The organism is Propionibacterium acidifaciens DSM 21887 (assembly GCF_000426605.1).
Classification (GTDB): Bacteria; Actinomycetota; Actinomycetes; order Propionibacteriales; family Propionibacteriaceae; genus Propionibacterium; species Propionibacterium acidifaciens.
This window is the reverse complement of sequence record NZ_AUFR01000020.1, coordinates 1-52,771: the sequence shown is the minus strand read 5'-3', so window position 1 is coordinate 52,771 and position 52,771 is coordinate 1. Positions and strand designations below refer to the sequence as shown.

Genomic DNA, 52,771 nt, shown 5'->3' with positions numbered 1-52,771 from the left:
AGTTCAGCGAGGAGCTCCTGTTCAAGATTGTGACGCAGACTGGCCAGAACGAGCCGGACGCTCTGGTGGGGGCCGAGCCGCCGTGAACCGGCCGACGGCAGATCACCGCCGGTTGCCGCGTGGATTCTCCGGCACAGGTCGTGCATCTGGGTTCGGGTCAGTCGTGTGATAGCATGGGGCCTGCGGCCTGTTCCTTGATAGTTTCTTGTCACGCATTAATTATCTCGGGGCAGGCCGCCCTTCGTCTTCTGCGACACGCCTCCACGAAACCATCGACAACAGCTTAGATCATCCCTATGAATAAGCTTCATTGACGACTCCGTTCCGACGGTTCCCGGGTGGTTGCGGAATCGACGCTATTTCGGGCATCCGCTGTTGTGAACGGATCGTTCTGCTGCCGGTTCTCCGGTTCGGGGAAAAAGATCGCACGAATGCCCCGTGGGCTCCCGCGGCGCCCGGCCCCCGCCGGCCCGCTCGTCCGGTTCGCGTCCGGGGCGCGCGTCGTCCCGTCCCCGTCATTGGTTCGCACCTCACTTTTTGGTTTGCACCCGGGTTATGTCCGAGGTGCGAGCACAAAAGTGAGGTGGGAACGGTGGGCCGGGGCGTGGGACGGGTGAGGGGTGCGGGATGGCCGGGCGTGGGACGGCCGGGGGCGAACGGTGGGTCGGAGCGCGGGACGGCCGGGGCCGTGGCGCGAGGGCGTCGACCGCGCGGGCTCAGAGGCGCACCGGGTACTGCGGCCGGGGCACCTCGGGGGTCACCGTGCCGGCGACGAAGATGTCGTACCAGAGCATGAAGCAGACGATCGTCCACACGCGGCGGGAGTGGTCGGCGACGCCGGCGCGGTGCTCGTCCAGCAGCCTCATGGCCGCCTTCGGGTCGATGAACTCGTCGGTGGGGGAGCTCTCGATGATGTCGCGCGCCCAGGCGTAGGAGTCCCCCCTGAGGTAGACGCGGGTCGGCACCGGGAAGCCGAGCTTGCGGCGGTGCAGCACGTGCTCGGGGACGATCCGCTCCAGTGCCTTGCGCATGGCGTACTTCGTCGTGCCGCCGGCGAGCTTCTCGCTCATCGGGATGCGGCGGGCGATCTCGAAGACCTCCTTGTCGAGGAACGGCACGCGCAGCTCCAGCGAGTTGGCCATCGTCATCCTGTCGGCCTTGACGAGGATGTCGCCGCGCAGCCAGCTGAACAGGTCGACGTGCTGCATCCGCTGCACCGGGTCCCAGGAGCGGGAGGCCTCGTAGAGCGGGTCGGTGACGTCGTGGAAGCTGATCGACGGGTCGTAGGTGCGCAGCAGACCCGGAAGCTGCTCCTCGCGGAAGATGCGGGCGTTGCCGTAGTAGCGGTCCTCGAGCCGCAGGGCGCCACGGCGCAGCATGTCCTTGCCCCGCATGCCGTTCGGCAGCGCCCGGCTGACCGCCCCCAGCCCGCGGCGCAGCGCCATCGGAAGATGCTCGAAGCCGGCCAGCGAGACGGGCTCATGATAGATCGTGTAGCCGCCGAAGAACTCGTCCGCGCCCTCGCCCGACAGGACGACCTTGACGTGCTTGCGGGCCTCGTTGGCGACGAAGTACAGCGGCACGAGGGCCGGGTCGGCGACCGGGTCGTCGAGGTACCAGATGATGAGGGGCAGCGTCCGGGTGAGCTCCTCCTCGGTGACCCAGCGGGTGATGTGCTCCACCCCGATGGCCCTCGCCGACTCGTCGGCGACGTCGTTCTCGGAGTAGCCCTCGGCCCGGAAGGCCGCGGTGAAGGTGAGCAGATCGGGGTTGTAGCGCTTGGCCAGGGCGGCGATCGCCGTCGAGTCGATGCCGCCGGACAGGAACGAGCCGACGGTCACGTCGGCGCGCATGTGCTTGGCGACCGAGTCGTCGAGGACGGCGGCGATCCGGTCGTAGAGGGCCTCCTGGGACTCGGGGCCGGTGACCGGCCGGGAGTCGAAGACCGGGTGGAAGTAGCGGGTCTGCTCCAGGCGGCCGTCCTCGACGGTGAACGAGCAGCCGGACTCGATCCTCGTGAGCCCGGCGTCCATCGACTCGGGTTCGGGGACGTACTGGAGGACGAGGTAGTGCTGGAGCGCGCGGGCGCTCACCCGTGCCGCGCCGGTGAGCTCGCGCAGGCTCTTGGCCTCGGAGCTGAACGCCACGCCGTCCGGCGTCGCGGTGGTGTAGAGCGGCTTGATGCCGAACCAGTCGCGGGCGCCGAAGGCCCGCTGCTCGCGGGCGTCCCAGATGACGAAGGCGAACATGCCGCGCAGCCTCTGCACCCAGTCGGCCCCGTGGTAGTGGTAGCCGGCGACGATGGCCTCGCCGTCGCCCTCGGTGTGGAAGACGGCGCCGTCGGAGGAGGCCAGCTCGGCGCGCAGCTCGAGGTAGTTGTAGATCTCGCCGTTGAAGACCATCCAGTAGCGGTCGGGGTCCTCGGGCGGGCCCCAGCGCAGCGGCTGGCCGGAGTTCTCGATGTCGATGATCGACAGGCGGTTGAAGCCCAGCGCCGCGCGGTCGTCGTGCCAGATCTCGGTGTCGTCGGGGCCGCGGTGCCGCTGGAGGGCCATCCCCGCCCGCACCTGGTCGACGCGCTCGGTGCGCAGGGCGTCGGTGGAGATGAACGTCATGAAACCGCACACGGGATGATGCCTTCCTGCAGATGGCGCGACGACGGGGAGGAGGCCGCTCCTCCCAGTATGGCCGATGCCGGCGTCCGGCGCCGTCCAGGGTGCGCACGCACGATCCGCGCCCGCGGGACGATCGCCCGCGGCGGAAGACCTGTCCGCAGCGCTTTCCGTGCCGGGGGCGGACTGGCGGTCGTCCCCCGGCCCACAGGTCATCATCGGGGCCGGGCGGCCGAAGCATGTTCTCCTCGTGGTCGCCGATCCCGCTCCCGCGGCGGGAAGGGTACCGATGATGAAGGATTTCTCGGTGTCACGTCGCTGATCCCGCGCCCGCGGCGGGAAGGCGCCGCCGAGGGCGGCTCCGACGCCCCGCGGAACGGTCTGACGCCCCGCGGGATGGATCGTCCGGTACGGGCGGGGCACAGACCCGCGGCACAGGCGGTGGGCGTTCCCGCCCGTGCCCCGCGGATGCGACGGGCTGTCGTCATTTTCGGGACTCACGTTCTCGTTCCGGCAGGGCCTACTATGCCCGCGTGCGCATCCAAGTCATCGGTGTGGATCACCGGACCGCCCCGCTGGCGGCGCTGGCCACCCTGTCCGACGGCGAGGGGCTGTCCCGCGTCCTCATGGCCCGGCAGGCCGATGTCGCCGGGGCCGTCCTGCTGTCCACGTGCAACCGCTTCGAGCTGATCTGCGACACGGACGACTCCCTCGGGCCCGAGCGACTGCGCGAGCGCGTCTGCGAGCTGCTCCGCGAGCTCGCGCCGGACGTCGACGAGCGCGCCCTGTCCGGTCTGCGCGCGGACGTCGGCGACGCCGCCGTCCAGCACGTCTTCGAGGTGGCCGCCGGGATGCGCGCCGCGGTCATCGGTGACAAGCAGGTCGCCGGCCAGCTGCGCCGGGCCTATGAGCTGGCCTCCGAGCGCGGCCAGTGCACCGGCCGCCTCCACCGCCTCTGCCACGACGCGCTGACCAGCTCGCGCGCCGTCGCCAGCCGCACCTCGCTCGGCGCCGCCGGCCGCTCCGTCGCCGGCGTCGGCCTCGACATGACGGGCCTGCCGGGCGGCCTGCGCGGCCGGCGGGTGCTCCTGGTGGGCACCGGCGCCTTCGCCCGCGTCGTCCTCGCCGAGCTCGGCACGCGCCGCGCCGGCCGGATCAGCTGCTGGTCGGCCTCGGGCCGGGCCGAGCGGTTCGCCGCCCACCACGACGTCGTCCCGCTCGACGACGACGGGCTCGCCGGGGCCGTCGCCGAGGCCGAGCTGGTCGTCACGTGCAGCGGCAACGGCGCCGTGCTCGGCGCCGGGCCACTGCTCGCCGGACGCCCCGAGCTGGCCGCGCCCGGCGCGTTCCCCGTCCTCGACCTGTCCCTCGGCGGTGATCTCACCGAGGAGGCCAGGGCCCTGCCCGGCGTCCGCGTCATCGGTCTGGAGGAGGTGCGCGACCGGGCCGACGAGACCCAGCGCGAGGTCATCGAGCAGGCCCAGCAGGTCGTCGACGAGGGCGTCGCGCGGCACCTGGCCAAGGAGCGCTCCCGCGGCGCCGATCCGGCCATCGCCGCCATGCGCGCCGAGGTGGGCGTCCTCGTCGACCGCGAGATCGCCCGGGTGCGGGCCCGCGAGTCCGAGGAGGTCTGCGCCGCCGTCGAGCGCTCGCTGCGCCATCTCGCCGGCGTCATGCTCCACACGCCCACCGTCCGCGGCAACCAGCTCGCCGAGGAGGGGCGCGGCGAGGAGTTCTTCGCGGCGCTCACCCTGCTGGGGATCGAGGTCGACCGGTGACCGGCACCGGCGGGCCGCTGCGCCTCGGCACGCGCGGCTCCGAGCTGGCCGTCTCGCAGACCCTCACGGTCGCCGGGCGGATCGAGGAGCTCACCGGTGCGGAGACCGAGCTCGTCCGCGTGCGCACCGAGGGGGACGATCTGTCGATCCCGCTGTCGGCCCCGCCGCGTCCGGGGGCCTTCGCCGCCCGCCTGCGCGACGTGCTGGCGGACGGCGGGGTCGACGTCGCCGTCCACTCCTTCAAGGATCTTCCCTTCGCGCCGGTCCCGGGCCTGCGGGTCGTCGCCGTGCCCGAGCGCGCCGCCGCCCAGGACGCCCTCGTGAGTCGCGACGGCTCCGGGCTCGCCGCCCTGCCGCCCGGCGCACGGGTCGGCACCTCGAGCCCGCGCCGGGCCAGCGCCCTGCTGCGCGCCCGCCCCGACCTGCGGATCGTCCCGATCCGAGGCAACGTCGGCACCCGCGTGCGCATGGTGCGCACCGGCGAGGTGGACGCCGCGGTGCTGGCGGCCGCCGGTCTGGAGCGCATCGGCCGCGGCGACGAGATCGCCGAGCTCGTCGATCCGCGGATCATCGTCCCCGCGCCGGCGCAGGGGGCCCTGGCCGTCGAGATGCGCGCCGACCACCCGATGGCCGAGGCGGTGGGCCTCGTCGACGACCCCGGCGCCCGCCTGCGCGTGGCCGCCGAGCGGCAGGTGCTCACCGGCGTCCGCGCCACCTGCACCACCGCCGTCGGCGCGTATTGCGAGCTCGAGGGCCCCGGGCTGCGCCTCGTCGCCGATCTCACGGACCACCTGGGCGTCGACCACGCCCACGTCGAGATCGACGCGGAACTCGGCGAGGACGCCCTCTCCGCCGCCCGTGCCGCCGGCGCCCGGGCGGCCGCCGAACTCCTGGAGGTCGCCCGATGAGTCAGCCGGACCGCAGGCCCGTCCTGCTCATCCGCCCCGACGGCAACGAGCGGGACGCCCGGGCGCTCGACGACCACGGCATCGCCAGCGCCACCGACCCCTATCTCGTGACGCGCCCCTGCGACGATCCGATGCCGGCCCACCGGTTCGTCGGCCTGCTCGCCGCGGCCGGCCCCCAGACCGCCCTCATCATCACCTCGCCCCGCACCTGGGGGCATCTCGAGTCCGTGGCCGGGAGGGGGCCCCTCGAGCGGGCGCTGTCGTCGGCCCTCGACCAGCGGATACGGGTCCTCGTCACGGGGCGCGGCACCCGGGGGGCCCTGCCCGGGCCGCTGGCGGAGCGGGCCGAGACCGCGCCGAACGCGGAGGCCCTCGTCGAACTGCTCAACGGCACCGTCCTGCCCCGGCTGCGCGCCCTGCCGGTGCCCGCCGTCGACCCGGTGGCCCTCCTGCCCGGCAGCGCGATCGCCCGCGCCGAGCTGCCCGAGGGCCTGCGCGCCGGGGGCTGGCGCGTCCTCCGGCTGCCCGTCTACACCACCGTCGCGCGCCCCGAGCCGCCGGCCAGCGTCGGGCCCCTGGCCCGCGGCGCCTACTCCGCCGTCCTGCTGCGCTCCTCGAGCGCGGCCCGGGCCCTGGCCGGGTTCGCCGGGCCGGACGGCGTGCCCGCCGGCACCCTCGTCCTCGGCGCCGGCCCCACGACGAGCGCCACCGCCCGCGCGCTGGGCCTCGACGTCGTCGAGTGCACGGCCACCGACCCGACGGCCCTGGCCGTCGAGGTGGCCGCCGCCCTCGGCGCGCCCGGCCCGAGCGGCGGGGCCGCTGATGAACTCGGCCCCGAGCATCCGAGCCGGCGGGCCGACATCGCCGGGAGCGCCTTCCTGCGCGCCGCCCGCGGCGAGCGCCCCGAGCGCACGCCCGTGTGGTTCATGCGCCAGGCCGGCCGCTCACTGCCCGAGTACCGCGCCGCCCGCGAGGGCACGACGATGCTCGAGAGCTGCCTGACCCCGGCTCTCGCCGCCGAGCTGACCCTTCAGCCCGTGCGCCGCTACGGGGTGGACGCCGCGATCCTCTACTCCGACATCATGGCCCCGCTCGGGCTGGCCGGGGTCGGCGTCGACATCGTCCCCGGCGTCGGGCCGGTGCTCGACCGGCCGGTGCGCACCGAGGCCGACGTGGACGCCCTGCCCGCCCTGACCGACGAGGCCCTCGAGCCCATCCGCGAGGCGGTGCGCCTCGCCGTCGCCGAGCTGGGCGCCACCCCGCTCATCGGTTTCGCCGGCGCCCCGTACACGGTGGCCTCCTATCTCGTCGAGGGCGGCCCCTCCCGCGGGCACGAGCGCACGAGGGCCCTCATGCACGAGCGGCCCGAGGTCTTCGCCCGGCTGCTCGACCGGGTCGCCGAGCTCGACATCGCCTTCCTGCGCGCCCAGGTGCTCGCCGGTGCGAGCGCCGTGCAGCTCTTCGACTCCTGGGTCGGGGAGCTCGCCGAGGACGACTACCTCGCCCACGTCCAGCCCGCCTCCGGCAGGGTGCTGCGCGCGATCGGCCGTCTCGGCGTCCCCCGCATCCACTTCGGCACGGGCACGGCGGCGCTGCTGCGCGCCATGCGCGACGCCGGCGCCGACGTCATGGGGGTGGCCCGCGATCTCACGCTCTCCCGGGCCGACGAGCTCCTCGGCGGGGCCACCCCGCTGCAGGGCAACCTCGACCCGGCCCTGCTGTCGGGGCCCCTCGCCGACCTCGACGCCGCCCTGGCGCGGATCCTCGAGGAGGGGCGCCGGGCGCCCGCCCACATCGTCAACCTGGCGCACGGCGTCCCCAAGGACGCCGACCCGCAGGTGCTCGCCCGCATCGTCGACGCCGTGCACGCCGGCCCCCACAGGAAGGAGGGGCACTGACCATGCCTCGACCCGCAGGAATAGGTTCCGTCAAGCCCGTCGACTGGGCCTACGACCGCGCGCCCATGATCATCTACTGGGAGCTCACGACGGCCTGCGCCCTGGCCTGCCGCCACTGCCGCGCCAGCGCCCAGCTCGAGCCGCCGCCCGGCGAGCTCACCCACGACGAGGCGCTGCGCATCCTCGACCAGGTGGCCGACTTCGGCAGCCCCATGCCGCACGTCATCATGACCGGCGGCGACCCGATGCGCCGCTTCGACCTGGACGGGCTCATCGCCGGCGCCCGCGACCGCGGCATCGGCGTCTCGCTGTCCCCGGCCGTCACCCCGCTGCTCACGAGGGAGCGCATCGCCGACATGGCGGCCCTCGGCGTCCAGGCCATGTCGCTGTCGCTGGACGGCTCGACGGCGGCCCACCACGACGGTGTCCGCCAGGTGCCGGGCACCTTCGACGCCACCCTGCGGGCCCTCGCCGACGCCAACGAGGTCGGCATGCCCATGCAGATCAACACGCTCGTCACCGACACCACCGTCGCCGACCTCGACGACACCTACGAGCTGCTCAAGGGCTACGAGCTGTTCCAGTGGAGCCTGTTCTTCCTCATCTCGGTGGGCCGCGGCGCCCAGCTGCGCGAGATGAGCCCCGGCGACGCCGAGCGCACCCTCATCAAGTGGAACAGGCGCCGCCCCGACGCGCCCTTCCGCATCAAGACGACCGAGGCCATGCAGTACCGGCGCATCGCCGCCCAGCAGATGCTGCGCGCCGGCCGGACCGAGCAGGAGATCCTCGACTCGCCGGCCTCGCGGGGCTTCGGCATCCGCGACGGCAACGGCATCATGTTCATCTCCCATCTCGGCGAGGTCATGCCGTCGGGCTTCCTGCCGATGAGCGTCGGCTCCGTGCGCGAGCACTCGATCGTCGAGCTGTACCGCGACACCGAGCTCATGCGGGCCCTGCGCCGCCCCGACGGCTTCAAGGGCGACTGCGGCCTCTGCGAGTTCAACAAGTGGTGCGGCGGCTCGCGCTCGCGGGCCTACGCCTGGACGGGCGATCCCCTCGAGTCCGACCCGCTGTGCCCCTACAAGCCGGCCGAGGCGAGGGCGGGTGTCCACGCGGGACGCCCGGCCGTGAGCGGGGTCGGGGCGTGAGCGGGGCGGACGACGACGGCTGCGCCGGGCCGCGCCTCGTCGTGATCGGCGGCGGTATCACCGGCCTGTCCGCCGCCTGGCAGGGCGCCGCGCGCGGTGCGCGGGTCACCGTGCTGGAGGCCTCCGGGCGCTTCGGCGGCAAGATCGTCACCGAGCGCCGCGACGGCTTCGTCATCGAGGGCGGCCCCGACTCGTACGTCGCTTACCGGCCGGCGCTGGCCCGGCTGCTCGACGAGCTCGGCATCGCCGACGAGGTCATCGCCCCCGGCGGCGGCCGCCGGGCGGCGCTGCTGGCGCGCGGGGCGCTGCGCCCGATGCCCGCCGGCATGGGCATGGTGCTGCCCACCAGGCTGTGGCCCTTCGTCACGACCCGGGTGCTCGGCTGGCCCGACAAGCTGCGCGCCGGCCTCGACCTGGTCATCCCGCGCCGGCTCCGGGACGGGAGGGACGTCTCCATCGGCGCCTTCCTGCGCTCCCGGCTGGGCGACGGCATCGTCGACCGCTACGCCGAGGTCATGGTCGGCGGCATCTACGGCGCCCGGGTCGACGAGCTGAGCCTCGACGCGGTGCTCCCGTCGCTGCGCCGCAACGAGCGGGAGCACCGCTCCCTCATGGTCGCCTCCCTTGCGCAGGGCCGGGCGGCGCGGCGCGGGCGCGCGACTGCCCGCGGCGCCGTCGGCTCGCCCTTCCGCACCCTGCGCGCCGGCCTGGGCCGCGTCGTCGAGGCGCTCGTCGAGGGACTCGGCGCCCGCGGCGTCGAGCTGCGCACCGGCGCCGCCGCGGTCCGGCTCACCGACGCCGGCGTCGAGCTGGCCGACGGCTCCCTCGTGCCCGCCGACGCGGTCGTCCTCGCCGGCGGGGCCGCCTGCTCGGCCCTCCTGCTCGCCGGGCCGGCGCCCGACGCGGCCGCCGTCCTCGACGCGATCCCGCTGGCCTCGACCACCGTCGTCTCGCTCGGCTTCCGCGTCGACGACTTCGACCGGCCCCCCGACTCGCAGGGCTGGCTCGAGGTGGACCCCGGCCCCGTCTCCGGGGTGACGACCAGCTCCGTGAAGTTCGCCGGCCGCGCCCCCGACGGGCAGGCGCTCGTGCGGGTGTTCATCCCCGACAAGCGCGGCCCGCTCACCGGCGCGCCCGACGACGAGCTGCTGCCGGCGGTGCTCGACCACGTGCGCCCGCTGCTCGGCGTGCACGGGGAGCCCACCGTGACGCGCATCGACCGCTGGCACGCGGTGATGCCGAAGTACACGGTCGGCCACCTCGACCGCGTCGCCGCCGTCGACGGCTGGCTCGCGGCGCACCGCCCGACGTGGGCCGTCGCCGGCTCGGCGCTCCACGGGGTGGGCCTGCCCGAGTGCGTCGCCGACGGCCGCGCCCGAGCCGACGCCGTGCTCGACGCGGCGGCCGGCCGCGCGCGGGGCGAGGGGCCCTCCGGCGCGCCCGAGGCCGGGACGGTCCCGGCCGATGGATCCGGGGCAGCCGTCCCGGCAGCGAAGGGAGCATGAGATGACCACCCACTACGACGCCCTGCTCGTCCTGGGCTTCGGCGGCCCGGCCTCGGCCGAGCAGGTCGGGCCCTTCCTCAGGCACATCACCGGCGGGCGCATCACGCCTCAGCGGATGGCCAGGGTGAGCGCGCACTACGCCCACTTCGGGGGCGTCAGCCCGCTCAACGGGCAGAACCAGAGGCTCGCCGACGAGCTGGGCGCGCGCCTGCGCGCCCGGGGCGTCGACGTGCCGGTCGCCGTGGCGCACGCCCATGTGGCGCCCTTCCCCGACGAGGTGCTCGCCGACCTGGCGGCCCGCGGGCACCGGCGCGTCCTCGCGCTCGTGCCGGCCGTCTACTCGTCGTACGTGGGCTGCCGCTCCTACCGCGAGGCCCTCGCCGCGGCGATCCCCTCCGGCCCGGACGGCGCCCCCCTCCTCGAGGTCGCGAAGATCAACCCGTTCCACGACATGCCGGCCTTCGCCGACGCGCAGGCGGGGCTGCTGGAGCCCGTCGTGCGGGCGCACCCGGACGCGACGGTGCTGTTCACCACGCACTCGCTGCCCACGGGGCTCGCCGAGAGCTCGGGCGTGGGCGGCGGCGCCTACCTCGCCCAGCACCGGGACGTCATCGACCGCATCCTCGCCCGGCTCGCCGACGGCGGGCTGCGGCCCGACTGGCGGCTCTGCTACACCTCGCAGGGCGGCGCCCCCGGCGACTCCTGGCTGACGCCGGACGTCAACGACGTCATCGACGCCCTCGCCGGCGAGGGCGTCGGCGGGGTCGTCGTCGTGTCGATCGGCTTCCTGTCGGACCACATGGAGGTCATCTGGGACCTCGACAACGAGGCCGCCCAGACCGCCCGGGGCCACGGCATGGACTTCCGGCGGGTGCCGACCGTCGGCACGGAGCCGGTCTTCCTCGACGGCCTGACCGAGCTCGTCGCCCGGGGACTTGCCGAAGAGGACCGCAGGGGCGACGATGACTGCGGCGGTGACGACTGCTGCCCCAACCCCGGCGGCGCAGCGCCCGCCGTGAAGGGGGTCACTCCGTGAGCGGGAGCCAGTACCGCATCGTCCAGCGTCCGCGCAGGCTGCGCCGCACCGCGGCCATCCGGGAGCTCGTGGCCGAGACGCGTCTGCACCCGGCCGACCTCATCGAGCCGATGTTCGTCGTCGAGGGCCTCGACGCCCCCCGCGAGATCGGCTCGATGCCCGGCGTGCGCCAGCACACGAGGGCCTCGCTCCAGCGGGCCGTCCACGAGGCGGCCGATGCGGGCGTGGGGGCCGTCATGCTCTTCGGCACCCCGGCCGAGCGCGACCCGATGGGCTCGCAGGCCTGGAACCCCGACGGGGTTCTGGCCAACGCGGTGCGCTGGGCGCTCGAGGCCGAGCCGCAGTTGCCGGTCATCGCCGACGTCTGCCTCGACGAGTTCACCGACCACGGTCACTGCGGGGTGCTCGACGCCGACGGCGAGGTCGACAACGACGCGACGCTGCCGCTCTACGCGAGGATGTCGGTGACGCTGGCCGAGGCGGGCGCCACGATGCTCGGCCCGTCGGGCATGATGGACGGCCAGATCGGCGTGATCCGCGAGGCCCTCGACGGGGCCGGGTTCACCGGGACGGCGCTCATGGCCTACTCGGCCAAGTACGCGTCGGGCTTCTTCGGGCCGTTCCGCGAGGCTGTCGACTGCCGGCTGACCGGCGACCGGCGCGCCTACCAGCAGGACCCGGCCAACGCGGTCGAGGGCCTGCGCGAGATCGAGCTCGACCTGGCCCAGGGCGCCGACATCGTCATGGTGAAGCCGGCCCTGCCCTACCTCGACGTGCTGGCGAAGGCGGTGCGCATCGCGAACGTGCCGGTGGCCGCCTACGTCGTCTCCGGCGAGTACGCGATGATCGAGCTGGCCGCCCGGGCCGGCGCGATCGACCGGGAGCGCTGCATCATGGAGGCCCTCACCGGCGTCAAGCGCGCCGGGGCGTCGATGATCGTCACCTACTGGGCCACCGAGGCGGCCCGTCGGCTGGCGCGGTAGAACCGAACCGTCGGAATCCGATCACGAACCGCCGCCGGCGCGCGGCGGAGGAACCCGAGGAGCCCTGATGACCCGCAGCGAGGAACTGTTCGCGCAAGCCTGCACGGTGATGCCCGGGGGCGTCTCGAGCCCGGTGCGGGCCTTCGGCCGGGTGGGCGGTGCGCCCGTGTTCGCCGCGAGCGGCCGCGGCAGCCGCATCACCGACGTGGACGGGCGGCAGTACCTCGACCTGGTCAACAGCTGGGGGCCGCTCATCGCCGGCTACTCGCACCCGGCGATCGTGGCGGCGGTGCAGGCCGAGGTGGCCCGGGCGACGAGCTTCGGGGCCCCCTGCGAGGTCGAGCTGCGGCTGGCGCAGAAGGTCGTCGAGCGGATGGCCGGGGCGATCGGGAGGATCCGGTTCACCTGCTCGGGCACCGAGGCCGTCATGACGGCGGCCCGCATCGCCCGCGGCGCGACGGGGCGCCCGCTGCTCGTGAAGTTCGTGGGCTGCTACCACGGGCACGCCGACTCCTTCCTCGTGGCGGCCGGCTCGGGCGTGGCGAGCCTGGGCCTGCCCGACTCGCCCGGCGTGCCGTCCGAGATCGCCGCCGACACGCTCACCGTGCCCTACGGCCGCCTCGACCTGGTCGAGCGGGTCTTCGCCGAGCGCGGCGACGAGATCGCGGCGGTCGTCACCGAGTCGGTGCCTGCGAACATGGGTGTCATCGTGCCGCCGGAGGGCTTCAACAAGGGCCTGTACGAGATCGCGCACCGCCACGGGGCGCTCATGATCCAGGACGAGGTGCTCGCCGGCTTCCGGGTGAGCCCGACGGGCGGCTGGGGCCTCCAGGGCCGGCTCGAGGGCTGGACGCCCGATCTGTTCACCTTCGGCAAGGTGATCGGCGGCGGCATGCCGCTGGCGGCGGTCGGCGGACGCGCCGAGCTGATGGACCGGCTGGCGCCGGTCGGCCCGATCTACCAGGCCGGGACGCTCTCGGGCAATCCGGCGGCCTGCGCGGCGGGCCTGGCCACCCTCGAGCTCATGGACGACGCCGCCTACCAGAAGCTGTACGACATCGCCGACCGGGTGTCGGGCATCGTCTCGGCCGCCCTGGCGCGCGAGGGCGTCGCCCACCGGCTCAACAAGGTGACGAGCCTGTTCAGCTTCTTCCTCACCGACGAGCCGGTGGTCGACTTCGCCTCGGCCTCCCGGCAGGACCACGAGGCCTTCGCCCGGTTCTTCCACGCGGCGCTCGACGAGGGCGTCTGGCTCCCCCCGAGCGGCTTCGAGGCGTGGTTCTGCTCGACCGCCATCACCGACGACGACCTGGAGCACCTGGAGCGGGCCATGGCGGTGGCGGCGCGGGCGGCGGCGCAGGCCTGAGGGGCCAGAAGGCGCCGGGATCGTGACCAGTCGACGGCTCAGATCGTCGATGCCGTGCGGGAGAGCCGCCGGTGATCGTCGTTGACGCGTCCGCCGTGCCGGGACAGCTTGTCGGAGGGGATCCTGCCCCGGTCTCTGGCGGGAGCTCGAGGGGGAGCTCGCGGTGCCCCATCTTCTCGACATCGAGGTGCTGTCCGCCCTGCGCGGCCTGGTCCGTGGCGGGGCCCTGGGCCTCGACCGCGCCGGGGAGGCTCGCCGTGCCTGTGCCGATCTCACGATCACGCGCTACGGGCGGCGCCCGCTGCTGACCGCATAGGGGCCCTGCGCGCCCAGTGCACCAGCTGTGGCGCGGCATATCTGGCTCTGGCTGAAGGCCTCGGCGTCCCGCTTGTCACCTGTGACGGCGAGTTGGACGCCGGTGGGCACCGTGCTGAGGCGGGGGTCTACTCGCGAGGGGCCTGAGAGCGGGTCTTCGCGGCCGGACGGGCGCCCTCGACCGCGGACAGCCAGCCGATGAGCTCTTCGACGCCCTGGCGCACAGGGAGCAGGTCCTCGCCGGGTCCCGCGTCGTACCAGTTGCGCAGGGCCGCCGCGGCCCGCCCCGGTCCGCAGCCCCCGTTGTTCGGTCGGGCGGAACAGCTGGGCCAACCGGACGGGTGAGCGGGATGGAGCGACGGAGGCATCCGGGAGGGGTTTCATCCGCGGCCCAGATGTGTCAAAACCGCACACATGGAGCATGCCGACGTGGGACGGCGCATCCTCGAGGCGAGGATGACGAAGGGTCTGAACCAGACGCAGCTGGCCCAGGCGCTGGGCATCGACCGCACGGCCCTGGTGCGCATCGAGAAGGGGGAGCGGCGCGTCACCGCGCTGGAGCTCCTCGACATCGCGGGGGAGCTCGGGCGCCGTGTCGAGTGGTTCCTGACTCCACGGGCGTCCGCCATCGTGCGGCACCGCGGCACCGACCCCGAGGATCTCGCGGCGGTGCGTCCCATCGACGTCGAACTCGAGACGCTGTCCGGCGACGTGGCGCTGCTGGAGGAGCTCGGCCGTCTTCAGCTGGACGACCGGCCGACGGTGCTCGCGCGTCCCGGGACGTCCGCCGAGGCGGAGGAGCTGGGGCTGAGGATCCGTGCTCTCGCGGGGGTCGAGGACGGTCCTGTCAGTGACCTGGTCGGGGTCGGGCAGCGGCTCGGCCTGTCGGCCTTCTCCCTCGATCTCGGGCGGGTCGATGCGGATGCAGCGTCGATGGTGCAGGGCGGGCACGGCATCGCCCTCATCAACGGCTCGTCCGCGGTCGGGGTCGGGCGGCGCAGGCTGGCGCTCGCGCACGAGCTGGCCCATTTCATGGTCGACGACCAGTACCAGACGGACTTCCGGGTCGACGCGCGGGCCGAGGCCGACAGGCACGAGAACCGCATGGACAGGGCCGCCCGTGCGGTGCTTCTTCCCGAAGAGGCTCTTCGCAGCGCCTGGGAGGAGGCGCGGGGGTTCGGGCTCCGGGGCGCCGCGGTGCGGACCGGGAGTCGGTTCCGCGTCGACATGACGACTCTGGCCGGGCGTCTCGGGGAGCTCGGGCTCGTGGACGGCGCGGAGTCCGATGCCGTCCGTGAGGTACGGACGCGCAGGGCGGACATCGTCGAGCTGAACCTCCACGTTCCCCACGATCTGGAGGGGACCAGCCTGCCTCCGGCCTTCACGAGGGCGGTGATCGGCGCCTACGACGCCGAGGACATCACCATCGAGCGTGCGCTCGGGCTCATGAGGGGCCTCTTCGACGCCGACGACTTCGCCCCCAGGCGCGAGCTCGACCCGGATGCCCTGTGGGGCGTCGTGTCGTGACATGGGTCGTCGACACCGGCCCGCTCAGCCATTTCGCGAAGGCCGGATGGCTCGGGGTGCTGAAGATGCTGGCGCCCGAGCATCGGATCATGATCCCCGACGTGGTCGATGCAGAACTCGGGAGAGGGGCGGCGCAGCAGCCCGGTCTGAGCAGCAGCCCGGTCTGACGCATGTGCATGCCCAGGACCGGATCGAGGTCAGGGCGGTCGAGTCGGATGCCGAGCTCATCGCCTTCGGTGAATGTCACGGATCGCTCGTGGGCGACAATGGCCGGGACGTGGGGGAGTGCGGGGTGCTCGCCCCTGCCGAGGCTCATCACCGGACTGCTGTCATCGATGACCAGGAGGCCTGCAAGGCTGCCAGGAGAACTGGATCGGTGAAGGTCCGTCGCACCCTGGGGTGCTGTGCGATGCGGTCCGTCAGGGTCTGCTGACGAGGGAGACGGTCTCGGCCGTGGCCGATGATCTTGTGCGGAGCAAGTACCGGGTCCCCTTCGAGCCGGGTGCCTTCATCCGGTGGGCGGAGGAGAAGGGGCTGCTCTGATTCCCGTAGCGGCGAGGCCTGCCCGCGACATCGACGGATGGGGGCATGACGAGGAGGAACGCTTCCGAGTGGGCCCCTGCGGACAGGCCTCGGTGAGTCGTCGTCCAGTTTGCTTCGGTTCTGGCCCTCTCCTGTTCGCGTGTTCGTGCCCCGCCATGGATTTCAGGTTGTTGCACTCGGCGTTTCCGTTCCCATGCATTGCAGTGCACGGTGCGCTTTCCGATCCGCGTGTCGGTCCGATCCGCCACGCGCGGAACGCCGGCAGGGCCGTCGGCACCGCGATGCACGCGACGTCGATGGCGTGCCGGGGCGCGGTCGTGCGGGCCGGCCGGCAGGCCCCGGCGTCCGGCTCCTCGTCGCGCGCCCCGGCCCTCCGGAGCGGCTGCAGGGCGATGACGACGGCGACGGTCGGCGGATGGGCGGTCACGACGCCTCCGGACGGGGCGCCCGCAGGGGCGCGAGGCACGAACGCAGGTACTGACCGGCGCGCAGACGCTCGTCGCCGAGCCTGCGGCGGTCGAAGAGGAGGGGGCCGAAGCGCAGGGGGAGGACGTCCGTCTGCTTCGCGGAGCGGATGAGCCTGCTGCGCGTCCCCAGCAGGCCGAGGACGGAGGCGAGGCAGCCGCCGTACTGCGGGGGCGGCGCGGCGATGAACTGCGTGGCGAAGACGTGCGAGAGAGCGACACCGTGGAAGGAGTCGGTGACGACGAGGGAGGCGTCCCTGATGAGGGCGAGGAAGTCCTCGACGGTGGGCAGGACGATCCGGCGGGCGAGGGGCATGCGGGCCGTCGGCCAGTGGCCGATCCGCACGACGGGCAGGCCGGTGCGGGCGGCCAGCCGTGAGACCGCCTGGGTCAGCAGCGGGTTGCGGTTGAGCTGGTGGACCAGCAGGTACTCGTGGTCCAGCACGGCGTCCGAGGCGAGACCCCGCCAGTAGGCCGGCGGGATCGCCAGGGTCGGGTCCACGTGCTGCTGGACGTCGAGGCCGAGGCCGGCGAGGTAGTCCCGGGCCGAGGGCTCCCTGACCGAGAGCGCGTCGAAGGCCGACAGGGCGCGGACGGCGCGCTCCTCCTCGAGGGCCGGCAGCGTCGGCGTCCCGGGGGAGGACGCGAAGGAGAAGCGGTGGACGCCGGGCGGCAGGAAGGAGAGGTAGAACGGTCGGTTGTCCAGGTTGCGGGCGATGTTCCAGACCTGGTCGGAGCCCACGCAGAAGGAGTCGTACTGGTCCGCGGTGCCGCGGAGGCTCTCGTAGGAGTCGTAGTGCCTCCGGGTGAGGTTGATCCGCCGCGCGAGGAAGTCCTGGAAGACCAGTGCCCGTCTGCGGGCCTCGCGTTCGTGCACGAGTCCGTACGCCCGTCGCATGAGCGGTCCCCGGCCGTGACGGCTCCCGGCGAGGCGGTGGAGGGCGCCGTCACCGGCGTTCTCGCGGCGGAAGTCGAGCACCGCGCAGCGCGCCCCCGCGCTCTCGAGGAGCACCTGGGTCGCCAGCGTCTGGAGGACCGATCCGTAGTCCCGGACGGCGTGCAGGGTCAGCAGGGCGACGCTCGGTGACCCGGGACCGGCGGGTCGGCCGACGCTCGGTGACCCGGGACCGGCGGGTCGGCCGACGGCGCTGGGGAAGGAGGGGGAGCCGAAGGGCCCTGCCTGCTGCTCCGGGGTGCGGATGTGATCGGACATGGTCTTCTTCTCGCCGGGCCGCTCCACCGCTTCGCGATGGCACGGCGACCGACCCCGCAGGGGTGCGGGAGGGGTTCTTCCAATGCCGTGATCATACGCCCCTGAAACCCGCTTTGACTAGGGTCGTCCGTGCCTGGGTGGGGCCTTTCAGGGCGCTGTGACGGGGCTGTGCCGGGGCCCGTCGCAGGGCGTCTTGCTGAGTCCCCGCCGTGCGTCGTCCCCGCCGTGCGTCGGCGGACCCGGCGCCGGGCCCGCCCGGTTCGCCGCGGCCCCGACCCGGTCACGGGCCCGCCACCCGACCGCTCAGCCGGCCCGCCCGGGTCAGTGAGCCCGGGGCCGCCCGGCGCGGTGTCCGCGGGTCGTCGACGGCCGCATCGCGCGAGCCGCCGGCGCGGGGCTCCCGGCGCGGGGTCCCCGGCCCGCACCGACCGGGGCTCAGCGCGCGCCCGCGACCCTGTTGACCAGCTGCCCGGCCGCGTCGCGCAGGAACTTCGCCGGTCTGCGGTGGTGCAGGTTGAGCTCCCTGCCCGCCCGGGCGACGAATTCGCCGCGCGGGGCCCGCCAGAACCAGGAGCCCCCGTCGCTGACGACGCCGAACAGCCGCTGGAAGCCGAAGTCCTTCTCGGCCGGCAGGTGCCACAGGCTCAGCCGGTCCTCGCGGCCGGTGACGGTGCGCACGCGCGAGGTCGTCCAGATCCGCTGGCACCAGGGCGCCAGATCGGTGGTGGGCAGGCCGCGCAGGGCGTAGCTCAGGAGGTGCTCCTCGGTGACGAAGTGCGGCAGTCCCGCCGCGTGCCGCTCCAGCGCGAGGCGCCAGGCCCGTTCGGCCCGTTCGCGCAGGGGCCCGACGAGGTCCCGGCGCACCAGGTAGACCTCGCCTCCGTAGTAGGTCCACGGCTCCTCCGGCTCTCCCAGCAGGCGGTGCAGCTCATCGCTCTGGGCGATGGTGAGGCCGTTCATCGCCTCGTCGGGGCGCAGCTCCAGCCCGAGCGCCCCGAGGCGTCCGGCGGCGCCCTCGTCCAGACCGGTCAGGGCGTCGACGCACAGCACGTCGGGGTCGATGAACAGGACGTCGTGCCGGGCGGCGAGCTGCAGGGCGTCGAGCAGGTACAGGCAGCCGGAGAAGGTGTTCATGAAGCCCTCCGGCGCCCGGTGTCCGAAGGGGACGTCCTCGGTGCGGACGCCGCAGCGCTCGAACACGGGCCGCACCTCGGCCGGCACGTCGGCCCCGGTGACGAGCGTGAGCCGCAGGTCGGGGTTCCACCGGCGCACGGAGGAGAAGGCCACGGCCATCGCGTGGAAGTAGGTGAGCAGCTGCGTCTCCCGTGCTCGGGTGTTCGGATTCTGGCCGGGGTCCGAGACGGCGAAGACGACGGCGATCTCTTCAAGTCCCATGAGGGGCTCCTGGACTGGGATGAGGGGACTGTCCTGGTGCGGGCAGCGCGTACACCCGCCAGGGGTCACAGTAGCCCTCGAAGAGTCATCGAAACCGCGGTGACAAGTGATTCCTTCCGAATCCCGGGGGTGTTCCGGGGGCGCGGACGCGCAGCACCCCGGCCCGGCCCTCGGGCCGGCCATCGGGGGCCGAGCCGCTGCCGCGGGTGGCCGCGGCCCCGGTTCCCCGGATGCGAGGACGGTCTTCGCTCGGGGCCGGTTCCAGCCCACCGCCTCCTCCGGGCTCCCCCCGGATGCAGGACGGATCTCGGCGGGCCCGATCGCTCGTCCTCGTCCCGCCGGAGTGCCGGGGCTCCGCCGTAGCCTGGAAGCATGAGCACCGAGGACGCCCCCGCACTCTTCGACGCCCCGGCGACGGGCGATGGCCGCCCCGTCCCGGACCGTCCCTTGGCCGACCGGCTGCGTCCGCGCGCCCTGGAGGAGGTGGTCGGGCAGGGCCACCTGCTTGCCCCCGACGCCCCGCTGGGGCGGATGGTGGAGGCCGGTCGGCTGTCCTCGATCATCCTGTGGGGCCCTCCCGGCTGCGGCAAGACGACGATCGCCCGGCTGCTCGCCGCGCGCGTCGGACTCGACGTCGAGCAGGTCTCGGCGACTTTCTCCGGGGTGGCCGATCTGCGGAGGATTTTTGCCGCGGCTGGGAGACGTCGCCGGGGCGGCCGGGGCACGCTTCTGTTCGTCGACGAGGTGCACCGTTTCAACCGCGCCCAGCAGGACTGCCTGCTGCCCTACGTCGAGGACGGCACGGTCGTGCTTGTGGGCGCGACCACCGAGAACCCCAGCTTCGAGCTCAACGGTGCGCTCCTGTCGCGCTGCCAGGTCCTCGTCCTGCACCGCCTCGACGGCGTCGGCCTGGCCGAGCTCCTCGAGCGCGCGCAGCGACTCACCGGCAGGCGGTTGCCGCTCACCGAGAGCGCTCGCGCCTCGCTGATCGCCATGGCCGACGGCGACGGACGCCACCTGCTGGGCATGGTCGAGCAACTCCTCGAGGCGCCGTCGTCCGCACCGCTCGACGAGACGGGTCTCGCCGCCGTTGTCGCCACTCGCGTCCCCTCCTACGACAAGTCCGGCGAGGAGCACTACAACCTCGTCTCCGCGCTCCACAAGTCGATGCGGGGCTCCGACCCGGATGCCGCCCTGTACTGGCTGGCCCGGATGCTGGCCGGCGGCGAGGACCCGCTCTACGTCGCCCGCCGTCTCGTGCGCTTCGCCAGCGAGGACGTGGGTCTCGCCGACCCCGGCGCGCTCCAAGCGGCGTTGGGCGCCTGGACGGCCTACGAGCGGCTCGGTTCCCCGGAGGGCGAGCTCGCCATCGCCCAGGCGGTCGTTCACCTGGCCACCGCGCCCAAGTCGATCAGCATCCACCGGGGCTTCGCCCGGGCGCGGGCCGCGGCGCGGCGAACGGGTTCCCTCCGTCCGCCGGCCCATGTCCTCAACGCGCCCACCGAGCTCATGAAGGACCTCGGTTACGGGGCCGGTTACCAGTACGACCCGGACACCGCCGACGGATTCTCGGGCGCCGACCACATGCCCGAGGGCTACCCGCCCCCGGACGAGCGCGAGCGCTTCTACGAACCGACCGGCAACGGCGTCGAGCGCCTGGTCCGCGAGCGCCTCGACCACTGGGATCGACTGCGCCGCCGCAGGCGGGGCGACACCGGCTGCTGAGCCCCGAGTCCCGGTGCGCCGCCGGGCGGTCCCGGTGCGCACCGAAGCGGCGCCGACGAGGCCGTCCCGTTATCTTGCTGGTGGCCCCGTTGGGAGGGGCCGTGCGGGCGACGGCTTCCTTCCTCCGCCGGTGCGCACTCAGGGCAACGGATCGGATGCCCGGGTCCGCGCCGGAGTGCCGTCGGCGGACCGCCCCTCAGCGGTGCCGCCGCCGCTTGGCGAGGAGGACCGCGATGACGAGGAGGACGCCGATGATGAGGGGGACGGCGGTCCTCCGCCGACGGGCCGGCTCCGGATCGTCCCGGGCGGGCCTCCCGCCCTCCGCGCTCGTCGAACCGCGGGCCTCGGTCGCACCGGACCCGTCCCCGGGCTCCCCGGAGGGGGGCTCCTCGGCGGCCCCGCCGATCGTTCGCCCGTCGGCCCTCTCCCCGACGGTCCCGGCCTCGACGGCGGTGGCGGGGGAGGGCTCCTCCGGCCCGGCCGGTTCGCCCCCGGCGGTCTCCTCCGACGGGGCTCCCGCGGCGGTCACCTCCGCCTCGACGATCCCGTCCTCGGCCGGTCCGGCCCCGCGGGGCTCCCGCGGCTCCGCCCCGGTCCCCTCCGGTTCCGTTCCCGCGGGCCTCTCCGGCCCGGCCGGTTCCGCGTCGTCGTCCGGCGCCGTCGAGCCCCCGGCGGCGGCGGTCCCCGCCGGCCTCTCCCGGGCGGCGGTCTCGGCGGCCTCGGCCTCCTCGACGATCACCTCGGCGGCCTCGGCGGGTTCCGCCTCGTCGGCGATGATCTCGGCGCTCTCGACGACCCTGGCCTCGTCCTCGATCCGCTCGGCCTCGGCGACGACCTCCTCGGCGGATTCCGCCTCGTGCGCCTCCTCGGAACCCGCCTCTTCGGCGTCCGGCTCCTCGACGGGCAGCTCCTCCTGGGCGGGCCGCTCGGCCCCGACCGGTTCGGCGGGGGCCTCGGCCCGCTGCACCAGGACGGCGAGCCCGTCCTGGGCGTCGGCGACGCCCTTCTCCTCGCGGCGGGCGACGGCCTCGGGCGCCCACAGCGAGGCCCACACCCTGCGGACCAGCTCCCAGGTCGCGTCGGCTCCCCGGACCGGGCCGAGCACCTCGCGGCTGACGCCCAGGTCGCGTCCGGCGGGGGAGGCCTGGACGCTCACCCAGGCGTCGCGGCCCAGCGCGGCGATGCTTCCGGCCAGGTCGTCCACGAGATCGGCGGGCAGCTCGGCGGCCCCGATGACCTCGGTCGCGATGGCGGCGGCCTCCTCCGGGGACGCGCCCTCGAGCCGCGCCGGGAGCTGCTCGCGCTCGGCGAGCTCGGCCAGGTCGTCGGCCGTGACGACGAAGCCCGGAGCCACCTCGACCCCGTTGCGCAGGCGCTCACCGAGGCGGGCCGCTGTTCTGCCGACCGAGTCGGTGTCGCTGGAACGGATGTAGGAGAGCTCGACGATCATGACCCCAGTACACCGCATCGCCCCGACCGGACGCGACCCCGTGCCAGGCGCGGCGTCGCCGGACGACCGGGCGCGACTCCTCTCGCCGGGGCGCCCGCTCCCGGCCGCCGCTCGGCGCAAGCGGGGCCCCGATGCTGCCGGAGCGATCGGGACGTGGAAGGATGAGCCCATGAGTCCGCGAGAAATTGAGGTTTCCGAGCCGCGCGAGATCGGTGTCACCGAGCTCGTGCTGCGCGATGCCCATCAGAGTCTGTTCGCCACCCGTATGGCCATGGAGGACATGGTCGATGCCTGCGCCGACATCGATGCGGCCGGCTACTGGTCCGTCGAGTGCTGGGGCGGCGCCACCTACGATTCCTGCATCCGCTTCCTCAACGAGGATCCGTGGGAGCGTCTGCGCACCTTCCGCACGCTGATGCCGAACACCCGCCTCCAGATGCTGCTGCGGGGCCAGAACCTGCTCGGGTACCGCCACTACAACGACGAGGTCGTCGACCGCTTCGTGGAGAAGTCGGCCGAGAACGGCATGGACGTCTTCCGCGTCTTCGACGCCATGAACGATCCGCGCAACATCGAGCACGCCATGGCCGCCGTCAAGAAGGCCGGCAAGCATGCGCAGGGCACCATCTGCTACACGATCAGCCCCGCCCACACCACCGAGGGCTACGTGAAGCTCGCCGGTCAGCTCCTCGACATGGGCGCCGACTCCATCGCCTTCAAGGACATGGCCGCGCTCCTCAAGCCCCAGCCCGCCTACGACATCGTCAAGGGCATCAAGGACACCTACGGCACGGACGTCCAGATCAACGTCCACTGCCACTCCACCACGGGCGTCACCCTGGTCTCGCTCATGAAGGCCATCGAGGCCGGCGCCGACGTCGTCGACGCCGCCATCAGCTCCATGTCCCTCGGCCCGGGCCACAACCCGACCGAGTCGGTCGTCGAGATGCTCGAGAACACCGGCTACACCAGCGGCCTCGACATGGACCGCCTCCTCAAGATCCGCGACCACTTCCGCGACATCCGCCCGAAGTACCGCAACTTCGAGTCGAAGACGCTCGTCGACACCAACATCTTCAGCTCGCAGATCCCCGGCGGCATGCTCTCCAACATGGAGTCCCAGCTGCGCGCCCAGGGCGCCGAGGACCGCATCGACGAGGTCATGGCCGAGGTCCCGAAGGTCAAGGAGGCCGCCGGCTACCCGCCGCTGGTCACCCCGTCCAGCCAGATCGTCGGCACCCAGGCCGTGTTCAACGTCCTCATGGGCCCCTACAAGCGCATGACCGGCGAGTTCGCCGACCTCATGCTCGGCTACTACGGCGCCAGCCCCGCCGAGCGCGACGCCGACATCGCCAAGCTCGCCGCGGAGCAGACGGGCAAGAAGCTGATCACCTGCCGCCCCGCAGATCTGCTCGAGCCCGAGTGGGACAAGCAGGTCGAGGAGGCCTCGAAGCTCCCAGGCTTCAACGGCACCGACGAGGACGTCCTCACCTACGCGCTGTTCCCGGGGGTCGCCCCGACCTTCTTCGAGCACCGCTCCGAGGGCCCCAAGAACGTCGGCCTGTCCGAGGCCCAGCTCAAGGCCGAGGCCGAGGGCACCACGTCGGCAGCAGTCTCCGGCCCCATCAGCTACAGCGTGACCGTCGGTGGCACCAGCCACGAGGTCACCGTCGAGCCCGCGTGAAGGTGATCGCCAACCATGGCTAACAACAACATCAAGCTGGCCGATACCATGGCCGGGCGTGTGGAGCAGCTCGCCGAGCAGCGCCGCACCATCGAGCTCGGCGGCGGCGAGTCCCGCTTGCAGAAGCAGCGCGAGCGCGGCAAGCAGACCGCTCGCGAGCGCATCGACAATCTGCTCGACTCCCATTCGTTCGACGAGGTCGGCGCCTTCCGCAAGCACCGCACCACGTTGTTCGGCATGGACAGGGCCGTCGTGCCCGCCGATGGCGTGGTCACCGGTCGCGGCACGATCTTCGGCCGTCCCGTCCACGTCGCCTCCCAGGACTTCACCGTCATGGGCGGCTCGGCCGGCGAGACCCAGTCGACCAAGGTCGTCGAGACGATGGAGCAGGCGCTGGTCACCGGCACGCCGTTCCTGTTCTTCTACGACTCGGGCGGCGCCCGGATCCAGGAGGGCATCGACTCGCTGTCCGGCTACGGCAAGATGTTCTTCGCGAACGTCAAGCTGTCCGGCGTCGTCCCGCAGATCGCCATCATCGCCGGCCCCTGCGCCGGCGGCGCCTCGTACTCACCGGCGCTGACCGACTTCATCATCATGACGAAGAAGGCCCACATGTTCATCACGGGCCCCGCCGTCATCAAGTCGGTCACCGGCGAGGAGGTCACGGCCGACCAGCTCGGCGGCGCCGACGCCCACATGACCACCAGTGGCAACATCCACTTCGTGGCCGAGGACGACGACGCGGCGGTCCTCATCGCCCGCAAGCTCCTGAGCTTCCTGCCGCAGAACAACACCGAGGAGGCCGAGTTCGTCAACCCGAACAACGACGTCTCCCCGTGCGAGGGGCTGCGCGACATCGTCCCGATCGAGGGCACGAAGGGCTACGACGTCCGGGACGTCATCGCCGAGATCGTCGACTGGGGCGACTACCTTGAGGTCAAGGCCGGCTGGGCGACGAACATCGTCACCGCCTTCGCCCGCGTCAACGGCCGCACGGTCGGCGTCGTGGCGAACCAGCCGAAGGTGATGTCGGGCTGCCTCGACATCGACGCCTCCGACAAGGCCGCCGAGTTCATCAACTTCTGCGACTCGTTCAACATCCCGCTGGTGCAGTTCGTGGACGTCCCCGGCTTCCTGCCCGGTGTCCAGCAGGAGTACGGCGGCATCATCCGCCACGGCGCGAAGATGCTGTACGCCTACTCCGAGGCCACCGTACCGAAGGTCACCGTCGTGCTCCGCAAGGCCTACGGCGGGTCCTACCTGGCCATGTGCAACCGCGACCTGGGCGCCGACGCCGTCTACGCCTGGCCCACCGCCGAGATCGCGGTGATGGGCGCCGACGGCGCCGCCAACGTGATCTTCCGCAAGGAGATCGCGTCCGCCGAGGATCCCGAGGCCATTCGCGCCGAGAAGATCGAGGAGTACCGCGATGCGTTCAACACGCCGTACGTGGCCGCAGCCCGAGGCCAGGTCGACGATGTGATCGATCCGGCCGACACCCGCCGCAAGATCGCCGCCGCGCTGGAGATGTACGCCACCAAGCGTCAGCCCCGTCCGGCCAAGAAGCATGGCAACATGCCCTGCTGATCGGAAGGAGTTGAACATGTCTGACAGTGAGAAGGACCTCGTGATCGCGACGCTCACCAAGCGTCTGTCCGCTCTCGAGGCCGAGGTGCGTTCGTTGAAGGCGGCCAGCCCGGGGGTCCCGGAGGACGTCTTGGTGGCCATCTCGGCTGCCGTGTCCGCCTATCTCGGCAACGACGGATCGGTCCAGGCCGTTCGTTTCGCCCCGAGCCCGAACTGGGTCCGCCAGGGCCGCAGGGCTCTTCAGAACCATTCCATTCGTTGATCCGGAAGAGACTGACATGAAGCTGAAGGTAACCGTCAACGGCGTCGCGTACGACGTCGATGTCGACGTCGACAAGACCCAGAACAATGCGATGGGCACGATCCTGTTCGGGGGCGGCGCCGGCGGCCCGGCCTCGGCCCCGGCCCCGGTCTCGGGAGGCGCCGCAGGCGCGGCCGGCGAGGGCGAGATCCCCGCGCCGCTGGCCGGCACCGTGTCCAAGATCCTCGTCGAGGAGGGCGACGCGGTGAAGGCCGGTCAGGTCGTCGCGACGCTCGAGGCCATGAAGATGGAGACCGAGATCCAGGCCCCCACCGATGGCACCGTCGAGAAGATCCTCGTCGAGGTCCGCCAGGCCGTCCAGGGCGGCCAGGGTCTCATCAAGATCGGCTGAGTCCGAGCCGCGGCGGAGGAGGGGCCCCGCACCGAACCGGTGCGGGGCCCCTCCGTTGTTCATGCCTCCCGCCCCCTCCTCGCCCCGGTCCGTACCGCGTCGTGGCGGGCTCCGAGGGGACTCCCCGCGCTCCGCGCCCCGCCGGGAGGTCGTCACGCCGGACGGGACGACCGTCGGCCGATCCTCGGGGATCCCGGGCCGTGGTGGGCGCTCGGCGCGTCGCAGGGGCACGACGCCGACGGACGCGGGGGACGGGCCGCGGGCGCTCAGCCCCGCTCGGACTGGTCCCTGTGGACCGTGAAGTTGTTCACCTGGGCCCGGGGGCGGATGATCATGCGGTCGATGTTCACATGCGGGGGGCGGGTGACCGCCCAGGCGATCGCGTCGGCGATGTCCTCGGCGAGCAGGGGCTCGGGCACGCCGGCGTAGACGTCGTCGGCGGCGGATCGGTCGCCGCGCAGGCGCACGAGCGAGAACTCCTCGGTGCGGACCATGCCCGGGCAGATCTCGAGGACGCGGACCGGGCGGCCGCCCAGTTCGAGGCGCAGCGCCCCGGCGATGTTGCGCTCGGCGGCCTTGGCCCCGCAGTAGCCGGCGCCGCCGGGGTAGGGGTACTCCGCGGCGGTCGAGGTGACGACCATGATCGTGCCCTCGGCCCGTTCCAGCGCGGGCAGGAGGCCCTGGATGACGCGCGCCGAACCGGTCACGTTGATGGCGTACATGCGCTCCCAGTCGGCCATGTCGGCGTCCTCGACGCGGTCGACGCCGAACGCGCCGCCGGCGTTGTTGACCAGCACGTCGAGACGGCCCCCGACCGCCTCGACGAGGCCCGCGACGGATTCCGGCGAGGTGACGTCGCACTCCACGGCGGTGCCGCCGATCTCCTGCGCCAAGGCGGTGAGGCGATCGAGGCGGCGCGCCGCGCAGAGGACGTGGAGGCCCTCGGCGGCGAGCCTGCGCGCCGTGGCGGCGCCGATACCGCTGGATGCTCCGGTGACGACTGCTGTCTTCGTGGTACTCATGCCCTCATCGTGGCACGCCCCGCGCGGTCCGGTCCGCACCGACCGCCCGCTCGTCCCGGTGATCCGGGTCGGTCGTCCGGGCGGGCGCCCGGTCCTGCGCCGGACTCACGCCGGTCGCCCGCCCGCCCCGATGATCGGGGGCAGCGGGCGGGCGCCGGCGGGCAGCGTCATCGGATCGGTCAGCCAGGGGCCCACGACCTGTTTGACGAGTGCGAACGACTGCTCGTTGATGTTGGCGGCGCCCGCCCCCGGGAAGGGCGGGGCCAGGGCGTGCATGATCATGCTGCCCTCGAGCGCCTCGGCGAGCAGCTCCGGCGAGGCCTCGGGGCGCAGCCTGCTCGTGACGTGGGCGTCGCCCAGCAGGATGCGCAGGCCGTTGCGGAACCGCGAGAGCGTCCCCTTCCAGATCTCGCCGACCTCGTCGGGGCCGCAGTGGTGCTCGACCTGGAGGCGGATGATCGCCGTGCCGGTCGGCGTCGTGTACGTGTAGAGGCGGCGCTGGACCATCGTGAGCAGCTGCTCCTGGAAGGGCAGCCCGGCGACGCGGCTGTCGTCCAGCTCGAAGAGCAGGGCCGTGCGCTCGAAGGCCGCCGTGAGCAGCTCGACGCGGTCGGGCCAACGGCGGTAGATGGACGACTTGCCCACGCGGGCCAGCATCGTCACGCGGCCCATCGTGAAGCCGGACCAGCCGTGCTGGCCGTAGATCTCGAGGGCGGCGGTGAGCGCGCGCGGCTCGACGAGCGGGTCGCGGGGGCGTCCCGGGGAGTCGTGGCCGGTGGAGCGTGTCACCGGCGACATCTCGCCCTGCGTCATGACTCTCCCCGCTGCCTGTCGCGTGCCGATGGCGCCGCGCCGGGGGCGCCGCGCCATGATTCATCCCAAGGGTAGTACGGGCCGAGGGTCCGTCCCGGGTCGTGGACGCCCCGATTCGGGGTCTCGGACGAGGGCCCGGCCGCTAGACTCGGGCCATGACCTCGAAGCTGATCCTGCTCCGCCACGGCGAGAGCGAATGGAACTCGAAGAATCTGTTCACCGGCTGGGTCGATGTCGATCTCAACGAGAAGGGCGTGGGCGAGGCCACTCGCGGCGGCGAGCTGCTCGCCGAGCAGGGCCTGCTGCCCGACGTCGTCCACACCTCGCTGCTGCGTCGCGCGATCCACACCGCCTGTCTCTCGCTCGACCGGTGCGATCGCCACTGGATCCCCGTGCGTCGCAGCTGGCGCCTCAACGAGCGCCACTACGGCGCCCTCCAGGGTCTCAACAAGGCCGAGATCCGCGAGAAGTACGGCGAGGACCAGTTCATGGCGTGGCGCCGCAGCTATGACGTGCCGCCGCCCCCGATCGACCCCGACGGGCAGTGGAGCCAGTTCCACGACGCCCGCTACGCCGACGTGCCCGAGGCCGAGCGTCCGCTCAGCGAGTGCCTCAAGGACGTCGTCGCCCGCATGCTCCCCTACTGGGAGTCCGACATCGTCCCCGACCTGAGGGCCGGGCGCACGGTCCTCGTCGCCGCCCACGGCAACTCGCTGCGCGCCCTCGTGAAGCACCTCGACGAGATCGACGACCAGACCATCTCGGGCCTCAACATCCCCACCGGCATCCCGCTCCTCTACGAGCTCGACGACGCCCTGCGGCCCGTCGTCGAGGGCGGACGCTACCTCGACCCCGAGGCGGCCGAGGCCGGTCAGAAGGCCGTCGCCAACCAGGGCAGGAAGTAGCGCCGAGGTCGCGGCGCTCCGGCGGGGCCGGCGGTGCGGGCGCCGACCGGCCCCGCCCCCTGCTCGTCCGGCCCGCGCCCGTGCGACGCGCATCCCCTCCGGGGCGCGGGGCCCGTCCCGAGCGCTCGGGGAGGGACGCGGGGAATCGCTCGAAGTCGCCGAGCACGCGCACCGTGCCGCGCGCGTTGTCCCGAGCGCCCCGGGGAGGGATGCCCGGGAATGCGCGCATCACCTGGCGCGGGGCGTCGGCGCGGTCGGGACGCCTGCCGTCCGGGCGCATCGCCGGGCCCGGGGTCAGTGGTTCGCCGCGAGCAGCGCCTGCGCGAGCACGTCGTCCACGACGAGGATGTCGAGCGCCCCGGTGCGCAACGCGCCGAGGGTGCCGGTGGTCTTCGCCCTGCCGGTGGCCAGGCCGATGACCGTCCGGATGCGCCTCAGGTCGTCCAGGTCGATGCCGATGACGCGCTCCGAGGCGGGCGGGCCGAGGGGGACGCCCTCGATCGTGAAGTAGCGGCCGAGCATGTCGCCGACCGGGTGGGCCGCCTCGACGGCCGACTTCTCCTCGAAGCTGAGCCGCATGGCGCTCATGACGGCCCGCGAGGTCTGCACCTCGTAGTTCCCGATGCCGACGAAGCCGAGGTCGCAGGAGCGGGCCTCGGCCAGCGAGGCCTGCACCGAGGACTCGCTCATCATGGCCTGCTGGGTGAGCGCCGACTCCACGATCGCCGGCGCGTCGAAGCGCCCGGCCACGGCGCCGCACTTGTCGGCGAGGATCTGCAGGTGCGAGTTGCCCGAGGGGGCGCTGTCGAGCGTCGGCATGCCGCCCACGAGCGGAACGATCCGGGTGTCGGGGCGAAGCCGGGTGTCGGGCAGCAGGTCGATGAACCGGGCGACGGTGAGGCCCCAGCTGAAGCCGATCCGCGAGGCCCCCGAGGCCAGCCGGGGGAAGGCCTCGCCGGCCAGCCGGGCGACCGAGGCGCCGGGGTCGGCGCTGGTCGAGGTGTCGGCGACGAGGGCCTCGCGCAGCCCGAAGGTGCGCACGAGGCGCCGCTCCAGCTCGCCGTCGCGCACCGTGCGGTCGTCCCCGACGATGTGGATCTGCACGAGGCCGCTGGAGCGCGCCTCGTGGAGGATGCGGGAGACGCTCGAGCGCGAGAGGCCGAGCCGCTCGCCGACCTGGCCCTGGTCGAGCCCGTCGACGTAGTAGAGCCGCGCGGCGTCGATGAGCAGCTGCTGGTCTCTCTTGGCAGGCATGGGCTCTTCCTCATCCCCGTGGGCTCGGGCGCCGGTGGGGAGGTCCGGCATGGACGATGGGGCCGGGACCGTGCGGGTCCCGGCCCCATCATTGTAGGGAGAGGATCGTCCCCGGCGAGGACCGTTGGACACGACCGGCCGCCCCGACGAGGGCCTTCTCCCGTCGGCGGGGCGGCCGGTTCGGCGAGGGGGGCGTCGGTCAGCCGAGGACGCCCCGGGCGACCATGGCGTCCTGGAGGAAGCGCATGGCGACGAGCGGGCGGGCGCGGTCGAGCTCGATGTCGTCGTAGGAGATCATCTCGTCGACCTTCTTGCCGACCTTCAGCTTCGAGTGCTGCAGCAGGCCGATCGGCACGAGATTCAGCTCACGGGCCTTGTCGGCGGGCATGGCGTAGCCGTAGAAGTGGTGCCCGCCCATGCCCTCGAAGGTGAGGCCGGCCGCCAGATCGGTCTTGGCCCGGCCGACGACCTCGGTCGTGACGTGCGTGGACTGGAAGTCCGGACGCCCGGTCGTGACGGCCTCGTAGATCGACAGATGCGCCTCGATCGAGGCGATGTGCCATGGACGGTGGAGGAGGTAGTAGGGACCGTGGCCGAGCCTGAGGTAGTCGAGCTCGGCGGTGACGACGTCCGAGGTGGACTTCACGATGCAGAAGACGCCCGGGGCGACATCGCCGGTGACGTACTCGACGCACGGGCCCTTGTCGAACTCGAGGATGCCGCCGTCGGCCCTGGGGACGAGCTTCGTGGCGAGTTCGGCCAGCGGGATCTCCCGCCCGTGCATGCCGTCCACCTCGATCGGGATGCCCGTCGCGTTCGACAGGGCGGTCATCTCGAGCTGGGTCTTCGTGCCGTCCGTGAACTCCGTGAGCATGCGCGGGTTCATCCCCTTGCGGCGGGCGTCCTCGATGTTGTCCTCGGGCATGCCGTGCGGGATGTTGACGTTGTTCTTGCCCTTGCCGACGCACACGACCTCGAGGCCCAGATCCTGGGCGTACTCGACGAGCTTGAGGCACTCGACCGGCTCGTCGCCGCGCATGACGGTGTACACCGAGCCGCCGGCGTTGGCCATCGACGACAGGAGGGGGCCGACGGTGATGTCGGCCTCGACCGTCATGAGGGCGACGTCCGTGGAATGCGTGATGCACGTGTAGGCGATCTGGGCGGCGATCCCGGGCACCCCGGAGACCTCGACGACGATGTCGACGGGCAGCCCGGGCATCCGCAGGCCGTCGGAGACGACGGCGGCCCGGCCGTCCCGGATGGCCTGCTCGGCCGCCGCCAGGTCGGTGTCGGCCACGACGACGTCCTCGCGGCCGGCGTTGCGCAGGGCCGAGACGGCCTTGTCGATGACGATGTCGGCGACGGCGACGACGGCCAGGCCCGGCGCGCGCTCGATCGAGGCGATGAGGCCGGAGCCCATCTGGCCTGCGCCGACGACGCCCACCCGGACCGGACGGCCCAGTTCCTGCTGGCGTTCGAGAAGAGCCTTGGTGTAACCCATGTCGGTTTCCTTTCGGGATTCATGCGTCCCGGGCCCTGTCCGGGTTCGGGACGGTGGTGCGGGGGACGCGCCTGCGGAGCGGCCGTGGCCCGGCTGCGAGAACGGGCGCGTTGCTCGTGGTGGATGTGGTGGTGGACGCGGGCCCGACCGCCGGGGCGGAGGCGCCGACCTGGGCCAGCGCCATCTCGACGGCCGCCCTCAGCTGCCTGCCCCGGACCCGGTCGACGGCCCCGTCCAGGTCCCCGACGAGGCCGGGCGCGTCGTGGAAGCGGGCGAAGACGCTCCGACCGGCCAGGGCGCGCGCCCGGATGATGCGCCGGGCGGCGACGTCGATGATCGCGATGACGATCGCCCCGCCGCCGATGGAGCGGCCGCGGCCGGAGACGAGCACGAGGTGCTCGCCCCGGACGGCTCGCAGGGCGCGGTTGAGCTCGGCGTTGTAGGAGCGCATCTGGACCCAGGTGAGCAGCAGCCCGAGCATCATGGCCGCCACGAGGATCGCGGGGAACCGCCAGTCGAGGGCGTTCATGGCGGTCAGGCCTCGAGGAACTCGACGGTGCCGCCGACGGCCGGGGGGACGAGCTGCGGGCCGGTCGCCAGGACGGCGCCCGGCAGGAGCTCCTGCTCGGGCTGGTTCACGTAGATGACCACGTGGCCGAGCTCGGTGAGGTTCGCGCAGGCGCGTTCGCCGATGGCGTCGACGGTGTACTCCCGGCCGGCGATCCGGAGGACATCGCCCGCGGTGATGTCGCGGGTCGGGGCCGTCGTCGTGCGGTGCACGATGCTGACCTCGGCCAGCGCCTCGGGGACGGGCTCGCCGAACAGGATGACGACGCCGCCGTCGATCATGTCGCTCGCGTCGGGCCCGATCGCGGTGATGTCAGCGCTCCACAGGGTGGACATTGTCTCTCCTCCTGGGTAGGGGTGGGGCGGCCGGGCCGCCCCACCCGGGGGTGTCGGTCAGATGAGCAGGAACGAGGCGAGGTAGGCGATGATGACCGCCACCGGCGAGGTCACGAGGCGGGTGAACAGCACGGCGGAGACGCCGACGGAGATCGTCTCGGGCTGGGCCTCGCCGAGGGACAGGCCCACCGGGACGAAGTCGCAGCCGACCTGGCCGTCGATGGCGAACAGGGTGGGCAGCGCGTACTGCACCGGCAGCGCGCCGGCGCCGATCTGCTGGCCCATGAGCACGCCGATGACCTGGGCGATGGCGGCGCCGGGGCCGAGCACCGGGGACAGGAACGGCAGGGCGACGATGATGCCCAGCAGGACCAGACCGATCGGGTTGCCGGCCAGCGGCGTGACGGCGTGGGCGATCAGGTCCGAGACGCCCGTGTAGTTCACGATGCCCATGAGCAGGCCGACGTAGGCCATGAAGGGCAGGACGGTCTTCAGGATGATGTCCAGCGCCTGGCGGCCCGACGACAGCAGCGTGTTGATGATGTAGCCGACCGCGTTGCCGAACTTCACGATGACCGACATGAAGCCGCCCTTGTCGGCCTGCCGCTGCGAGACGGTCCTCGGGCGCTCGGTCCCGGCCCGCGCCGCGGCCGCCTCGTCCGCCTGGGCCGCGGTCGCGGTCGCAGCGGCCCGGTCGACGGCCTCGGCGTCGGCCGGACCGATCTGGTCCAGTCCCACCGCCGAGACGAAGATGTCCTCGGTGATGTACTTGGCCAGCGGTCCGGTCGGCGAGCCGGGGTAGATGTCGATCGTGTTGATGCGCTTCTTCGGGTAGACGCCGATCCGGGCGGTGCCGCCGCAGTTGATGACGGCGGCCAGCACCTTGTCGTCCTCGACGCTGTTCGTGAAGCCGTCGACGGCCTCGGCGCCGCTCAGCTCGGCGATGCGCGCCGCGACCGGGTGGATGCCGCCGCCGGTCACCGACAGGACGATGTTCTTCTCGTCGGTGGGGGTCAGGATCATGTCGTCGCCCCAGCCGCCGTTGCCCTTGACGACCTTGACGCTCTGGTGACTCATGCCACGCCTCCCTGGATCTGGCCGGCGGCGTACGCCTCGTCGTACTTCGTGAAGGTCTCCCGGTGGCCGCCGCGGCGGATCAGGATGGCGGTCATCCACTGGGTCGCGAAGCCGCGGATGAGGATGACGACCAGGCCGACGAGGAAGTACAGGACCGCGAGCAGTGCGTACTCGTCGGGGGCGACCGCCGTGACGCCGGCCGAGACGCCGGTCCAGACGAAGACCTCGCCCGCGTTGGCGTGCGGGAACAGCGAGGTGATCGGGTGGCAGATCGACACGGCGGCGTCGTAGAAGGCCGGCTTGTAGCGCTCGGGCAGGAAGCGGCCGAAGGTGTAGGCCATCGGGTTGGTCAGCAGCAGCATGGCCAGGAAGGGCATGACCGTGTAGCGGGTCACGGCGTACCTGCCGGCCCACCGCACCGCGTGGTTGACGCGCTCCTCACCGATCCAGGTGGTGATCGCGTACATGGCGGTCAGCATGACCATGAGCAGCGGCAGGATGCCGGAGGCCAGGCTCAGGAACTGCTCGGCCGAGGCGTTGAACAGCCCGATGAAGTGTTCGGCGAACCAGGTGATCGCCTTCATCACGGGATTGTCGTCCACGATGACTCCTTGTCTGCGTGTGGTTGGTGCGGCGACGGACGGGTGCCGCCGCCGGGTGCGCTCCATCGCGCGAGGTCCTCAGTCGAGGGACATGGCCTCCCTCACCCGGGGGTCGAGCAGCTCCTGGACGGCCGAGACCGCGGCCGCCGCGTCGGGGGCGTCGATGGCCGCCCGCGCCATCGCCCGGCAGGTCGCCAGCGAGGTGTGCCGCAGGGCGAAGCGGACGGCGGGCACGGCCGGGGTCGACATCGACAGCGACGTGATCCCCAGCCCGCACAGCACGAGCGCCATGAGCGGGTCGGAGGCCGACTCGCCGCAGACCCCCACCGGGGTGCCGGAGGCGGCGCCGGCCCGGGCCGTGGCCTCGACGAGCCTGAGGACGGCGGGCTGCCAGCGGTCGATGAGGTCGGACAGCGCGCCGAGCTCGCGGTCGGCGGCCATCGTGTACTGGGCCAGGTCGTTCGTGCCGATCGACACGAAGTCGACGTGCTGCAGCACCTGGTCGGCGCACAGCGCGACGGCCGGCACCTCGACCATGACGCCGATCCTGGCCCTGGCGCCGAGCCCCGCCTCGTCGGCGCGGCGGCGGAAGTCGGCGGCCTCGCCGGCGGTGGAGATCATCGGCGCCATGACCCACGCCTCGGTGTCGGGGCAGTCGTCGATGGCGGCCGCCAGGGCCCTCAGCTGGTGCTCCATCAGGTGCGGCACGGAGCGGACGAGACGGTAGGCGCGCTGGCCCAGCGCCGGATTCGACTCGTGCGCCGGGTTGGCGTAGGCCAGCGGCTTGTCGGCGCCGGCGTCGAGGGTGCGGACGACGACCTTGCGGCCGGTGAAGGCCTTGAGGACCTCCCGGTAGATCCCGGCCTGCTCGGCGACGCCCGGCTCGGCGGCGGCGTCGAGGAAGACGAACTCGGTGCGGAACAGGCCCACGCCCTCGACCGCCTTGCCGGCCGCCGACCGGGCGTCCGCGACGCCGCCGATGTTGGCCAGCAGCTGGATCGGGTGGCCGTCGGACGTGGCGCCGGGCGCGGTGTCGGTCGCCAGCGCCCGGTGGCGCTCCATGCGGCGGACGATGGCCTCGCGGGTGGCCTCGTCGGGGGCCACGACGACCGAGCCCCGGGCGCCGTCGACGGCGACGAGCGCTCCCTCGGGGATCTGCGTGGCACCGGCCGCCCGCACGACGCAGGGCAGGCCGAGCTGGCGGGCGATGATCGCGGTGTGCGAGGTGGGGCCGCCCACCTCGGTGACGAGGGCGATCACCTTCGTCATGTCGAGGCTCGAGGTGTCGGCCGGGGTCAGCTCGTGGGCGATGACGACGGCCGGCTCGTCGATCGTTCGCAGGCCCGGCGTCGCCGGGCCGAGCAGCCTGGCCACCGTGCGGTCGCGCACCGAGTTCAGGTCGGTGACGCGCTCGGCCAGGTAGCCGCCGATCCCGGTGAGCGTCGCGGCGAACTCGGCGACGGCCTTCGTCATGGCGTTCGCCGGGCCGTTGCCCTCGGCGATGATCCGGGCGGCGCGGTCGGCCAGGGCCGGGTCGTCGGCCATCTCGGCGGTGGCCGAGAGCACGTCGCCGAGCGTCTCGCCGGGGTGCTCGGCGGCCGCGGCCCGCAGTTCGGCCGAGACCTGCTCGAGCGCCTCGGCGAGTGCGGCGCCCGCCGCGGCGATCGCCTCGGCCCCGGACGGGACGGGCTCGTCGGCCGGCGCCGCGGGCGGTGCCGCGAACCGTGCGCACGGGCCGACGGCGGCGGTCGAGCCGACCCCGATGCCGGGGTACTCCCGGGGCTCGGGCATCACTGCGCCTCCGCGAGGACGGCGACCAGCGCGTCGAGAGCCGCCTCGGCGCCCTCGCCCTCGGCGCTCAGGACGACGGTGTCGCCGCAGTGCGCGCCCAGGCCGAGCACGGACAGCATCGAGGTGGCGGGGACCGGGCCCTTGTCGCCCATGGAGATCTGGACGGGCACGCCGCACTTCTTGGCGGCCTGGACGAAGGTCGCGGCGGGGCGGGCGTGCAGGCCCTCGGTGGCGGCGACGACGGCTTCACGGGTGGACATCATTGGCCTCACTTCGGTGGATTCTCTGGACGGCGGTGTCTGCCCGGTGAGCCGGGCCGACGGCGTGGGGAGCGGTGTTCGATGGACTGGACGCCAACCGGTCGGTCGCCGGACTCGGCACCGGGTCCGGACGACTCGGCTCATGGTGACATGAGCGCCACAGTATATGCAATTAAAAGTCAAATGAATGCAATTATTTGCATTTCATGGCAGGGGTTCGTCCTTTCACTCGCCGATGACCGTGACCCGGCAGGTCCGTGTGCGGGGCCGGTCGCGGTCCCAGTCGACGAAGAAGATGTAGCCGGTGACGCCGAACCCGAGTTCGCCGTCGATGAGCGGGAAGGTCTGCGAGGAGCCGACGATCGACGCCTTGAGGTGCGCGTCGGCGTTGAGCAGGGCGCTGCGGTCGCCGCCCGGCAGGTACTCCTCGGCGCTCGGCCAGCTCTCGACCTCCTCGAAGTGCCTGGTGCCGGGGTAGGAGTAGCCGTCGGAGGGCGGGAACCGCGTCTGGTCGGGGCAGATGAGGCCCAGGACGCGGTTGAGGTCGTGCTGGAGGAAGTCCGAGCCGTCCTCGACCGTGTCGTGCGCCCACTCGTCGTAGTACACCGAGCAGGTCGTGTGGGGGCTCATCACCGCGACGATGCCGTTGCCGATGCCCGAGGCGGCGATGGCCCCGCGCACCTGGCCGGTGACGTCGAGGAAGCTCGGCGTCCCGCCGTGGGACTCCAGGGCCAGCGCTGCGTGGAAGACGGTCATGGTGCTCCTCCTCGTGGTTCCGGGGGTTCAGGCCGTGGCCCTGAGGACGTCGATGAACCTCTGGGCGTCCTCCTCGACGGCTCTGCGCGCCGCCCGGGCGAGATCGGAGAAGAGGATGACGTCGGGGTCCTCGACGAGCGGCGGGCAGGCGTCGTAGGCGGCCTTCGCCGAGTAGGTGTAGTAGTTGATCTTGCGCACGCCGTGACGGATGCACTCCTGGTACTCCTGCGGTTCCAGCCCCGACCCGCCGTGCATGACGATCGGCACCCCGGTCGCCTCCCGCAGCCGGGTGATGAGCTCGTAGTTCAGCTTCGGCTTGCGCCGGTAGACGCCGTGGACGGTGCCGAACGAGGCGGCCAGTGCGGTGACGCCGGTGGCCCGCACGAAGTCGGCGGCCGCCTGCGGGTCGGTGTACAGGGCGGCGTCGGCGACGCCCTGGTCGGGGTCGCCGTTCTCGTTGCCGGTCATGACGCCGATCTCGCCCTCGACGCCGGCGCCGCGCTCGGCGGCCAGCTCGACGACCTCGCGGGTGACGCGGACGTTCTCGTCGTAGGCGAGCTTCGAGCCGTCGATCATGGCCGAGGTGAAGCCGATGTCGAGGCCCTTGCGGATGTAGTCGATGTCGAAGCCGTGGTCGACGTGCAGGACGAACGGGGCGCTGGAGCGGCGGGCCAGCTCGACCATCGCCGGGCCCATGTCCTCGATGGCGACGATGGACTCGTGCACCTGGGCGAACTGCAGAATGACGGGGACGTCGGTGCGCTCGGCGACGTCGATGACGCCGAGCAGTCCCTCGAAGAAGGGCGTGTTGATGGCGGCGAGGCCGATGCCGTTCCGCTCGGCGTACTCGAGCGCGGCGGGAAGACCGATGATCATGAGGATTCCTTGGGTGAGGCGGGTCGCGGCCCCTGCCGGGCCGGGTTCAGGGGAGGGCGTCCCTGTGCGCGGCGAGGGCCGTGAACATCTCGGTGAGCACCCGGCGCCAGTCGGGGTGCTTGACGATGCCGCTCGTGCCCCCGGAGCCGTCGGCGCCCTGGTCGAGCACGCGGGCGATGTCGGCTGCGCCGGTCACGCCGGCGGCCTGGATGACGAGGATGCCCGGGTCGGCGTCCTTGACGATCCGCGTGGTGCGCTCGACGTAGTCGCCGGCGTCCATCCGGCCGGTGCCGATCGAGGCCGTCGGCTCGCAGATCATGACATCGGGGCCCATGGCGGCGACGGCCCGGCACTGGGCGTCGGTGTCGGCGCAGACGACCGTGGCCAGGCCGACCTGGCGGGCCCTCTCCATCGTGGCGTCGAGAACGGCCAGCGGGAGCGGGTGCTCGGCGTGGTTGAGGACGACGGCCCGGGCGCCCGCCTCGACGAGCGATTCGGGGAGGATGCGGCCCATGCCGCGGCCCGGGGTGATCGGGTCCATGTGCTGGGCGGTCACGCACAGGCGCCCGGTGCGCCCGGCGACCATGCGCAGGTCGACGTGCTGGGCGGTGAAGAGGACGTCGATGTCGAACCGGGCGGCCAGCTCGTCGGTGAGCAGGGCCAGCCGGAGGGTCTCGGAGCCGCCGAGGTGGGCCTTCGGGTTGACGATGAGGAACGGTCCGGTGACGGGCTGCGTCGTTGCTGCGCTCATGGTCCTGCCTTTCCATGTGTGCAAAAAATTGCATAAAATTGAGAAAGTATGCATATGAACGACCCGATGTTCTCACAACGCACAAAGTTTTGCAATAGCGGGATTGTGTGCAGACGCGGTTCCTCGCCGGGCCGTGATCGCCGGTGCGGCCGGTGGGCGGGCCCGTCCTGTGGCAGACTCATGGCCATGTCACAGCCGGTGGTCGCCGTCATCCTGGGTGCGGGCCTGGGGGTCCGGTACGGGGGGTCGGTGTCGAAGCCGGCGCTCAAGATCACGGGCCACGCGCTGATGAACATGTCGATCGAGGCCATGGCCGCCGGCGGCTGCACGCACGCCGTCGTCGTCGTGAACGACAAGGCGGCCAGGGAGCTGGGGCTGACGAAGGCGGCCCTGCCGATCCCCGTCGTCCAGGTGCCCGGCGGCGCGAGCCGTCAGGAGTCCGCCCGCAACGGGCTGAGATTCATCCGCGACGACCCGGAGCTGAGCGGCGCCGAGGTCGTCCTCATCCACGACGCCGTGCGGCCCATGGTGCCCGCCCATGTCGTCGAGGCCGTCATCGGGGCCGTCCGGGGCGGCGCCGAGGCCGTCGCCCCCGTCGTCGACGTCGTCGACTCGATGCGCTCCGTGGACGATCCGGGCCGCAGCGCCCCGATCGACCGCTCCACCCTGCGCGCCGTGCAGACGCCCCAGGGCTTCCCCCTCGACGTCATCCTCGCCGCGCACGAGCGCATGGCCGCGGCCGGCGAGCGGTTCACCGACGACGTCTCCTGCGCCGAGCTCGCCGGCGCCGAGGTCGTCCTCGTGCCCGGTTCGCGCATGTCGATGAAGGTCACCGAGCCCGCCGACATGACGATCGCCGAGGCCCTGTGGAAGGCGCGCGCGACGCTCGGCCGTCACAGCGGCCGCCGCGTGCTACGCCACGTCCCCGGCGGCCAGTACCTCGAGAACCAGATCGTCGAGATGGAGCGAGAAGTCATCGAGAAGGAGCGCGAGCGGAAGTTCCGGCCGCGCGAGTCCTGAGGGGCCCGGGGATGGCGGCCCCCCATGTCATGCATCGCGAGGCGTGGCCACGACACCGGCGGACGAGGCTGCGACAATGGGATGGCGCCTCCGGAGGGCTCCTCGGGGCGAGCCTCCACTCCTCGTTGCGTCCTCGCGGTGGGGCGATGCGCTCGCGGGACCCGAGACGTCGGCGGATCCGCATTCCGGATCACCCGGCAGGACACGATGCGGCGAGACCGATTCACGGGGATCCGGTTGGGGTGCCGTTCGTGGATGATCCCGATCTGCTCGCCCGCGTCCGACGTTGCTCGTGGGAGGTCATGAGGGGCATTCACGATCCTCGAGGAGGGCGTTCTGGCCGGGGGGACGTCCTCCTCGGGCCAGTTTCCTGGGAACAGGCCTCGGCGTCAAGCGCACCGCACGCGACGTGCAACGGGCCGGCCCCGGGGACCTGGAGCATCGGTCCCATGCTCCAATCCTCTGTCGTCGACACTCGATGGAGGGCATGATGAGGTTCAGCGCTGAGCAGGACATCCACGATGGGTCAGCCGAGGCTGATGAGAGTTTCGTCAGAAAGGAGATCGAACGGATCCGGGGATTCGTCGGAAACCTCTCGATGGGCGATCCGCGTCAGGGTACATGGTTCGTCAAGCTGTTGGCGTTCTCCCTCGACGGGTACGTGCAGGAGGTGGATGCTGCATGTTTCCGGGAGAAGTACCCTGATCTTCCGGCTGATGCTGTCGTCGACGCTCGTGTCCGGATGGCGGCCAATTATGCCGGCATTGAGGGCGGCCTCAGCGCCGCGGCCTACAACGGTGCGGTCGCGGCGACCATCGGGTCCGGGGGTGCGGCTTCGCCGCTGACTCTTCCGACGGGTGGGGGTCGGCTTCGTGGTGGACATGTCGTACACGACGTATCTTCAACTGCGCATGGCCCATGACATCGCTGTTCTCCACGGAGTCCCTCTCGACATCGAGGATCCTGATGACATGTGGAAACCCGTCAGGATCGCCTTCGCGATCAGAGTCGGCGAGACGGGTGGCAACGCGACTCTCAAGTTCACGCCCGCCGTGGTGCGTCCGGTCCTGAAGAAGATGTTCAGTGGACAGAGATTGGCGATGGTCAAGGGTCTGCCGATCGTCGGGAAGCACCTGCTTCAACGGAACATCATCAAGTTCGGCATTCCCATTGTGGGCGTGCCGACGGCAGTCCTTGTGAACCGCTGGACGACCAGGGTCGTGGGCGACCAGGCCAAGGAGATCCTCAGGAAGGAGGCCAGAATCCGCGAGGCGGCCTCGCGTCTGGTCTCCAGTACGGATGCACGCGAGGAGTTGGTCTGGGTGCTCTGGCTGGTCATGCGAGTGGACGGGTGCGCCAAGGATGATGAGCTCCTGCTTCTTCACCACGTCACCGAAGCCATGAAGAAGGCGGGTTGCGACGAGTCCCTGCTGAAGGAGCTCCGCGAGCCCGTCGAGCTCGATGAATCGATGGTGTGGAGGAGGATCGACTCCCTCGAGGGCGCGAAAAAGGCTCTCCACGATGCTGCCGTGGTGGCCGCTGCTGTGGACGGGAGGATCGTTTCCTCCGAGATCTCTGCGCTGAAGGAGCTCGCCGTCCGATGCGGGGTTGAATACGATTCGGAGGGCATCGAGGACTGTGAGAATCCCTGGAGACGACTGCGCGGCTGGTTCTTGCGCCTGCGATGCGACCCGTGGGGCGTGGGTCCGGGCCGGCCGCCCGTGCCGGTTCGTGGGGAGGGACCGCAGGATTCTTGAGGCCCCTGGCTCATCGGGTTCCCGTGAGCCATTTTCAGGGGCCGGGGCCCGCTCTCGTCCCCGCCGCTCCTGCTCGTCGGAGTGGGACGGGCGGCGCGCCGCCCTCAGGTGGTGGGCCAGTCCTCGCCCTCGGGCGCCTCGCCGGTGATGACGTAGATGATGCGCCCGCCCATCGCCACGGCGTGGTCGGCGATGCGCTCGTAGTAGCGGCCGAGCAGGGCCGTGTCGACGGCCGTCTCGGCGCCGAACGTCCAGTCGTCCGAGGCGATGAGGCGGAACTGCTCGTTGCGCAGCTCGTCCATCTCGTCGTCCTCGCCGGCCAGGGTCGCCGCGGCGTCGGTGTCGCGCTCCAGCAGCGTGCGGCCGGCCTTGCCGACCATCTCCTGGGCGACCTGCGACATGCGCGTGAAGTTCGGCACGAGCGGCTCGGGCACGGCGTGCTCGGGGTAGCGCATGCGCGCGATCTCGGCGACGTGGGCCGCCAGGTCGCCGGTGCGGCCGATGTCGGCGATGACCTGCATGGCGGCGACGATGGTGCGCAGCTCGCCGGCCACCGGCGTGGAGCGGGCGAGCAGGCTGAAGCAGCGGTGCTCGAGCCGGTCGTGCATGGCATCGATGCGGGCGTCCCCGCTCATCACGCGCTCGGCGATGGAGGCGTCGGCCTCGAGGAGGGCCCTGGTGGCGTCGCGCACGGCGACGCGCACCGAGTCCGACATGGTCACGAGCTCGTGGACGATCTCGTCCAGCTCGGAGTGGTAGGACTCCGCCATCATCCCTCCTCCGCGCGTCGGGCCGCCCGCTCGGTCGCGCCGTACCCCGCCAGTCTCGCATTCCCCGCGGGCGCAGCCAAGACGGCGGCCGGGCGCGGCGCCACGGCGCTCCCGTAGAATTCCACGCGTGGGTCCCGTGGTGACAGTGCTCCTCGGCTTCGTGCTGGGCGCGATGGTGGGAGCGGCGCTCGCGCTCGTCCTCGCCTGGGGCCACCGGGCCAGGGTGCGCATGGCCGAGCCGCCGCCCGTGGTCGATCCCGAGGTGCCCGAGGTCCTCGACGCCTTCCGCCAGCCCGTCGTCGTCGCCGGCCCCCACGACGAACTGCTCTACGCGAACGCCCCGGCCCGCACCATCGGGCTCGTGCGCGGCACCCGCATCGGCATCGCCGAGGTGCTCGAGGCCGTACGCGCCGCGCGGCGCACCGGCGAGGGCGCGGACCGGGAGGTGATGCTGGGCGCCGCCGACGACGCCCCCTCCCGCCAGCTCCAGGTGCGCATCCGGCCCCTGGCTCGCGAGGCCGTCCTCGTCGTCGGCGACGACCGCAGCGCCCTCATCCGGGTGGACGAGTCCAAGCGCGATCTGGTCGCCAACATCTCCCATGAGCTCAAGACCCCGGTCGGGGCCCTCCAAGTGCTCGCCGAGACCGTCCAGGAGGCGGCCGACGAGCCCGAGGCGGTGCGCCACTTCGCCGGCCGCATGCTCGTCGAGAGCACCCGCCTGGGCGAGCTCGTCCAGCAGATCATCGAGCTGGGCCGCCTGCAGTCTGACGATCCGCTCGGCGACGCGGCGCCGGTCGACATCGACGAGATCGTCCAGACCGCCGCAGGGCGCGCCAGGGAGGCCTGCCAGGCCCGCCGGATCAGCTTCTCGATCGCCGGCGACGAGGGGCTGCGCGTCATCGGGGACCGGCACCAGCTCCGCGTGGCGCTGTCGAACCTGGTGGAGAACGCCATCAGCTACTCCGACCCCGGGGCCCGCGTCGCCGTCACGGTGAGGGACGTCGACGAGGACGGCGATCGCTGGGTCGACATCGCCGTCACGGACAACGGCATCGGCATCGGCGAGGAGGACCAGGAGCGCATCTTCGAGCGCTTCTACCGGGTCGACTACGCGCGCTCGCGCGAGAACGGCGGCACCGGCCTGGGCCTGTCGATCGTCAAGCACGTCGCCGTGGCGCACGGCGGCGGCATCCGCCTGTGGAGCCGCCCCGGCCGCGGATCGACCTTCACGATGAGACTGCCCGCGCTCGTGGACCCCGTCGAGCACAATGACGGCACCGGGCACGACGACATGGTCGGGCGCGGTGACGGCGCCGGGCGGCGGGAGGAGGTCGCATGACGAGGATCCTGGTCATCGAGGACGAGCAGTCCTACCGCGAGGCGATGGCCTTCATGCTCTCCCGCGAGGGCTTCGAGGTGGGTCGGGCGGCCGACGGCCGGCTCGGGCTGGCCGACTTCGAGGCGCACGGCGCCGACCTCGTGCTGCTCGACCTCATGATGCCCGGCGTGAGCGGCACCGAGGTGTGCCGCACCCTGCGCCGCCGCGCCGACGTGCCGATCATCATGGTCACCGCCCGGGACGCCGAGATCGACAAGGTGCTCGGCCTCGAGCTGGGCGCCGACGACTACGTGACGAAACCGTTCAGCCACCGCGAGCTGGTGGCGAGGATCCACGCCGTCCTGCGCAGGCGGCACGGGGAGGGGCCCGTCCCCGAGGTCCTCGAGTCCGGCGGCGTGCGCATGGACGTGACGCGGCACGAGGTCACGGTCCGCGGCGGGGCGGTGAAACTGGCCCTCAAGGAATTCGACCTGCTCGAGGAACTCATCCGCAACGCGGGGCGCGTGCTGACCCGGGCCCAGCTCATCGACCGGGTGTGGGGCTCCGACTACGTGGGCGACACGAAGACGCTCGACGTCCACGTGAAACGGCTGCGCGGGAAGATCGAGCGGGACCCCGCCCATCCCGTGCTCCTCGTCACCGTGCGCGGCCTCGGCTACAAATTCTCGGAGGCCTCTTCGCGGCACCAGTGAGGCTTATTCACAGGAGTCGTCCGCAGGGGCGCCTCCCCTTGTCAGGTCTTCGTCCTGTCGTGCTGTGAATAAGCCTCGATGAATCAGGCCTGACCAGGGATCGCGTCTCCCGCCGGGCCTCCTGCGGAAGCCCCTCGGAGGGGATCTCCCCGATGAATTCGTCGAAGCGGGCCCGGGACGGCCCGTCGAGGAGCGCCTCCCCTCATCGGGGTCATGTGCGCCCACGCCGTGGGCGAACCTCATGGAATTCATCGGCCCTTCTCTGGCGCGGCATTCCAGGAATTGCTCCGAATGGTCCGGGGATTCATTCCCGGACCGAGAATTCCGTGGTGTGGTAGAATGATCCCCAGGAGAGGGGTTGTACACATGGATTATGCAGTCGGTGAGACCGTCGTGTACCCGAATCACGGGGCGGCTGTCGTCGAGTCCACTGAGACGCGCACGGTGAAGGGCGAGGACCGGCTCTACTTGGTCCTGCGCATCCTCGGCCAGAGCGACCTGGTCGTCCGCGTCCCCGCCGACAACCTCGACCTGGTCGGTGTCCGCGACGTCGTCGACGAGGCGGGCCTCGAGAAGGTCTTCTCGGTGCTGCGCGCCCCGCAGGTCGAGGAGCCCGCGAACTGGTCGCGCCGCTACAAGGCCAACGTCGAGAAGCTCCACTCCGGCAACGTCCTCAAGGTCGCCGAGGTCGTCCGCGACCTGTGGCGCCGCGAGAGGGATCGCGGCCTGTCCGCGGGCGAGAAGCGCATGCTCGCCAAGGCCCGCCAGATCCTCGTGAGCGAGCTCGCCCTGGCCGAGAAGGTCGAGGAGGAGCGCGCCGAGGTCATGCTCGACGAGGTTCTCGCCTCCTGAGCGAGGTCGGGAACCGGAGCCGCTGAGCACCGTGCGCCCGCCTCCGGGCGCGCCGCGACGACATCCTGTGCCAGGAGGACGCATGACCATCGACCCGTCCGGCCTCCGCACCGGCATCGGCACCGACGTGCACGCCCTGCGCGAGGGCGTCGAGATGCACTGCGCCGGGCTGCACTTCCCCGACGAGCCCGTCGGCCTGGCCGGCCACTCGGACGGCGACGTCGCCGCCCACGCCCTGTGCGATGCGCTGCTGGGCGCCGCCGGGCTGGGCGACATGGGCTCCAACTACGGAACCCGGGAACCCCGGTGGTCCGGCGCGAGTGGCGTCTCGTTCCTCGCGGAGACCGCCCGCCGCCTGGCGTCGGCGGGCTGGCGCCCGGTGAACGCCGGCGTGCAGGTCATCGGACAGCACCCCCGCATGACGGCCCGCCGCGCCGAGGCCGAGTGGGTGCTCTCGGAGGCCCTCGGCGCCCCGGTGTCGGTCTCGGCGACGACGACCGACCGCCTCGGCGCGCTCGGTCGCGGCGAGGGCGTCGCCGCCGTCGCGACCGCGCTCATCGTCCGTGCGCAGCGGGAGTGAGCGGTCCGGCCCGTCCGGCGCGGCGATCCGGCCCGGCCGGCCCTGATGGCCCGGCGGGAGCGGGCCCGTCGCCCCTCGTTCGCCCGCGATGCTCGGGGCCCTTCCGCGCAGTCCGCCGCGTCGGTGCTCCCGTGCTCCACCGCCCGCGCGAACGACCCCGGCCCGGGCTCACCTCACTCGCGAGTCGGCCGCGGTGAACGCGTTGCAGGTGGCGAGCGAGCGGTCGTCCAGGCCGTCCTGGAACCACTCCCGACGGTTCGTGCCGTGCCCGTGGCTGCCCCTGTAGGAGCTGTCGCCGGTGAGGACGTCGTCTCCGAAGGCGTAGAACATCTGCGAGAGGCCGTCGGTGTCGGAGGGCGTGAGGGCGAGCGACTCGGAGACCGAGCCGATGAACTCGCCGGCGAAGCAGTCGGCCTGCACCTCGGTGCGCCGGCTGAACTCGTCGGCCTGGGACGAGCCCACTCTCGACTCCCACGCCTTCTCCGAGTAGAGGATGCCGGTGCGGGCCTGGACGGCGTGGCCGAACTCGTGGGCCATCACGGCGTCGGCGGTGTACGGCACGCCGCTCAGCTCGTCGGGCACGACCTCGGCCAGGTCGGTGGCGTAGTAGACCTGCTGGTCGACCATGCAGTAGGCGGCGTTGCCCATCGGCATGTCGCCGCACGGGGTCGAGATCTCGCTGTCGTAGACGGTGACGGTCGGGCGGACGGCCTCGTAGCCGGCGTCCCGGAGGGTGGGGCCCCACACCCGCATGAGGCAGGCGGTGAGCTCGTTGAGGTGGTCCTCGAGCTGCGCATCGGTCGCGGTGGACATGTCGAGCGCATCCAGGTCGCAGCGCACCGGCTCGGCGACCGAGGCGCCGTAGACGGGGTTGTCCTCCATCCACTGCGTGGCCTCCGAATAGGTCTCGGGCTGGGGGATCTCGGACGGGCTCGTGTCGGCGGGGGGCACCTCGTAGTCCTCGTTGGCGTAGCTGCCGTTGTGCGAGCCGCTGGAGCCGTCGGAGCTCGAGCCGTTGCCGCCGTAGCTCAGGAGGACGTAGGCGAGCACCATGATGGTGAAGGTGCCGAACAGCGCGGCGAGGAACTTCAACGGGCTCGGCCGACGACGCCTCGGCGGGACGGGCGCGCCGCCGTACTGCGGGAACGGTCCGCCCTGCTGCGCCGCGTAGCCGAAGGGCCCCGCCTGCTGGCCGAACCGGCCGTCCTGGCCGGGCCACTGGCCGTAGCCCGCGCGTCCGGACGGTGCGGGCCAGGACTGGCCCGGCCACTGCTGGTTCGGCTGACCCCATTGACTCACAGGCCACAGACTAACGGACGCCCGCCGGCCGGGCGCCGGGCCTCGGCCCCCGGGGCCTCCCGCCGTGCTCCTCCCGGCGCCGGCCCCGCCGTGGGATAGTTTTTCCACGGGGCTCCCCGCCGTCCCGGGCGGCGCCCCCGGCCCGTCCCGCACCCGCGCGCCGGGTCGTCCACGCAGCGCCGAACGGATCGGCGGAGCAGAAAGGTGCCCCCATGGCTCACAACCGCAACGCCCGCGTCGCGCGCTCCGTGCGGCGCGGTGCGGCGGCCGCGCTCGCCGCGGTCCTCGCCGGGCTCGGCCCGCTCGTGCCCGGCACGGCGCGGGCCGACGACCGGGCCTCCTCGCTCGACGTCTCCGCCGTCGTCTCCGGCGACGGCTCGCTGCGGGTCACCGAGGAGTTCGTCTTCGACGACGGCGCGCTGCCCGATCAGCTCACCCAGCGCCTGGCCACCACCCGCGACGGCCTCAACGACACCGTCTACTCCTACGAGATCACCGACGTCACCGTCGACGCGGGCGGCTCCCGGGTGGGCGTCTCCGGCGCCGACGACGGCGACTACCGGGTGATCACGGTCGACGCCTCGCAGGCGAGCGGCGACCGCATCACCGTCGCCTACACGGTGCGGGGAGCCTCCCTGGCCGGCGCCGAGGTCAAGGGCGCCGACACCCTCACCACCGTCCAGTGGCGCATGGTCCAGGGCCTGTCCATCGGCGTCGGCGAGGTCAACGGCAGGTTCACCGTCGACTCCGACACGCCCGCCGCGCTCGCCGACGTCGACTGCGAGGCCGGCGCCCCCGCCGCGCTCACCAGCTGCGCCAGCGTCCGGGGCGGCACGGCCGAGAACCCGTGGCCGGTCTTCACCCACGGCGCCCTCGGTGCCGGCCAGGTCCTCGAGCTCACCGTCAAGGTGCCGGCCTCGGCCGTCTCGCCCGACCAGGTCCTCGCGCAGCGCTGGAGCCTCGACCGCGCCTTCACCGTGCGCCCGCTCCAGCTCGTCGTCGGCCTGGGCGCCCTCGTGCTGGGCGCCGCCCTCCTGTGGGGCCTGCACCGCCGGCTCGGCCGCGACCAGGTGAACGCCACCAATGCGACCTCCGTCGTCGCCCGCTGGAAGCCGGTCGCCGCCGGCCAGGTGCGCTTCTCGCTCGAGGAGGACGTGCGACCCGGCGAGATCGGCACGGTCGTCGACGAGCACGTCGACCCGGTCGACCTCACCGCCAGCGTCCTCGACCTGGCCATCCGCGGCCACCTGCGCATCACCCAGCTGCCCGACGAGGGCCCCAACAGGCCCACCGACTGGCTGCTCGAGCGCACCAGCCCCTCCGGCGAGTCGTCGGGCCCCGACGAGCTGCGGCCCTACGAGCGGAAACTGCTCGACGTCCTCGTCACCGAGGACGCCGCCGCCATCCGCGTCTCCGAGCTCGCCCCCGCGATGGGCTCGGTCGTCCACGCCATCCAGGACGACCTCTACGACGACGTCGTCGCGAAGGGCTGGTTCTCCGGCCGGCCCGACGCGGCCCGGAGCCGCTGGGGCATCGCCGGCTGGGTCATGCTCGTCCTGTCCCTCGCCGCCACTGTCCTGCTCGCGGCCCTCACCACCTTCGGCCTGCTGGGCCTGTCGCTGACCATCGTGAGCCTCGGCCTCATCTACACCGCCCAGAGGATGCCGCGCCGCACGCTGGCCGGCGTCCGGGTGGTCCGGGGGCTGGAGCTGCTGGCCATGGAGCTCACCACCGAGCCCACCGACTCGTTCGCCAAGCAGGACGCCTACGACCAGATCTCCTCGGTGCTGCCGTACGCGGTCGTCCTGGGCGGCTTCGGCCGCTGGCTCGACGCGCTCGCCGCGGCCGATGACGACCCCGGCGTGCCCGACCCGGAGGACCTGTCCTGGTACCGCGCGCCCGAGGACTGGAACCTGTCCGACCTGCCCGATTCGCTGCGCAACTTCGTCACGACGATGCAGGGGCGCCTCTACTCGCGGGGCTGAGCGATCCCGGCCGTCGAGCCGGGCGTCACCGGCCAGGGGCGCCTCTCCCCGCGGGGCCGTCACCGTCCGCCCGCGCCGGCGGGCTCGGCGGCCGGCTCGGCGGCGGGGCCCTGCTCGGTCGTGCCGACCCGGGCGTCGACGAAACGGCAGCCGGTGAGCAGGCCGCTCATGCCGCGGACGTCGACGAGGGCGGCGACGACCGCGGCCGTCGCCCACAGGCACGCCAGCGCGGGCAGCGGCACCGTCAGCAGGCACTGGAGGCCGCCGACCGCCATGGCGCGGGCGACCAGCCGCGGACGGGCCGCGGGCGCAGGACGGAGGTAGACGGTGCGCTGGCCGAGCGAGGCGCCGCTGCCGACCAGCGCGGGGACGACGATGACGCCGAGCTCGGCCGCCATCGCCCCGACGAGACCCCAGGGCACGACCTGCTCCGGGTGGACGAGGCGGGTGTTCATCGGCAGGCCGTGCACGCCCGTCCAGGCGACGGCCCCGCAGGCCATGCCGAGCAGGGCCGCCCACGTCCAGTAGAGGCCGTCCAGCGCCATGCCCAGCAGACGGCGCCCGCGCGTGACGGGGCGGGCCTCGCCGCGGTGCGCCGCGAGGTGGTCGGCGCTTGCGACCAGGCGCGGGGTCAGGGCCGCGATGCCGATGCCCACGCCGGTGCCGACCGTGTTGGTGATGAGATCGTTGATGTCGGCCACCCGGTACTGGCAGGGCGCGAGGCCCCAGTTGCCGGTGTACTGGGTGAGCTCGATGGCCAGCGAGACGCCGAAGCCGGTCGCGAGGCTGCGCAGGGCGCCCCATTCCAGGAAGTCGCCGCAGAGGAGGCCCAGGGGCGCGAACAGCGCCACGTTGAGGACCATCTGGCGCACGTCCCAGCTGGCCAGGGCCGTCTGGAGCGGCTGGCCCGCCAAGTGCCGGGCCATGTCGGAGAAGTAGGCCGTCGGGTCGAGCAGGAACTCGTGCGGGCGGTGCGCGCAGTACTCGGCCGACATGTCGGGCAGCGGGAAGAGGGTGTAGGCGATGAGCGCCGTGAGGTAGACGACGGCGCCGACGGACCAGGCCGCCCGGCCGGCCGAGAAGCGACCGAAGCGGCGGTACTGGTGGATGACCAGGGGCGCCGACAGCGCGAGGGACAGGGCGCCGCCGATGACCACGGACAGGATCGCTTGGTTCACCATGACTCGATTCCATCGTCCCGCCTCGTCATCGGGCATCCCTCGCGGGGCGGAGACGACGGTGGACGAGTCTGCCACGCGATCCCGGGCGGGTCCACGGGCACCCCGCCGCCCGCCGCTCACCGGCCGATCCATCCCCATGGGGCCGTGGAGGCCTGTCCGCAGGGGGCTCAGCGGCGCAAGCAACCCCTGGTCATGGCCTGTCCATCGGTGTCGCGGACTGGCCTCGCAGCGCACGGAAGTCGTGGAGCGCTCCGGTTCCACCCGACCTGCGGGAACCGGCCGTCCATCGCATGCTCGTGGCCGGCGTCCCCGGTCGGTGCGGCCGGCGGGCCGGTCCCAGGACCATGACTCCGGCGTCCTCCCGGCCGTCGACCGGGACGAAGCCCTCGGAGGAGTAGGGGCGTTCGGCCCGATTGCCCTGCTCCACCGACAGTGAGAGCGAGGCGGGGCCTCGCTCGCGCGCCTCGCCGATCATCTGCCGTGTCAGCCGCCGCCCGATCCCCCGGCCCCGGAAGGGCGCGTCGACCCACACGCTGACCTCGGGGGGGGGGGGGGTCGCGTCGTCGACGAAGCCGTACCCCGGCCGCCGGGCAGGAGGACCGCCCGGACGACCCCCACGGGCGCATCATCGACCGTCGCGACGACTCCGAAGTCGCCCCGGGCCGGGTCGACGGTCGTGTAGTGGGCGAAGCCGGCGTTGGCGTGGAGGTCGGGGACGGTGAACCGCTCCCCGCACCAGTTGAGGTCGTCCAGAGCCGCTCGTTCGAGCAGCGCTGTCTCGTCGTCTGCGAGGGGGGCGGAATCCGGGCGTCATGGCATGCGGCCTTTCGGCGAGGATCGGACGGACGGTCTGACAACGTGCGGCGCGTCGTCGGAGGGGCGTGGGGGAGGTCGTCTCCGCAGCGGCTCCGGGATGCTCGAGCAGGGTGTGGGCATCGGCGTCGCGGCCCTGGCCCCGCGCCTGGTCGCCGGCGTGGACCGCCTCGCGGCGCGCCGCGGCGAGGTCCGCCCCGTCACGCGCGGGCGCCGTCTGCTGGGCATGGCGCCGGATGGCGTCCACTGGACGTGGGCGTCCCTGCTCGGCATGGCCTGCGGGGCCGTTCGAGCCGGGCCGGGCAGTTCGCACGACCGGGCGAGGTGCCGACCCGAGCGGGGGCCGTCCCCGGTTGCGCGCGGGGTCAACGAGGTTGAACACGGCGAGGTGCAGACCCGCGCGGGGCCGTCCTCGGTCCCGTGGTCCGGGCCGGTCACAGGATGATGGGCGCCCACAGGAAGCCGAGTGCCACGATGACGGCGATCGACACGGTTCCCGGCACGACGAACGGGTGGTTCAGCACGAATTTGCCGACCCTCGTCGAGCCGGTGTCGTCCATCTCGATGGCGGCGACCGTGGTCGGGTAGTTCGGCAGCAGGTAGTAGTTGGCCACGGCCGGGTAGCAGGCCAGGATCGTCGTCGCGCCGAGCCCGATGGACACGGCCATCGGCATGAAGACCTTCGTCGTCGCGGCGTGCGAGAACAGGATCGGCGAGGCGAAGTAGAGCACCACGGCGAACAGCCATGGCACCGCGTGGAGGGCGTCGCCGGTGGCGTTGACGATCGTGTCCTGGTAGGTGTGGAAAAAGACGTTGCCCATCCAGGCGACGCCCATGATGCAGATGGCGGCGCTCATGCCGGCGCGGAAGGTGGGCTCCGTGGTGATCTGCGCCACCTGGTGGCGGGAGACGAGGCAGATCACGGCGGCGCAGGTGAGCATGATGAGCATGATGGCGGAGGTCGCGTCCATCGGCGGGTCGCTCATGATGCCCAGCTGCTTGGAGCTGATCGTCGCGTAGACGATGATGAGCAGCACCGCGGCGAGGAAGATCCACAGGCTGGAGATGGCGCCCTTGGCGGGCCGGTAGTCGGCGCCCAGCGTCGAGGCGGAGCTGTGGGAGACCAGCCCCTTGGCCTCGCGCTCCTTGTACACCGGGTCGTCCTCGAGCTCGCAGCCCTGGCGCGAGGCGACGACGGCGCCGGCGACGCAGCCGAGGAAGGTCGTGGGGATCGTGATCGCGAGGATCTGGAGGTAGCCGACGCCGATCTTCTCGACCGAGGTGAGCAGGGCCGCCGTGGTGGCCGAGATCGGTGAGGAGGCGACGGCGATCTGCGAGGCGACGACGGCGATCGACAGGGGCCGGGAGGGCCGGATCCTGTTCTCCTTGGAGACCTCGATGATGACCGGCAGCACCGAGTAGGCGGTGTGTCCCGTGCCGCACAGCAGCGACAGGAGGAAGGTCGACAGGGGCGCCAGGTAGGTGATGTACTTCGGATGCCTGCGCAGCATCACCTCGGTGAGGTGGACGAGATGGTCCATCGCCCCGGCGGCCTGGAGGGCTGCGATGGTGCAGATGACGGGCATGATGATGCCGATCACCGTCCACGGCACGTCCTTGTCGACGTCGGTGGACAGCCCGGTGGCGATGAGGACGAGGGTGCCCGCGCCGCCCGCCAGGCCGACGCCGACGCCGCCCAGCCGCGATCCCGCGAACAGGAAGACGAGCAGGATGACGAGATGAATCCAGATCATGGGGATCTCCGTGAGGTGTGCGCCGGGCGCCTCTTCGCGCCTGTCAGAACGACTTTATCCCTCAGCGGGGCGCGGCGCGGGGCCGGTCCGCACTGTGTGCGCCCCGCGCATCCTCGCCCCGGGCCCGGCGGCACGCGGGTCCGTCACCCGCCCCTGCCGCCCGTCACCCGCCCCGGCGGGCCGATCGCCTCGGTGCGACGGGGCCGGGCTCACAGCTCCAGGCCCGGGTACAGCGGGTTGGCGCCGAGCAGCTCATCGGCCTCGGCGTGGACGCGCGCGGCCAGGCCGTCGGCCATGTCGTACTTGGCCTTGCCGGGCGCGCCCGCGCTCGTGGTCGCCGGCCTGGTGCCCGTCAGGGCCTCGCAGATGAGCCCGGCGACCTTGTCCATGTCGTCGGGGGAGAAGCCGCGGCTCGTCAGCGCGGG

48 protein-coding genes and 2 pseudogenes are annotated in these 52,771 nt (G+C 72.5%); 26 read left to right on the top strand and 24 right to left on the bottom strand.

Features of this window, described 5'->3' with window-relative positions:
* Positions 1-212: pseudogene (locus K336_RS19355) on the bottom strand (hypothetical protein); the annotation flags it as partial.
* A 504-nt stretch (positions 213-716) separates the two neighbouring features.
* Positions 717-2,615: an asparagine synthase (glutamine-hydrolyzing) gene (gene asnB / locus K336_RS0108190; RefSeq protein ID WP_155945037.1), complete on the bottom strand. Its 1,899-nt coding sequence runs from the start codon at positions 2,613-2,615 to the stop codon at positions 717-719.
* A gap of 530 nt (positions 2,616-3,145) precedes the next feature.
* Between asnB and K336_RS0108185 the strand changes: the two genes are divergently transcribed.
* From K336_RS0108185 to K336_RS19745, 11 genes are all read left to right on the top strand, one after another.
* Positions 3,146-4,390 carry a glutamyl-tRNA reductase gene (locus tag K336_RS0108185; protein WP_081660702.1) on the top strand — a complete coding sequence of 415 codons (1,245 nt, stop codon included), beginning with the start codon at positions 3,146-3,148 and terminating at the stop codon, positions 4,388-4,390.
* The gene (gene hemC / locus K336_RS0108180) at positions 4,387-5,298 is read left to right on the top strand and encodes a hydroxymethylbilane synthase (RefSeq protein WP_028706754.1); all 912 of its coding nucleotides are present in this window, start codon (positions 4,387-4,389) and stop codon (positions 5,296-5,298) included. Before K336_RS0108185 ends, hemC begins: the two co-directional genes overlap by 4 nt.
* Positions 5,295-7,196: a uroporphyrinogen decarboxylase gene (hemE, locus tag K336_RS17745; RefSeq protein ID WP_081660701.1), complete on the top strand. Its 1,902-nt coding sequence runs from the start codon at positions 5,295-5,297 to the stop codon at positions 7,194-7,196. Before hemC ends, hemE begins: the two co-directional genes overlap by 4 nt.
* Before the next feature lie 2 nt (positions 7,197-7,198).
* The gene (locus K336_RS0108170) at positions 7,199-8,344 is read left to right on the top strand and encodes a TIGR04053 family radical SAM/SPASM domain-containing protein (protein ID WP_028706753.1); all 1,146 of its coding nucleotides are present in this window, start codon (positions 7,199-7,201) and stop codon (positions 8,342-8,344) included.
* Positions 8,341-9,849 (top strand): protoporphyrinogen oxidase, encoded by a 1,509-nt coding sequence (gene hemG, locus K336_RS15410; RefSeq protein WP_081660700.1) that lies wholly within the window; start codon positions 8,341-8,343, stop codon positions 9,847-9,849. Before K336_RS0108170 ends, hemG begins: the two co-directional genes overlap by 4 nt.
* 1 nt (position 9,850) lies before the next feature.
* Complete coding sequence (locus K336_RS15405; RefSeq protein WP_021796191.1) at positions 9,851-10,885, top strand: ferrochelatase; 1,035 nt, start codon at positions 9,851-9,853, stop codon at positions 10,883-10,885.
* Positions 10,882-11,868, top strand: a complete 987-nt coding sequence (hemB, locus tag K336_RS0108155; RefSeq protein ID WP_021796188.1) for a porphobilinogen synthase — start codon at positions 10,882-10,884, stop codon at positions 11,866-11,868. Before K336_RS15405 ends, hemB begins: the two co-directional genes overlap by 4 nt.
* Before the next feature lie 67 nt (positions 11,869-11,935).
* Positions 11,936-13,234, top strand: a complete 1,299-nt coding sequence (hemL, locus tag K336_RS0108150; RefSeq protein WP_021796192.1) for a glutamate-1-semialdehyde 2,1-aminomutase — start codon at positions 11,936-11,938, stop codon at positions 13,232-13,234.
* Between the two features lie 163 nt (positions 13,235-13,397).
* On the top strand, positions 13,398-13,550 hold the full coding sequence (locus K336_RS19350) for a PIN domain-containing protein (RefSeq protein WP_021796186.1): 153 nt from the start codon (positions 13,398-13,400) through the stop codon (positions 13,548-13,550).
* Between the two features lie 413 nt (positions 13,551-13,963).
* Positions 13,964-15,076, top strand: coding sequence for a helix-turn-helix domain-containing protein (locus tag K336_RS0108135; protein ID WP_028706752.1), 1,113 nt, complete (start codon positions 13,964-13,966; stop codon positions 15,074-15,076).
* Entirely contained in the window at positions 15,073-15,243 is a 171-nt protein-coding gene (locus tag K336_RS19745) for a hypothetical protein (RefSeq protein ID WP_226906050.1), read from the top strand. The genes K336_RS0108135 and K336_RS19745 overlap by 4 nt, the downstream gene beginning before the upstream one ends.
* A gap of 799 nt (positions 15,244-16,042) precedes the next feature.
* On the opposite strand, the gene K336_RS15390 is transcribed toward K336_RS19745, so the two are convergent.
* A complete protein-coding gene (locus K336_RS15390; protein WP_211223471.1) occupies positions 16,043-17,296 on the bottom strand; it encodes a polysaccharide pyruvyl transferase family protein in 1,254 nt (417 codons plus the stop codon).
* A 435-nt stretch (positions 17,297-17,731) separates the two neighbouring features.
* Positions 17,732-18,691: a hypothetical protein gene (locus K336_RS0108115; RefSeq protein ID WP_028706751.1), complete on the bottom strand. Its 960-nt coding sequence runs from the start codon at positions 18,689-18,691 to the stop codon at positions 17,732-17,734.
* Positions 18,692-19,063: 372 nt separating this feature from the next.
* Between K336_RS0108115 and K336_RS0108110 the strand changes: the two genes are divergently transcribed.
* On the top strand, positions 19,064-20,416 hold the full coding sequence (locus K336_RS0108110; RefSeq protein WP_028706750.1) for a replication-associated recombination protein A: 1,353 nt from the start codon (positions 19,064-19,066) through the stop codon (positions 20,414-20,416).
* A gap of 196 nt (positions 20,417-20,612) precedes the next feature.
* On the opposite strand, the gene K336_RS0108105 is transcribed toward K336_RS0108110, so the two are convergent.
* The gene (locus K336_RS0108105) at positions 20,613-21,866 is read right to left on the bottom strand and encodes a PEP/pyruvate-binding domain-containing protein (RefSeq protein WP_028706749.1); all 1,254 of its coding nucleotides are present in this window, start codon (positions 21,864-21,866) and stop codon (positions 20,613-20,615) included.
* A 169-nt stretch (positions 21,867-22,035) separates the two neighbouring features.
* Here K336_RS0108105 and K336_RS0108100 point away from each other — a divergent pair, with 169 nt between their 5' ends.
* The 4 genes from K336_RS0108100 to K336_RS0108085 are packed head-to-tail and all read left to right on the top strand — an operon-like array spanning position 22,036 to position 25,790.
* Complete coding sequence (locus tag K336_RS0108100; RefSeq protein ID WP_021798290.1) at positions 22,036-23,550, top strand: methylmalonyl-CoA carboxytransferase subunit 5S; 1,515 nt, start codon at positions 22,036-22,038, stop codon at positions 23,548-23,550.
* Between the two features lie 15 nt (positions 23,551-23,565).
* Complete coding sequence (locus K336_RS0108095) at positions 23,566-25,137, top strand: acyl-CoA carboxylase subunit beta (RefSeq protein ID WP_021798291.1); 1,572 nt, start codon at positions 23,566-23,568, stop codon at positions 25,135-25,137.
* A gap of 16 nt (positions 25,138-25,153) precedes the next feature.
* On the top strand, positions 25,154-25,399 hold the full coding sequence (locus tag K336_RS0108090; protein WP_021798286.1) for a hypothetical protein: 246 nt from the start codon (positions 25,154-25,156) through the stop codon (positions 25,397-25,399).
* 16 nt (positions 25,400-25,415) lie between these two features.
* Positions 25,416-25,790 (top strand): biotin/lipoyl-containing protein, encoded by a 375-nt coding sequence (locus K336_RS0108085; RefSeq protein WP_021798285.1) that lies wholly within the window; start codon positions 25,416-25,418, stop codon positions 25,788-25,790.
* 266 nt (positions 25,791-26,056) lie between these two features.
* Here K336_RS0108085 and K336_RS0108080 read toward each other — a convergent pair whose 3' ends face one another.
* Positions 26,057-26,812 carry an SDR family oxidoreductase gene (locus K336_RS0108080; protein WP_021798288.1) on the bottom strand — a complete coding sequence of 252 codons (756 nt, stop codon included), beginning with the start codon at positions 26,810-26,812 and terminating at the stop codon, positions 26,057-26,059.
* 105 nt (positions 26,813-26,917) lie between these two features.
* Positions 26,918-27,601, bottom strand: a complete 684-nt coding sequence (locus K336_RS17030; protein ID WP_162142585.1) for a TetR/AcrR family transcriptional regulator — start codon at positions 27,599-27,601, stop codon at positions 26,918-26,920.
* A 179-nt stretch (positions 27,602-27,780) separates the two neighbouring features.
* On the opposite strand from K336_RS17030, the gene K336_RS0108070 reads away from it, so the two are divergent.
* On the top strand, positions 27,781-28,530 hold the full coding sequence (locus K336_RS0108070) for a phosphoglyceromutase (RefSeq protein ID WP_021798289.1): 750 nt from the start codon (positions 27,781-27,783) through the stop codon (positions 28,528-28,530).
* Between the two features lie 294 nt (positions 28,531-28,824).
* Here K336_RS0108070 and K336_RS0108065 read toward each other — a convergent pair whose 3' ends face one another.
* From K336_RS0108065 to K336_RS0108015, 11 genes are all read right to left on the bottom strand, one after another.
* Complete coding sequence (locus tag K336_RS0108065) at positions 28,825-29,784, bottom strand: sugar-binding transcriptional regulator (protein WP_021796196.1); 960 nt, start codon at positions 29,782-29,784, stop codon at positions 28,825-28,827.
* Between the two features lie 199 nt (positions 29,785-29,983).
* Positions 29,984-31,288 (bottom strand): NAD(P)H-dependent oxidoreductase, encoded by a 1,305-nt coding sequence (locus K336_RS0108060; protein ID WP_028706748.1) that lies wholly within the window; start codon positions 31,286-31,288, stop codon positions 29,984-29,986.
* A gap of 19 nt (positions 31,289-31,307) precedes the next feature.
* A complete protein-coding gene (locus tag K336_RS15380; protein WP_021796200.1) occupies positions 31,308-31,817 on the bottom strand; it encodes a glucitol operon activator protein GutM in 510 nt (169 codons plus the stop codon).
* Between the two features lie 5 nt (positions 31,818-31,822).
* Positions 31,823-32,191, bottom strand: a complete 369-nt coding sequence (locus K336_RS0108050) for a PTS glucitol/sorbitol transporter subunit IIA (RefSeq protein ID WP_021796197.1) — start codon at positions 32,189-32,191, stop codon at positions 31,823-31,825.
* 57 nt (positions 32,192-32,248) lie between these two features.
* The gene (gene srlE, locus K336_RS0108045) at positions 32,249-33,268 is read right to left on the bottom strand and encodes a PTS glucitol/sorbitol transporter subunit IIB (protein WP_021796198.1); all 1,020 of its coding nucleotides are present in this window, start codon (positions 33,266-33,268) and stop codon (positions 32,249-32,251) included.
* Complete coding sequence (gene srlA, locus K336_RS0108040) at positions 33,265-33,870, bottom strand: PTS glucitol/sorbitol transporter subunit IIC (protein WP_043150595.1); 606 nt, start codon at positions 33,868-33,870, stop codon at positions 33,265-33,267. The genes srlE and srlA overlap by 4 nt, the downstream gene beginning before the upstream one ends.
* A gap of 78 nt (positions 33,871-33,948) precedes the next feature.
* A complete protein-coding gene (ptsP, locus tag K336_RS0108035; RefSeq protein WP_028706746.1) occupies positions 33,949-35,661 on the bottom strand; it encodes a phosphoenolpyruvate--protein phosphotransferase in 1,713 nt (570 codons plus the stop codon).
* Positions 35,661-35,921: an HPr family phosphocarrier protein gene (locus K336_RS0108030; protein WP_021797153.1), complete on the bottom strand. Its 261-nt coding sequence runs from the start codon at positions 35,919-35,921 to the stop codon at positions 35,661-35,663. The genes ptsP and K336_RS0108030 overlap by 1 nt, the downstream gene beginning before the upstream one ends.
* A 225-nt stretch (positions 35,922-36,146) precedes the next feature.
* Positions 36,147-36,677, bottom strand: a complete 531-nt coding sequence (locus tag K336_RS0108025) for a YjbQ family protein (RefSeq protein ID WP_021797149.1) — start codon at positions 36,675-36,677, stop codon at positions 36,147-36,149.
* 27 nt (positions 36,678-36,704) lie between these two features.
* Positions 36,705-37,553, bottom strand: coding sequence for a class II fructose-bisphosphate aldolase (locus K336_RS0108020; protein ID WP_021797156.1), 849 nt, complete (start codon positions 37,551-37,553; stop codon positions 36,705-36,707).
* 46 nt (positions 37,554-37,599) lie between these two features.
* The gene (locus K336_RS0108015; RefSeq protein ID WP_021797155.1) at positions 37,600-38,304 is read right to left on the bottom strand and encodes a triose-phosphate isomerase; all 705 of its coding nucleotides are present in this window, start codon (positions 38,302-38,304) and stop codon (positions 37,600-37,602) included.
* A gap of 186 nt (positions 38,305-38,490) precedes the next feature.
* Between K336_RS0108015 and K336_RS15375 the strand changes: the two genes are divergently transcribed.
* The 3 genes from K336_RS15375 to K336_RS19340 all read left to right on the top strand — a co-directional run bounded on the left by K336_RS15375 (position 38,491) and on the right by K336_RS19340 (position 41,081).
* Complete coding sequence (locus K336_RS15375) at positions 38,491-39,324, top strand: IspD/TarI family cytidylyltransferase (RefSeq protein ID WP_226906049.1); 834 nt, start codon at positions 38,491-38,493, stop codon at positions 39,322-39,324.
* A 487-nt stretch (positions 39,325-39,811) separates the two neighbouring features.
* On the top strand, positions 39,812-40,246 hold the full coding sequence (locus K336_RS19345) for a hypothetical protein (protein WP_211223470.1): 435 nt from the start codon (positions 39,812-39,814) through the stop codon (positions 40,244-40,246).
* Positions 40,236-41,081 (top strand): hypothetical protein, encoded by an 846-nt coding sequence (locus K336_RS19340; RefSeq protein ID WP_211223469.1) that lies wholly within the window; start codon positions 40,236-40,238, stop codon positions 41,079-41,081. The genes K336_RS19345 and K336_RS19340 overlap by 11 nt, the downstream gene beginning before the upstream one ends.
* A 104-nt stretch (positions 41,082-41,185) precedes the next feature.
* Here K336_RS19340 and phoU read toward each other — a convergent pair whose 3' ends face one another.
* The gene (gene phoU, locus K336_RS0108000) at positions 41,186-41,851 is read right to left on the bottom strand and encodes a phosphate signaling complex protein PhoU (protein WP_021797152.1); all 666 of its coding nucleotides are present in this window, start codon (positions 41,849-41,851) and stop codon (positions 41,186-41,188) included.
* Positions 41,852-41,978: 127 nt separating this feature from the next.
* Here phoU and K336_RS15365 point away from each other — a divergent pair, with 127 nt between their 5' ends.
* The 4 genes from K336_RS15365 (at position 41,979) to ispF (ending at position 45,314) form a co-directional block, all read left to right on the top strand.
* Positions 41,979-43,190, top strand: coding sequence for a sensor histidine kinase (locus K336_RS15365; protein WP_021797160.1), 1,212 nt, complete (start codon positions 41,979-41,981; stop codon positions 43,188-43,190).
* The gene (locus K336_RS0107990; RefSeq protein ID WP_028706745.1) at positions 43,187-43,882 is read left to right on the top strand and encodes a response regulator transcription factor; all 696 of its coding nucleotides are present in this window, start codon (positions 43,187-43,189) and stop codon (positions 43,880-43,882) included. Before K336_RS15365 ends, K336_RS0107990 begins: the two co-directional genes overlap by 4 nt.
* Before the next feature lie 366 nt (positions 43,883-44,248).
* A complete protein-coding gene (locus tag K336_RS0107985) occupies positions 44,249-44,734 on the top strand; it encodes a CarD family transcriptional regulator (protein WP_021797151.1) in 486 nt (161 codons plus the stop codon).
* 82 nt (positions 44,735-44,816) lie between these two features.
* Positions 44,817-45,314 (top strand): 2-C-methyl-D-erythritol 2,4-cyclodiphosphate synthase, encoded by a 498-nt coding sequence (gene ispF / locus K336_RS0107980; RefSeq protein WP_021797157.1) that lies wholly within the window; start codon positions 44,817-44,819, stop codon positions 45,312-45,314.
* A 168-nt stretch (positions 45,315-45,482) separates the two neighbouring features.
* Here the strand turns inward: ispF and K336_RS0107975 are convergent, their stop codons facing one another.
* Positions 45,483-46,613 carry a neutral zinc metallopeptidase gene (locus K336_RS0107975; RefSeq protein ID WP_155945036.1) on the bottom strand — a complete coding sequence of 377 codons (1,131 nt, stop codon included), beginning with the start codon at positions 46,611-46,613 and terminating at the stop codon, positions 45,483-45,485.
* A 212-nt stretch (positions 46,614-46,825) separates the two neighbouring features.
* Between K336_RS0107975 and K336_RS0107970 the strand changes: the two genes are divergently transcribed.
* On the top strand, positions 46,826-48,598 hold the full coding sequence (locus K336_RS0107970; RefSeq protein WP_028706743.1) for a DUF2207 family protein: 1,773 nt from the start codon (positions 46,826-46,828) through the stop codon (positions 48,596-48,598).
* Positions 48,599-48,657: 59 nt separating this feature from the next.
* Here K336_RS0107970 and K336_RS15360 read toward each other — a convergent pair whose 3' ends face one another.
* Positions 48,658-49,779 carry a VanZ family protein gene (locus K336_RS15360; protein ID WP_051245533.1) on the bottom strand — a complete coding sequence of 374 codons (1,122 nt, stop codon included), beginning with the start codon at positions 49,777-49,779 and terminating at the stop codon, positions 48,658-48,660.
* A 190-nt stretch (positions 49,780-49,969) separates the two neighbouring features.
* Entirely contained in the window at positions 49,970-50,311 is a 342-nt protein-coding gene (locus K336_RS20185) for a GNAT family N-acetyltransferase (protein ID WP_211223468.1), read from the bottom strand.
* 381 nt (positions 50,312-50,692) lie between these two features.
* Between K336_RS20185 and K336_RS0107955 the strand changes: the two genes are divergently transcribed.
* Positions 50,693-51,037 carry a hypothetical protein gene (locus K336_RS0107955; RefSeq protein WP_028706741.1) on the top strand — a complete coding sequence of 115 codons (345 nt, stop codon included), beginning with the start codon at positions 50,693-50,695 and terminating at the stop codon, positions 51,035-51,037.
* Here K336_RS0107955 and K336_RS0107950 read toward each other — a convergent pair.
* Positions 51,027-52,346: an anaerobic C4-dicarboxylate transporter family protein gene (locus K336_RS0107950; protein ID WP_028706740.1), complete on the bottom strand. Its 1,320-nt coding sequence runs from the start codon at positions 52,344-52,346 to the stop codon at positions 51,027-51,029. The two genes, K336_RS0107955 and K336_RS0107950, sit on opposite strands and share 11 nt — an antisense overlap.
* A 209-nt stretch (positions 52,347-52,555) precedes the next feature.
* Positions 52,556-52,771: pseudogene (locus K336_RS18995) on the bottom strand (glycine hydroxymethyltransferase); the annotation flags it as partial.

Coding starts and splice junctions, on each gene's coding strand:
- asnB (WP_155945037.1), bottom strand. CDS start 2,615: ATGACGTTCATCTCCACCGACGCCCTGCGCACCGAGCGCGTCGACCAG.
- hemE (WP_081660701.1), top strand. CDS start 5,295: ATGAGTCAGCCGGACCGCAGGCCCGTCCTGCTCATCCGCCCCGACGGC.
- K336_RS0108170 (WP_028706753.1), top strand. CDS start 7,199: ATGCCTCGACCCGCAGGAATAGGTTCCGTCAAGCCCGTCGACTGGGCC.
- K336_RS15405 (WP_021796191.1), top strand. CDS start 9,851: ATGACCACCCACTACGACGCCCTGCTCGTCCTGGGCTTCGGCGGCCCG.
- hemL (WP_021796192.1), top strand. CDS start 11,936: ATGACCCGCAGCGAGGAACTGTTCGCGCAAGCCTGCACGGTGATGCCC.
- K336_RS0108135 (WP_028706752.1), top strand. CDS start 13,964: ATGGAGCATGCCGACGTGGGACGGCGCATCCTCGAGGCGAGGATGACG.
- K336_RS15390 (WP_211223471.1), bottom strand. CDS start 17,296: ATGTCCGATCACATCCGCACCCCGGAGCAGCAGGCAGGGCCCTTCGGC.
- K336_RS0108115 (WP_028706751.1), bottom strand. CDS start 18,691: ATGGGACTTGAAGAGATCGCCGTCGTCTTCGCCGTCTCGGACCCCGGC.
- K336_RS0108110 (WP_028706750.1), top strand. CDS start 19,064: ATGAGCACCGAGGACGCCCCCGCACTCTTCGACGCCCCGGCGACGGGC.
- K336_RS0108105 (WP_028706749.1), bottom strand. CDS start 21,866: ATGATCGTCGAGCTCTCCTACATCCGTTCCAGCGACACCGACTCGGTC.
- K336_RS0108100 (WP_021798290.1), top strand. CDS start 22,036: ATGAGTCCGCGAGAAATTGAGGTTTCCGAGCCGCGCGAGATCGGTGTC.
- K336_RS0108095 (WP_021798291.1), top strand. CDS start 23,566: ATGGCTAACAACAACATCAAGCTGGCCGATACCATGGCCGGGCGTGTG.
- K336_RS0108090 (WP_021798286.1), top strand. CDS start 25,154: ATGTCTGACAGTGAGAAGGACCTCGTGATCGCGACGCTCACCAAGCGT.
- K336_RS0108085 (WP_021798285.1), top strand. CDS start 25,416: ATGAAGCTGAAGGTAACCGTCAACGGCGTCGCGTACGACGTCGATGTC.
- K336_RS0108080 (WP_021798288.1), bottom strand. CDS start 26,812: ATGAGTACCACGAAGACAGCAGTCGTCACCGGAGCATCCAGCGGTATC.
- K336_RS0108070 (WP_021798289.1), top strand. CDS start 27,781: ATGACCTCGAAGCTGATCCTGCTCCGCCACGGCGAGAGCGAATGGAAC.
- K336_RS0108065 (WP_021796196.1), bottom strand. CDS start 29,784: ATGCCTGCCAAGAGAGACCAGCAGCTGCTCATCGACGCCGCGCGGCTC.
- K336_RS0108060 (WP_028706748.1), bottom strand. CDS start 31,288: ATGGGTTACACCAAGGCTCTTCTCGAACGCCAGCAGGAACTGGGCCGT.
- K336_RS15380 (WP_021796200.1), bottom strand. CDS start 31,817: ATGAACGCCCTCGACTGGCGGTTCCCCGCGATCCTCGTGGCGGCCATG.
- K336_RS0108050 (WP_021796197.1), bottom strand. CDS start 32,191: ATGTCCACCCTGTGGAGCGCTGACATCACCGCGATCGGGCCCGACGCG.
- srlE (WP_021796198.1), bottom strand. CDS start 33,268: ATGAGTCACCAGAGCGTCAAGGTCGTCAAGGGCAACGGCGGCTGGGGC.
- ptsP (WP_028706746.1), bottom strand. CDS start 35,661: ATGCCCGAGCCCCGGGAGTACCCCGGCATCGGGGTCGGCTCGACCGCC.
- K336_RS0108030 (WP_021797153.1), bottom strand. CDS start 35,921: ATGTCCACCCGTGAAGCCGTCGTCGCCGCCACCGAGGGCCTGCACGCC.
- K336_RS0108025 (WP_021797149.1), bottom strand. CDS start 36,677: ATGACCGTCTTCCACGCAGCGCTGGCCCTGGAGTCCCACGGCGGGACG.
- K336_RS0108020 (WP_021797156.1), bottom strand. CDS start 37,553: ATGATCATCGGTCTTCCCGCCGCGCTCGAGTACGCCGAGCGGAACGGC.
- K336_RS0108015 (WP_021797155.1), bottom strand. CDS start 38,304: ATGAGCGCAGCAACGACGCAGCCCGTCACCGGACCGTTCCTCATCGTC.
- K336_RS15375 (WP_226906049.1), top strand. CDS start 38,491: ATGTCACAGCCGGTGGTCGCCGTCATCCTGGGTGCGGGCCTGGGGGTC.
- K336_RS19345 (WP_211223470.1), top strand. CDS start 39,812: ATGATGAGGTTCAGCGCTGAGCAGGACATCCACGATGGGTCAGCCGAG.
- K336_RS19340 (WP_211223469.1), top strand. CDS start 40,236: ATGGCCCATGACATCGCTGTTCTCCACGGAGTCCCTCTCGACATCGAG.
- phoU (WP_021797152.1), bottom strand. CDS start 41,851: ATGGCGGAGTCCTACCACTCCGAGCTGGACGAGATCGTCCACGAGCTC.
- K336_RS0107990 (WP_028706745.1), top strand. CDS start 43,187: ATGACGAGGATCCTGGTCATCGAGGACGAGCAGTCCTACCGCGAGGCG.
- K336_RS0107985 (WP_021797151.1), top strand. CDS start 44,249: ATGGATTATGCAGTCGGTGAGACCGTCGTGTACCCGAATCACGGGGCG.
- ispF (WP_021797157.1), top strand. CDS start 44,817: ATGACCATCGACCCGTCCGGCCTCCGCACCGGCATCGGCACCGACGTG.
- K336_RS0107970 (WP_028706743.1), top strand. CDS start 46,826: ATGGCTCACAACCGCAACGCCCGCGTCGCGCGCTCCGTGCGGCGCGGT.
- K336_RS15360 (WP_051245533.1), bottom strand. CDS start 49,779: ATGGTGAACCAAGCGATCCTGTCCGTGGTCATCGGCGGCGCCCTGTCC.
- K336_RS0107955 (WP_028706741.1), top strand. CDS start 50,693: ATGCTCGAGCAGGGTGTGGGCATCGGCGTCGCGGCCCTGGCCCCGCGC.
- K336_RS0107950 (WP_028706740.1), bottom strand. CDS start 52,346: ATGATCTGGATTCATCTCGTCATCCTGCTCGTCTTCCTGTTCGCGGGA.